The organism is Halomonas sp. Y3 (assembly GCF_024137965.1).
Classification (GTDB): Bacteria; Pseudomonadota; Gammaproteobacteria; order Pseudomonadales; family Halomonadaceae; genus Halomonas; species Halomonas mongoliensis.
On the sequence record NZ_CP099975.1, the window covers coordinates 1,012,450 to 1,069,791 of the forward strand.

Here is a 57,342-nt window from a genome sequence, read left to right on the forward strand (position 1 = left end):
AGGCCCTTGAATGAAGTGATCAATCCGCGACTGAAACCACTGGATGACGTCTACCGACAGGAGTTTGTCGGGATGGCCAGGGTTGACCTTCCTTTGCAGGAGCTGGAGGACGTCCGGCACGAACTCCTGACGCGGTTGGGGCAGCTGATGACGGATGAGGATGTTCGCTTCTTGTTGTCGTTCAAGCAGGGAACGCCCGATTGGACGCTGCTTCCACTGTCAGGGGTTGATCGGCTGCCCGCCGTGCGCTGGAAGTTCGCCAATATCCAGAAGATGGGGGCTGACAAGCACCGTCAGTCACTTGAGCTATTGGAGCAGGCGCTGGGTAGCCTTCGGAGATGACGCCTATTACCCCCAGCGATGTACCGGCCTAAGTAGACTTCTCCTTATCTCCCTAAGGCGCTAGGCTGTTACGCACAGTTACGCACAGTTACGCCAGGCGCAGGGGATGACATGGCGAACAGCAGGGAAGCTCAGCTCCAGTGGGACATTTCCAAGGACATGACCGCCCGTGGCTGGAAGGCCGGTACGGCCGGCGGTTACGTCCGTAAATGGGAGTACTTCAGCGAGCTGCAACTGCCCCACTACCGCCTCACCAAGCGTGAGGCGGAACGGCTGCGCCTGGAAATGGCCGGCGAGGACTGCGGCCGTACCTCGGCCAGCTATGTCCGCTCAGGCGAGCTCCACGATCCCGAGAAGCTGCACTACGCCCACGGCATCGCCGACCGTATCGAATGCGACGAAGCGGTAATGGCCCAGGTGCGCCGCCACAGCGAAGACCAGATGATGCACGGTCTCCTCCCGAATAAGGTCATTGACGCCGTGCTTGATGCCCTCAGCGGCCACGAGAAGCTCAGCATGCCGCTGCTGGAGCGCGAGGTTTCGCTACAGATTCTAAAGATGCTGGTGGGTAGGTCTGGACAAAATGGAAGCCAAATAAATGAGTTTTCCAATTTTGATTATTAAAGGCGCAGCTAAAAGAACTCATGCCCAATTTTCCTTAATATTATATTTATAGTGACGAATGAAAGTACGTAGGGCATCTGATTACTAGGAGCTACCATGTGGCATGACAACGAGACAACAGTTGACTATGTTAACTTCAGGCTTGTAGCTAAAGCCTGCGCTGAGCTAATTCGAGAGACAGGGGAAGAGCCCATCTCCGTCGGCATATCTGGTGGTTGGGGGATGGGGAAGTCCTCTCTCGTTCGCATGGTTGCATCCGAACTAGCATCTGACCAAGCAGCCGACAGCAAATCTAGTAAATTGAATGGCCAGAAGTATATAGTTATTACATTCAATCCTTGGCTCTATCAAGGATTTGAAGATGCCCGCACAGCGCTCCTGCAAACTGTAGGAGATGCTGTTCTCAAGCAGGCAGAGCAAGACGAAAAGTTGTTGGACAAGGCGAATTCGCTCGTTAAACGAATTAATCTCCTACGCTTGGCTCAGCTTGGCGGAGAAGTGGCTGCAACGATTCTCACAGGTGTTCCGGTTGGTTTAATTGGCAAAGTGGTGGACACAGGACCTGAGGCATGGAGAAGCCAGTCTGTTCAAGATGGTGTTTCGGCTGCGAGAGAGATACCTGGTGCCACGAAAGGCCTTTTAAACGAAGCTGAGCCCACATCGTTGCCCAAGGAAATCCAATCCTTTAGGGACGCGCTAGAGAATCTCCTTGAAGAGCTAGATATCACTTTGGTCGTCTTTGTCGACGACCTTGATAGATGCCTGCCAAAAACAGCGATTTCCACTCTAGAAGCGATTAGACTGCTGCTATTTCTGCGAAGAAGTGCCTTTGTTATCGCAGCGGACGATGTTTTCATTCGAGGTGCCGTACGTGTGCACTTTGCAGGTACTGGTCTTGATGATGACATTGTAACTAGCTACTTCGATAAATTGATTCAAGTGCCTTTACGTGTGCCGAGACTGGGGCCTAATGAGACCAAAGCCTATACGGCATTACTATTCCTTGAGCGTGCCTATCGAAATGATCAACTGGACTCTGAGAGTTTTGATATTGCGAAAGAAAAAGTCGAAGCGAGGTTACGAGAGACTTGGACTGGGAAGTCTGTAGATTTGACATTCTTGGAAAGCTTAGTTCCAAAAGAAAACACAGATCTGGTTGGACTTATGGGGTTGGCAGAGAGGCTGGCCCCCCTGTTATTTAGTGCTAGTTCAGTTCAAGCTAACCCGAGGTTGGTTAAACGCTTCCTCAATACGGTTTTTCTTAGAAAGGTGCTTGCTAGACCTCAAAATATCGACGTGGATATTCAGGTTTTATCTAAATGGCACCTGCTAGAGCGATGTGATGAAACAATTGCTAATGCCATTGCCGAGAAGGTATCTGCAACGAACGAAGGGAAGGTCGAAATTCTTCGTGAAGCGGAGGAAGCTGCAAAAGATCCAGAAAGTGAACTTCCTAAACTTTTTGGGGACAAGGCTTTTACTCGTGAGTGGCTCACGCTTGAGCCGCTTTTGGGTGACATGGACTTGCGGCCGATACTGCATCTTAGTCGTGACAGTACCATTAGAGACTTCGGTGCAGATGACCTTGATAAAGCCGGAAAGGCATTGCGTGATTCGCTAATTTCCGCTCGAACATCGAATGAAGCGTTGAGGCAGCAAATCCAACAAGCTGGAGAAGTCCAGTCTGGGCTCGCCATGGCACGTGCATGGGAAGCCAAGAGATATAGTCGATCCTGGCAGAAGCATGAAGAAGTTCTTATGCTGATCGAGGTTTGTCGAATTCATTCCAGTGTGGGACCACGGGCAGCGGCATTAATCAGCCAAGCTCCTGTCGCTCATCTCGCGCCAGGCCTTGTATCTGCGCTAACTGAGTGTGCTTGGGCGAAGGAGGTGTTGGAAAAGTGGGTGAAGGATGGAGAGACACCCGCTCCCGTGAAGAGAGCGATCACGAATGCGAGGGAACAATAAATGGGTACATCTACCTCAAGCGCTGGTGCGGGTGCTGGTACATCATTTGACCCTCCATGGTTAGACGATGCCGGGGACAGCATTGATACTGGTTGCGCGGATACTCCCTTGAGCCCCAGCACAGACCCTAGTGATGATGCTGATGGAGATAAGAGCGAAGGGGATGATGAAAACCAAGCTACACCCCCAGCTGGACCGCCCATAGCTCCACCTGGGCGATATCAACAAGCTCGAGGAGCTTTGACGGGATTTATCCGGTCTGGTAGCGACTCTGACCTTCGCCGGGGGATTTCAAGCTTCGTTAAGAAGGGTATGGGAGGAGCTTCTAGAGCTGGGAGTCGCATGCGAACTAGCGCAATTGCGGCCTCTTCTTTGGGCGGGTTCTTGGCCACAGCCCGTGATGCTACAGATCCAAGCATCAATGCATGGGTTGATTCAATAAAGCAGCGCGGACTTTCAGCGAAGAATACCGCTCTTGAAGTTGTGCAGAGGTTGATTCCATCTGGAGGTAGTGTCGATGAAGAGTCTGCAAAGCATGCCATGGATAATGCTATTGCACACCTTTATGAAATGGATCCGGCAACAGATATTTTTAACCTTACAGATGATCAGATCGCCAGTTTGATGGCGTACACAGTAGCTTTCGACGTTTATAACCGGGTCCAGCTTGAGCTGGGACGAGTCTTCGAGAAGCTTAAGTATGCTCCACAGCTTGTACAAAATCGTTTGGGGCAGGTGCTCGACTACATCATAGTAGTCGTCAATAGGTCTATGGAAAAAGTCCGCGCTGGCGGGGTGGAACGCCCCATGCGAGAGATCGCAAATGCAGCGTTAAGAGATGCACTGACGGTGTTTGCTGAATCATGAAAATAATATGTTCTAGTGTTGATGAATTACCCACTTCATTGCCTCCACATGCACGCGCATTCACTTTCTTGGCTTCATCATCACAGCCAGAGGTTGGTCGAATCGCCCATGGCTGGGCCAAGAAATTAGAAAAAGCGGGCTACGCGCCTTCAGTCCCTGTTTGGGACTTTGTGCTTTTTTGCTTCGCTGTCTACGCAGCCGATATAGCTGTCCTTCGTAAGGAAAGCGAGGATGGATGGACACGAAAAATTGAGCTTGAAATAACTCTTAACGACCCGAGCCCATGGGAAAGAAATCGAAAGATCGCAGAGAATATGCTGCGGGTACTAACGGGTGATTTCTGGGAGCTTCGATTCCGTGAAGGCGGCCCAACTCCACCAAGAGGCCAGCGTCGACTCTGCGACCGCGACTGTGTAGTACTGCTTTCCGGTGGTCTCGACAGCTTGGTAGGTGGCATTGATATTGTTGCGAGCGGGCGAAGGCCGATTTTTGTATCGCAGCTTGCTTTTGAGGATTCAGCTCGGCAAGTTAGCTACGCCAGAGCACTTGGTGGCGGCGACTGGCATCAGCAGTGGAGTCATCGTGTTGTATTTAAGGGAAAGAAAGAAACATCTACAAGAGCTCGTTCAATGGCCTTCTATGGCTTGGCTGTTCTTGCAACATCACTCCTTTCCAGCACACAGCCAGAGGTTCTAGTGCCAGAGAATGGTTTCATTAGCCTTAATCCGCCACTGCTACCTGGAAGGATGTCTAGCCTCAGCACTAGAACTACACACCCGTTGTTCATGCGAATGCTACAGGAGTTGCTCAAAGGTTTAGATATCGAAGCGCGGTTGCACATGCCCTATCGGTTCAAAACAAAAGGGGAAATGCTTCGAGAATGTTCCGATCAGGCAGCTCTCGAAAGGTATGCTTGTGACTCCACAAGCTGTGGCCGATTTCGGACTTACAACCGGATGCATTGCGGACGCTGCGTACCGTGTATGGTTAGAAAAGCTGCAATTCATCACTGGGGGGTTGCCGACACGACAAAATACAAGTTTTCATCTCTTTCCTCATCTGGCAAGACGAGCGCAGATGATCCCATGGCGGTAGCATGTGCGGTTCTTTCTGCTGAGCAGTCTGGCATTGACTCTTTTCTTGGGGCAACTCTTTCTTTTGCGCCTCTGGACGATCGTCAAAAATATCGACGTGTTATTGAGGAAGGGTTAAGAGAGCTCGCAGTGTTGCTTCGAAAAGATGGTGTGATCTAATGGATTTTCATTGTCATCTAGACCTTTATCCTAATGCCTTGCAAGTCTACGCTGAGGCATTGGGATCGGTCGAATTTGTTTGGTTAGTGACTACTAGTCCGAGAGCCTTCTCCGCTACCTCAAAGGTTCTTCCAGCGACAGAAAGTATATTTATATCCCCCGGTCTGCATCCAGAAGTTGCCGATAAGAAAGTTAATGAGCTAGATGTTTTACTTGCACAGATAGAAAGCTGTCCAGGCGTTGGAGAGATAGGCCTTGATGGTTCGCCACGTTATAGACAGTATAGAGATCTTCAGCGGCATATATTCCAATCGGTATTAAAACAATGTGTTGCGCTCGGAGGGCGCGTCCTAAGTATTCATTCTCGGGCAGCAGCGCGAGAAACATTAGATTATCTTGAGACATACCCTGGATTTGGTACAGCCGTTCTTCACTGGTTCACGGATTCCACATCACAGCTTTTGCGTGCCAAGGAGCTAGGATGCTGGTTCAGCATTGGTCCTGCGATGCTGCATTCTGCTAACGGTAAGAAACTTGCCGGATTGATGCCAATGGATCGGGTAGTGCCGGAAAGCGATGGACCTTTCGCCAAGGTACAGGGCTCACCTGTAATGCCATGGGAAGCGATCACCGTGTCCATAAAACTTGCCGAGATTTGGGGCATAACCCCGCCTTATTCATGAGAGCGCGGGCTGAGTGGATTATCAGCCCTCGCTGCCAACACCGAACCATCGGCACTGCGTTGGCAGCATGAGAATCCGCTGCCATATGCAAAAACAGCGCATCTTTCCGTTATGTTTATAGCCTACAGGAATGGACTGCCGTCATTCGTGCAGCCGTCATCATCAGCCGAGGTGGGGCTGCTGTACGCATGGATCGGTGGTGGTATCGCCGACGAGTCAGTCCAGCGCGGTCAGCTTTGGCAGCCCCTTCAGCAAGGCAGGCCACCATTTGTCAGCCGCATCACCGAGGTGAATGGTGATGCGCCGAGCGTGAAGCGAGAGCGTCGCCGCTACCTTGAGCACCTGCTCGCGCATCCGGCTCAGACTCCAGCCCTGCCGGGTCTGACGCACCAGCAAGCAGCGCAGGCCATGCAGGACCTGATAGGCGTAGAGGCTCAGTAGCAGGCTCACCTCGTTGCGGGCCATGACGTCCTGGACCGTGGAGGCACCGCGATCCGTCGACGACAGGTGCACGTCCAGCGCCGATTTCACCTCGCCCATGTGGGCCTCGGCGCTGCCGCGCTTGCGATAGAGCGCCAAGACCTTTTCCGGCGGCCAGTCGAACTTGCCGAGGTTGGTGACCAGGAAGAAGGCATGCAGCAGCAAGTCATCGGGGCGCTCCTGCACCACCAACACCACGCGTCGTGGCGCTGGCCAGGAACCGGCTTGGTATTCAAGGTCATAGCACCATTCGCGAGGCTGTTCGGGCGGTCGGCCGCGGGGCCGCTTCAGGTAGGGCGCCGCCAGTGTCTGCAGGCCCTTGTGGCTGCGCAACCGGCCCAGATACTCGATGTCGCGCGTTTCCAGGGCCTCCAAGGTGTCATTGTCGGTAAATCCGGCATCGATGCGCACCCGAACCTGGGCGCCGGTGCTCTCGTTGAGCCGCTTCACCAGATGGGGGATCCAGGTGTCGGCGTTCTCGGCCGGACCGGCGTTGCCCTCTCGCAGCAGGCCGCCCACCATGTCACCGGTCTCGGCCAGCGAGGCCACCAGCGGCGAATAGATCCGGGTGCCGTACAGGCCATGATAGGCCGAACCGCCCTGGTGGCCGTGAACCTCGATCGGCAGGCCGTCGATGTCCAGCGTTAGCTGCTTAGGCCGCTCGCCGTTCTTCAGCGCGGTCAGGCGCCAGACCACCAGCCGCAGCAGGCCCTCGTGCACGGCATCGATGTTGTCGTTGCGGCCCAGGCAGGTGAGCAGCCTGGACAGCGTGGCTTGAGAGGGCCGGTCTTGGGCCAGGGGCGTCAGCCCACGCGCATCACTGCAGGCCAGCTGCCAGAGCGGATCACGTCGCAGCGTGTCGGTATCGCTGAGATCGATCCAGCCCATCGCCCGCTGTAGCACCAAGGTGCGTATCTGGCTGGCCAGCGAGTGGCGAATGCGCAGCGGATGGCGCGGATCGACCAGGTTGTCGTCGAGCGCCTCGATCACGCCGCTGCTGTCGAGGGCTTCCCGCAGCAGCAGCGCGCCGCTGTCGCTGGTGGTGCGTTGGCCGTCGAGCTCAACGCGGATGGACCCGTTGCAGGACGGAATCCAGGGAGATACGCTTTCACCCATAGCGGATGGCTCTCTTGGATCAGGTTCTTGGCGGAACACACTGATTTTACAAGAGAATGCCATCCGCTATCTTCGTTTTCAGGCCGGCCTCATGAATAAGGCGGGCTCATAGCAGCCACAGTTGAGTGAAGGCGACTTGATACAGGAGCGCTCGGGATGAGCAAGATGAAACTTTTCGGGCACATGTGGATTGCCCGAAATCTCACCGAGACCGAGATCAGAAAGCTATGTGGATTTCTTGCTCTCGGTCTCCCAAACCTTGATGCCTACCAGAACAGCATGGAAGTCACACCAGTCGATGAGTCAGCCATCTCCCGCATGGAAGTGCCTGACATGCCTATCGTGAAGATGGCAAAAAAGGATCATGTTAACAGCTTTTTCGAGGAAGGCAAGCTTCAATTAAGCTCATTTGAATACTACAGCCGCCATGACCATGGTGAAATCGGCGACAGATTGGAAGGGGACGTCATCCTACTTGCCGAAAGGGAAAACTTCACCACTGCTGGGCGGTTCGCCGGAGGCTTCGATCACTACCTATTTTGCACTTACCTGGGAGACCCAAATCCCGAAACGCTGGCGAAATTCGAGTATGACAGCGGTTTTATCATTCGCGACCCAGCGGGCTTTGCGACTGCGATACAGCGAGCCCTAGGTGCGAAAATCCATGAATATGCCAGCTGCGTATATAGCTCTCACAAGGCGCTGCGCGGGAAAGTACAGCCAGGCTTCACCATCGACCGTATTGACCACCACACCATCGAAATGGTCAGCTCAGCTCGACACTTCGTAAAACCAGATCACTTTTCTCACCAGCGAGAGTTTCGTTTTACCTGGCAGATGCCACACGATGTAAGTGAACCTTTCATCATAACTTGCCCAGAAGCCATCCAGTATTGCGATCGCCTACCCTCATAAACAATAGGTTATAAGCGCTGAAATTCAAGAAAGGATCGCAGCCTACCGCAGCTTCCCACCAGAGGCGGTTGACTGAGCTTGGCTGCCTCCCTTCTGGCCAGCACCTTGAGAGGGTGCTGTGGATTGAGCAACGCTCCGGACCAAGGAGTCACCCACCCTCATTCCTGCCCATCCCAGCACCGCCACCCAGATCGTCGGCAGCACCAAAAACATCATCCCCTCCACGAACTGAAGCACCATGCGGTCGTAGAGGTTGTTAGCGGCGGAGAGCCAGCTCAGCTTGGCCGCGTCGCTGCGGTAGAGCAGGTCCACCAGGTTGGCGTTGATCCAGCGGGCGAGCTCCCACCAGAAGGTCAGGAACCACATGGCGAAGAGCCCGAAGGTGGCCATGCCGGCGACCTTGAAGCTATAGCTGGAGATGACCATCACGAAGGGCAGGCAGATGATGATGGCCATCACCAGGATGCCCTGCACCATCGGCAGCGCCTGCTTGAGCATGTCCATGCCGGCCTGGAAGGGCAGGATCGACAGGGTGCCGCCCACCATGGCGCCGGCCGTAACGGTGGCATCCCAGAAGCCACCGCCGTCCAGGCCGCGAAAGCCCACCACCGCCTGATCCAGATTGCCGCTGGCCGCACCCGAGCGAGGGCTGACCAGGCGACGGATCACGTAGTCCTCGGCGTCGCTGCTGGTGAAGACGCTGCGGAAGTCGTCCCAGAACCCGGGGCTTACCTCCTCGTGCAGCCGGGCCCGCAGGCCAACGCTCTCGGCCGACCACCACTCCTGGCAGGAGGGGTAGCCCGGCATCCCCGGGCCGGTATTGGGCCGGGAGACGTCCCGGTCGGCATCGTAGGGGAAGCCGGCGATGGGCCGCCCGGCGTAGAAGCTGTCGTAGTAGCCGGGCGTGGTCTGGAAGTAGTTCGAGCCGATCCAGTCCACGTCCATAGCGCGGGTCGCCTCGATGGTGCCGCCCTCCTGCAGCAGCCGGTTGCGCGCCGGCCCGAAGCACTGACGCTGAAACTCGCCGACCTCCTGTTGCAGCCCCGGGTCTTCGACGCTGTGCAGGTCCAGCTCCATGCGGATGGATTCAAAGTCCGTCGAGCAGGGAATGGCGTGGATCGCCGCGGCGGTGAGCCCGTGGGACACCGCATGCACCCCCGCCCACCACAGCGGAATCCTCGCCTGCTGACCACCGATCGCGCTTTCGGTCGCGCCGAATGCCCCCTCGGACCAGCCTCCCGAGGCGAACTGGCGGGTGCCGCACTCCAGCGAGCGGCTCTCGTCGATATCGGCGGTGGCCAACTGGACCTGCAGCAGCGGCAGGCAGGTGAAGGCGTAGGCCAGGATCATGGCGTAGAGCCGGGTCTCGATGCGGTTGACCGTGAGGATGCCCTTGGTCCCCGCCTCGTCGCCCTCCTGTCGGGCCTTGAACCATTCGGAGAGCACCAGGGTGATGAACGGCACCGCGGCGATGCCGGTGCCGACCATGACGTTCCAGATGGCGTTGTTGATGATCCAGCCCAGCAGCGTCATGGCGTTGGCGAAGTAGTCGAACACCACCAGCGGCGCGGTCAGCAGGCCTTCCATCAGGCACCTCCCAGCTGGTTGATCAGGTTGGTGGCTTCCAGCAGGACCAGAATGCCCAGGGCCATCAGCTCGAGCCGCCGCAGCTTGGCAAGCGCCTGTCGCCCATCGTCACGGTCCCGGCGCAGACGCGCCACCGCCCGGGGGCGCACCTTGCGCCACCAGACCAGGGCCAGCGCGGCGTAGAGGCTCAGCCGCCAGGCCAGCAGCCACGGCCAGGCGGCCTGCCAGGCGCTATGGTGGGCCTCGAGCCCACCCAGCAGCCGCACGCTGACGGCGAGAATGGCGCCGCTCAGCAGGAACATAACGACCAGCACCGCCATGGCGAGCAGCAGCGACGGCCAGCGGGCCGGATTCAGCCAGGAGAAAACACGTGGGGCCATCAGTCACCGCCCTCCTCGCTGACTGGGCGGCCGCGGCCATCCAGGGCCGCATCCGGACGAAAGGTCTCGCCCTGAGAGGCGCCCTGGCTGCGCCGGGCGGCCCGCTCCAAGGCGATGCCGGCAGCGCTGTTGCCCAGCGCCTGGCGGATCTCCATCTCGGAGCGCAGCGACTCGATATCCCGATCCAGGGCCACCAGCTTGCGATCCAGCGCCGTCATGCCCTGCTCGTTGTCGGCGATGCCCGGGTCGCTGCTGCCGGCCAGCAGCAGCCGGCGCGCCCACAGCGCCTTGGTCAGGGTTCTGGCCAGGGCCATTTCACCGCTCAGGCGGTGGACCAGCAGCGAGGCCTCGGGGTCGCTGCGCAGCGACTCGATCACCCCGCGGGAGACGGTCAGGCCGTCGCCGGCGGAGACCTGGCGCAGGTTCTCCGGGGTCAGCGGCTCGCTGCCGTCGACCAGCCCCTGCAGCAGGCCGTAGACCTCCTGCTGCTCACGCTCCAGCTCGCGGACCAGGCCACTGCCGGCCTGGGTCTCGCTGCGCTCGCAGCCGTCGCAGGTGCGAATCGACTGCTCGCCGATTACCGTCTGGGTCCACTCGGCGGCCTCCTCCGGGCTCTGCCAGACCGTGCACATGCCACCCAGGCAGCTCCCTGCCCCGCTGCCTGATCCCGAGCCGCCACCGCTTCCTCCGGAAGCACCGCCCAGCCCCCCGCCGCCGATCCAGGAGCCCTCGTTGGTGGCCACCGATCCCCAGCCGCCACCGCCCCCGGCAATGGGGGCCATGCTGGTGGTGTCGTCACGGCCATGCAGCAGGTTGTAGCCGGCACGGGCGGTGTCCTGCACCACGCGAATCGGCGCCTGATCCTGGCCGCCGCGGCGCTGTCCTCCTACCCATGTCACGCCCTGATTGCCGCCCGACTGGTCGACCTGCTCCTGCGCCGCGACCACGTCGGCGTTGGACTGGGCCGCGTTCTGCCAGCTCTCGGCCGCGGCCATCTGCTGCCACCCCTGCCCGGTGACCATGTCGGCCATGCGCTCGGACATCTGGCGGCAGGACATCGACGCCCGGTCGAAGTCGACCCGCCCCTGCAGCACGCCGTTGCTCAGCAGGTCATAGAGTCCCGGGTTGGCCCGCTGGATGACCATGGCGGGCAGCGAGGCTACGGCACCCTGGGCGTTCTGAACCACCGTCCCCATCAGGTTCTGGAAGCCGTCGGTGACGCCGTTGAGCTGGTTGGAGACCGTGGCGCCAATATCGAAGTTGCCGCAGGTGGCATTCATGTTCCAGCTGATGCCGATACCGCGAACGTTGGGGTTGTAGCCCCGCCCGGCGGAGACGCTGAAGGGCGAAGCGCTGCCGATCTGGTAGTAGAGGGCATCGGCGGATTGCGCCTGAGCCTGGGCAGCATGGGTAGACAGCAGCCCCACCACCAGGGCGCCGGCCAGCGGCGTGAGGGCGAAGCGTCGCGTGCGAGATCCTTTCATCGACTTCTCTCCATCAGGGGACGGCGTAGAGCAGGGTCTGGCCGCGGCGCTGGCAGCAGCGATAGGGGCGCCACAGCGACCAGGCGTAGTCACCGCCCGCGTCCAGGCGGTCGGCGTAGGTGTCGGTGACGCCGCGGTCCGGCCACACCCGGCAGGCGCTGCTCATGTTGGGCATCAGGCGCTGCCAGCGGTGGGTCGAAGCATCGCCCTCCTTGACCGGTCCGGGCGGCCAGTAGCCGTCGCGGCTGGCGGCCACCAGCGGCGTGTAGACGTGGGGCTGCCCGGTGCGGGTGACGACATCGGCAGAGCGCTGCGCGGTGGTCGCCGCGGTCTTGTAGTCGTGCACCTGGGTCAGGAAGCCGCTGCGCGGGTAGATGTTGCCCCACAGGTCGCCGGGCTGGCCCAGCTCACGCATGCCGGGCGTCAGCGCCTCGGGGTAAAGCGACTCGGGAATGCCGCTACGCCACGCCAGAGCGTCTAGGGTCGAGAGGTGGTAGGGCTGGAAGGGCGTCGCTGCCCCAGCGCAGGTCATGCCGAAGGCGCTGGCGAAGCTGCTGAAGGCCTCACTGGCCGGGTGGCCAATGGCATCCACGTTCTTGAAACGCAGGTGCTCATGCTGAGTAAGCGCTCCACAAACCCCATCTTCTGGCGATGACTAGTGTCCGTCAGACTGGTGTCATTCGATAGCAAGGAGGACACCATGACCGACCTGACCTCGACACAGGCCTACTGGCTGGGCCACCTGTTCCATGCCTCTTCCCGGCAACTGGCGCTGAGTGAATACGCCGAGGAGCAAGGACTGGAACTGGCGTCACTGCTGGCGTGGGAGCAGCGCCTGGAGGTACAGGGCGTGCCCGTGCCACCTCGCCACCGGCCGCTGCGCTTCGTCGCCGTGGAGGTGGCCCGATGATCCGGCCGGACACCCGGCTGCGCGTCTACCTGTGTCGCGAGCCGGTCGACATGCGCAAGCAGATCGATGGACTGGCCCTGCTGGTTCAGGAGGCCATGGAGCTCAACCCCTTCGAGGAGGCGGTCTTCGTGTTCGGCAACCGCCAGCGCGACAAGGTGAAGCTGCTGTTCTGGGAGCGTAACGGCTTCGTGGTCTGGTACAAGCGCCTGGAGCGGGAGCGCTTCAAGTGGCCGGACCGCCTGGAGGGCGACACCGTCACGCTCTCGGGCCAGGAGCTGAACTGGCTTCTGGATGGCTATGACCTCAGCGCCATGCGCCCCCATAAGGCCTTGGATCTTCAAGCGGTTGGCTGATTTTCTGCTGCTTTCAGCGGCGCCGCTTGGTAAAATGGCGGCATGATCTCACCGGCCTCGACACCTTCCGTCAGCGTCTCCCAACTGCAGCGCCAAGTGCGCGCTCAGCAGGAGGAGATTGCGCGTCTTCATCGCCTGATGGAGAAGAAGGAGGCTCAGTGGGAAGCCGCCAAGCAGTCCCTTTTTGAGCAACTCAAGCTGGCCATTGAAGGCCGGTTCGGTCCCTCTACCGAGAAGTACCGCGTCGAACAGGGTGATCTGCTCATCAACGAGGCCGAGGTGGCGGTCGATGAGGAAGAGGCCAGCGCCCAGGATGACACGGCTGACGCGCCGGCCGACCCCCACCAGCCGGCCAAGCGCCGTACCCGTGGCGGCCGCGTGGCGTTACCCCCCGAACTGCCCCGCGTCGAAGTGATCCATGAGCTCCCCGAGGATGCCCGTCATTGCCACCACGACGGCACCGAGCTCAAGGAGATCGGCAAAGAAATCAGTGAGGAACTGCACGTCGTGCCGGCGCGGATCGAGGTGATCCGCCATGTGCGCATCAAGTACGGCTGCCCAGACTGTGAAGAGGGCGTGCAGATCGCCCCGGCATCGGCCAAGCTGCTGCCCAAGAGCAATGCCAGCCCGACCCTGCTCGCCTACGTGGCCACCGCCAAGTACCAGGATGCCTTGCCGCTCTATCGGCAGAGCCAGATCTTTGCCCGGCACGGCATCGAGATCCCGCGCAACACCCTGGCCCGCTGGATGGTGCAGGTCGGCGAGCGGCTGATGCCGTTGGTCGAGGCCCTGCGACAGCACCTGCTGCAGGCCCCGCTGATTCACATGGACGAGACCACGCTACAGGTCAACGCCGAGGCCGACCGACCGGCGAGCTCAACGTCCTACATGTGGCTGCAACGCGGGGGGCCACCGGGCCAACAGGTGGTGCTGTTCGACTATGATGCGAGCCGAGCCGGCCGGGTGCCCGTGCGCCTGCTGGGTAACTACGCCGGTCGCCTGGTCACCGACGGCTACGAAGGCTATGCCGAGGTGGTGCGAAAGAACGGCATCACCCATGCCGGCTGCTGGGCGCACGCCCGTCGCAAGTTCGTCGAGGCCCAGAAAGTGCAGCCCAAGGGCAAGACCGGCAAGGCCGACTGGGCGCTCAACCAGATCCGCAAGCTCTACGCCGTGGAAACGCAGGCCAAGGCCCTGGAGCCCAAGGCGCGTCAGGCATTGCGTGATCAGAAGAGCCGCCCGCTGATCACCCAGCTGCGCGCCTGGCTCGACAAGTCGCTGACCCAGGTGCTGCCGAAGAGCGCGCTGGGCCGGGCGCTGCACTACCTGGAGGGCCAGTGGCAGCGCCTGACCCGCTTCCTCGATGACGGGTTGATCCCGCTGGACAACAACCCGGCCGAGAACGCCATTCGCCCCTTCGTCGTCGGCCGCAAGAACTGGCTGTTCAGCCACACACCGAGCGGTGCCCAGGCCAGCGCGGCAATCTACAGCCTGATCGAGACGGCCAAGGCCAACGGCCTCTCGCCCTACGAGTACCTGCAGTTCGTGTTCGAGACCCTGCCAACTCTCGGCGAGGATGACGACCTCGGCACGCTGCTGCCCTGGTGCTGGAAAGAGACTCTACCGGTCTAGCTCAGGCCGCAACAGGTGGGGTTGGTGGAGCGCTTACCATGCTGAGCCCGGCTGACATCGGAGGTGCTCTGCCCTCCGGCCAGCGCCTCGCCCAGCGGCGGCGATAGCGCCGCCACTTCCCACCAGGGGTTGTCGCCGGTGTTCTCGTAGCTGGAGACCACCAGCTCAGGGACGTAGTGGCGGACTTGCACCGAGGTGCGAATCGAGCAGCCCGACCAGGAGCAGTTGAGCCAGACACAGATACCGATGACCTGATAGTCCAAACACTGTGTGGAGAGCGACGAGGCGACGATCTGCGGCGTCGTCAGCGCCTGGGCCGGCTTTTCTACCACGCCCAGGCTCAGCAGCGCACCGCCCAGCACAATCCCTGCCGTCTTGAAGGGCTTCATCGGCGGCCCTCCTGCCCCATTAGCCGCTCGGCTTCTCTCAGCGCCGCGGCCACATCCGGCTGGCCGTAAATCACATGGCGGCCATCGATCACCACGGCAGGGACTTTCTCCACACCCAGCTGCCAGGCCCTGGCCAGCCCGAGATAGCTATCGGCATAGCGGTCGGCCATCTCCTGCCACTCAGGCGTCGCCATGCGCTCGCGCATCAAGGCCTCCGCGAGTTCAGGATCAGCAGGCAGGTCTTGCGACAGCTCGGCATCCAGACGGCCGGGCGCATCGAGTTCGATCACCGCCACGCCCGAGGGCACATTGACGGCCGGTTGCCCGGCAGTGGTAAAGACTTCGATAGCTGGCTCAGCAAGTGCAGTGCCTGCGAGGCAAGGGAATAGCATGAAAGCGGCCAGCCAACGGCGCGGGTGGTGTCTCTCCATGCTTGCCACTCCAGTAGAAAAAGGAACTGGCACAGCATTACGGAGTCGACTTTGAGCTGCATCAGGAAATGTTAACTCGACCGCGGGGTGTTTTCTGGATCAGCAGCCATCAATATCTCAGGGCCCCCATCATCATGCTGGCAACTGCCACAGATCCGGTTAATTGAAGAGATCCATTGATTCTAACCACGGCTGCCACCATACTTGCTGCCAACACTCACCCAATGCGAGGAAACGCATGTCCATTCTCAACACCTACATCCAGAAGGAACAGCAGCTCAAGCAGCTCCAGGAAGAGCTCGAAAAGCTGAAAAACGACGACCGCCTCAAGGCCGAGCTGGAGTTCAAGGACAAGCTCGAAGCCCTGATGCGTGAGTTCGACAAGTCAGCCGCCGATGTCATCAAGCTGCTGGACCCGAAGCCCGCCACCGCCAAGGCCGCCAGCACCACGAGCACCGGCCGCGCCAAGCGCAAGCTGAAGATCTACAAGAACCCCAACACCGGCGAAGTCGTCGAGACCCGTGGAGGCAATCATAAGACGCTAAAGGCGTGGAAGGAGGAATATGGTGCTGAGGCCGTGGAAGGGTGGCTGGTGAAGACTGACACCTGAATGACTGCAAGCAATTACAAACCAATCTAAAGCAATCCCAGCCGTGGAGCACGGCTGGGTAACCATATTTAAAAGGAACTAACAAGCACCTCTAACAACCCTTCCACCTTGGCATACGTTTTTCCGAAAATGCTCGCGGCCCCTCTTGAGCATCTTCACTGTTATAGGCACACTCATGAGCGGCCCGAGCAGCCTGCAAGGCAGCTCCGCGCCCCATTTCAGTGGATAACATTACCGTATCCCGAGCAGCCTTCACCGACAACGGTGCCCCTTCAAGTATTTCAGACGCCAGCTCTAATGCCTTTTCCATTAAATCATCGGGGTTGGAAAGACGGTTTACTAGACCAATTTCGTAGGCGCGCTGAGCAGTAATTGGCTTGCCGGTTAGCACAATTTCCATAAAAATTCGCTGTGGTATCATATGAATCAATGGTGCCGCCCACGGCGATCCTCGCCCCACTTTAACTTCAGTAATAGCAAATTTAGCGCTGGTACTGGCCACACATAGGTCACATGCTTGCGCAAGCATCCAACCACCAGCAAACGCTATGCCATTAACTGCAGCGATGGTTGGCTTAGTCAGTTCGATGTTGTCATAGGGCAGTGGGAACATGTCACGTGGCGGCACTCTAAGCCCGGATTCAACCATTTCCTTAAGGTCACCACCAGCACAAAAAGCCTTTTCACCGGAACCAGTTAGGATGGCTATGCGAAGGGAGTCGTCGTTTTCGAATTTCTCCCAAGCTCTTTGCAAGAACCTCACCGCTAAGACAGTTTCGACTATCAGGGCGGTTAATAGTAATGATAGCAACCCCATCCTCACGAGCATTAAACAAAACTGCTTCTTTCATTATACTTCCCCTTTTATCACTACACGACTGCACGAACCAAGTCTCTTGACATTACTGAAAAGCACACCACTAACGTACAGCACACTGCTCACCAGCCTGACATATTAGGCACCCACAAAACTAGTGCAGGAAAAGCAACGATCAGGCCAAGCACAACAAGATCGACAATCAAAAAGGGAACGACGCCCTTGAAGCATTCAGAACTTTTCACACCAGTAACACCTGATGCAACAAACACATTTAGGCCTAACGGCGGAGTAACCAAACCAATCTCTACAGTTTTAGTTATAACAATCCCAAACCAAACCCCATCAAACCCAAATGTACTAATCAATGCATAAGTGGTAGGAACAGTAAGAACCAGAATAGCTAACTGATCCATGAAAAGGCCAAGAATAAGATACATCAAAACCACAAGCATCATAACTTGCCAAGGCGAAAGCCCCAATGAATCCACATAGCTTATCAGTGAGTCTGTGGCTTGCGAGAAAGTTAGGAAATAACCAAATATCATTGCACCTGTCACAATAGCAATAATCATAGATGTTGTTTTAACTGTTGAGGCCAATGAATCTAGCAGCTTTTTCCTATCCATCCTTTTCAAGCACAGAACAATCGCCAGTGCTGAAAAAGCTCCTAAAGCCCCAATTTCACTCGGAGTAGCAACACCTCCATATAAAGCAAAAACAACAACGCCAATCAGGAGAAAAACTGGCCAAACCGGCCTTAATGAATTAACTGCAGCCTGCTTATCAAAGCTTTTTGCTGCAGGCACCCAGTCAGGGTTTTTCCAAACCACATACATGATGGTTAAAATATAACCAAGCGCAGTCAGAATTCCAGGGAAAATGCCGGCAATAAGAAGCTTACCCACCGACTCTTCTGTAAGGATTCCGTAAATAATCAGAATCAAGCCTGGGGGGATCATTACCGCAAGAGTTCCAGAAACCACTATTATACCCAAGGCGAACTTAGGGTGCGCCAGGGAAAGCCTGGTCATCCGGGAAGCAGTGTCAAACAGCTGAAAGGATGAAATGAAACCCAGTGGGTGCAAGTCCCACCCGGCCAAGGCTAGCCACCAGCCGGTAGCGAGTGTTGCGTGGTGTCGGGCAACCGCCGCTGCGAAGCGTACACAGCGAGTGAGCAGGCCGTGTGATAGAGCCCCGAAATTGTGAAACGTGGCTGCCGACATTGTCTTAAGAATGGAAGGCAAAACGTCTCCGCCTTATGGCTTGGCGGATGCGGGCCGCCGGGGTCGAAGAGCAGGGCATGTTCATATAGGGGTTTCCCAGGAACCTGGGAGGCCCGTCCTTCTCCTCCGAAAACCAGGACGACAGGCATGGGGCTGCCTGCCGAGAAAGCTCCCGGTCCGGTGCTGTCGTGCCTGACGGTACCGGAAGCAAACAGCAGGCACTCAGGGGGTACGGCCAGGCGACGACAAGGAGCCAGCCGGATGGAGGGGCGGGAGTCGGAGTCGCTCATAGTACCCGGGAAGGTGGGGAACCGACTCGACGGGACCCACTGGAGGGAAGGGGCGGCCAATCATCAGAACTGCACGAGGGCAACATGACAGGTGCACAGGAACCTGAGGTCATGTCCACGAAACAAGTGCGGATAGCAGCACTGGCAGAGTGCTTCCCGCAGCGTGCCTTCACGTCACTGGCGCATCATATCGATGCCCAGTGGCTGAAGACGGCCTACCTGATGACGCGCCGTGATGGCGCCGTCGGGATTGATGGCCAGACGGCGGACGACTTCGCGCGCGACTTCGAGGCCAATATCCAGCGGTTGCTGGAAGCGGCCAAGAGTGGTTGCTACCGGGCGCCGCCAGTGCGGCGTGTCCATATCCCCAAGGGAGATGGGCGCACCACACGGCCGATCGGCATCCCCACCTTCGAAGACAAGGTCCTGCAGCGTGCTGTAGTGGCCCTGCTGGAGCCGCTCTACGAGTACGACTTTCTGGACGGCTCGTACGGCTTCCGGCCGGGACGCTCGGCGCACCAGGCGATCGAGACGGTGAGGGAGAGCTTGATGTCGATGGGAGGTGGCTGGGTCATTGACCTGGACATCCAAGCCTTCTTCGACACGATCGACCATCGGCACCTGCGTGAGTTTCTGCAGCAACGAGTGAAGGACGGTGTCGTCCTCCGCCTGATCGGTAAGTGGCTCAAGGCCGGAGTCCTGGAGGCCGGGCAGTGGCAGAAAGGTGAGGTAGGAAGCCCGCAAGGGGGTGTGATATCCCCCTTACTGGCGAATATCTACCTGCACTATGTGCTGGACGAGTGGTTTGAGAAAGACGTCAAGCCACGCCTGCGTGGACGCGCGTTCGAGGTAAGGTTTGCCGACGACGCCGTGCTCGCCTTCAGCAACGAAGCCGAAGCCCGCAAGGTGCTGGAGGTACTGCCCAGGCGTTTTGCACGCTTCGGCCTTACCCTGCACCCCGCCAAGACCCGACTGGTACGGTTTCAGCCACACGGTGGACAGCGCGCCGAGACCTTCGACTTCCTGGGCTTCACCCACTACTGGGGGAAGTCCCGGCGCGGTTACTGGGTTATCAAGCAGAAGACGGCCAAGGATCGACTCAAGCGAGCCTTGAGGCACCTGTCGGTCTGGTGCCGGGCGAATCGGCACCAGCCCCTTCTGATCCAGCATCGCCACCTATGTCGGAAGGTCAAGGGGCACTTTGCCTACTATGGCATCACAGGCAATTATGAAGCGCTGAAAGCGCTTGTGGATCAGGCCCGACGGATCTGGGTCAAATGGCTGAGACGTCGCTCTCAACGGGGAGGCTTCTCGTGGGATAAAGCCAACCTGCTGCTCAAGCGCCTGCCGTTACCCAAGGCAAGGATTGTGCACCAACGAACCCTTCAGCGAAGCTGGTGATTGAAGAGCCGGATGCGTTAATCGCGCACGTCCGGCTCTGTGGGGGGCCGGGTCGAGTAATCGCCCGGTCTACCCGACCTTATAACCAACCTCTTTCATCGTTGGGTATATAGCAGAGGACATGGTTGCTGTAGCGGCAGTAGAAGTACCTATCACTGCTGCAAGCATGGCGCTGGAAAGCACACAAGCGACCCCGAGTCCACCCCTAACTTTTTGAAGCCATTGTTCACCTGAATACACGATATCTCTAGCCATGCCACTATGGGCCAGGTATTGAGACATCAATACGAACATCGGAATTGCAATAAGAACATAAGATGCAGTCTCCTCATGAAAAGCTGTTGACAAAAACGACCCCGCCAACCCCCATCCTCCAATCATATAAAGCCCGATACCGCCTGCTAGGGCTAGGGCTATAGCAACTGGAAATTCTAAGAAAAGGAGGAGAAGGAGGAGTAAAATAATCCAGATTGTGGTATCCATTAAATTTCAACCTTCTTCTAATTCAGAACTGGTGACTAGCCCTGGAACATCTCTACCTAACAAAAGAGCCATGCCGTCATATAAAAAACGCGTGGCCAAGACTGTCAAACCAACTGGAACCCAGACTTCACTTGCCCATACAGGCCAGTCAATATAGCCAAAAATAACATCCGCCTCCATATAGGCCGAATAGGCATCTATGGAAGAGAGATAAGTCATGTAGTAAAAAACACCGGCAGCACAAAAATGGTTAAATGAGTGAAGAATCAGTCTCCCCCTATCACTCAAAAACCTGCCAGCTGCAGATATGTGTATGAATGCTCCTTTAGATTTTGACCACGACAATCCAAGCATACACCCTGCCACCATCAGATAATTTTGGGTGAACTCGAACTGAAAGCCAATTGAAGTGGAGATAAAATACCTAGCAAATGCATCAGCGGAAACAAGTAGCATCATGGCACCAAATACAACAGCAGAGATCACCATGAACGCCATCTCAACAAACGACAAGCCTCTATTGAACATACCCCCCCCTACTTTCATTGCCGAGGCCTTTAAGGCCTCGGCAATATTATCTTATAGCCCGAGCAAGCTTTTATATTCATCAAGGGCAGACTGAGCATCAAGCCCTCTACCTTCCATTCTTTTTACCCAGCCCTGCTGAACTGTTGACAAACTTTCATCAAGCTCCTCAAGGAATTGACTATCAAACTCATAGACATCAATTCCAATTTCAGAGAATGAGGATATAGTTTCTTGCTCAAGATTATTCATATATGTCGAGAGGTGGATAACCGTTTCATTGCTGGCTTGATCCAGAGCCTCTTTATGCTCTGAAGAAAGAGCCTCATAGACATCCTTTCTAACAACAGCAGTAACAGCAAAAGTTCCGAACGCCCCGTTCGAACTCATGCTTTCTGTTACTTCTTGAACATTATAAGGAGTAGCACTAATTCCGGGAAAAAGAGTTGCATCTAGCGTCCCGCGCTGCATGCCAAGATAAACCTCAGTTGCAGCCATGCTAACCGGCGTTCCTCCAATTGCTTCAACACTTAAGTTCAGAGCACCCGAGCTACGTATACGCATCCCTGACAAGTCGCTCATAGATTCGGGCCGAGAAGTTCTTGACACTAACTGATATGGGGGAAGTATAACTGCAAAAACCGGTACAACATTGCTCCTTTCATACTCACTGGCAAGCGAACCCTCTCTTACCATATGCCAGAACGCCTCGCTACCGGCAACAGGGTCATCAGCCAAGCCTGGAAGCATAACAAGCCCACTAAGAGGCAAGCGATCTGTGGCATACCCAACGCCTACGTACCCAGCTTGAACTGCACCTTGCCGAACACGCTGTAGAATATCGCCTGCAGAGGCGAGCTGCTCTGCAGGATAATGTGTAAAAGTAACTTCTCCTTCTGTAAGCTCTTCTACCCGGTTCATCCACCAAGCCATACCCTCCTTTGAAAGATAGTGCTCAAGTGGGAAGGAGTCAGCAAACCTAATATTTACTGAGGCATCAGCAGTGGAGGCATATGACGTACTTGCCAGAGCTATAAGTGACACACCTACAATCTTACTAATTATCATTGTTTTCATGCTCTATCTCCTTGATAGCTTATTTTTTTAAAAGCCCCTCAATCTTACGCTTTGCGTGCAATAGGAGAGGGACACTTTCCCTTTGGACCACATCCAAAGACGAAATCCTAGCCAAAGCAATAAGGTTAATTACGCAGACAACCTTAGCATCATGCACTATTGAAACTGCAGCACCAATATTTCCTGAAAGAAACTCTTGGTCAGATATCGCATACCCTCTTTCAACTGTCTCAGCTACCAATGCTTCAACATGATTAATTTTTCTTGCCAACTTTTCAAAGGGGTCTTCTGAGCTAGCCAAGCGCACAACCAACTCATCACGTTCTTTTTTCTCAAGAGCAGATATGTAAGCCCTTCCTGTTGCAGAAGCCATTATAGGAATTCGGGAGCCAATAGTTCGATTAGCACTCAGCATTCCCGGCTTTCTATTCGTGTCCACAATCACCATCTTGTCGTGCTGAAAAACAGCAACGTCTGATGGCCAACCAAGCTTGCTTCTGAGATCTTCAACAACAGGCCTAATAACAGTGAGAAGATGATTTTCAAACGAAAAGTTATTTGAAAGAGCAAGTGCCCGCGCACCTACCTGGTAGGTCTTTTTTTCATTATCAAACTGCACATATCCTGAAGAACACAGAGTTTCAAGCATTCTTAACACAGTGGCTTTTGGCAAGCCACACAAGCCCTGAATAGACGACAGTCCAATGGGGCCATGCTCATTGACCGTCTCCATAACCAACAGGCCACGCTGCAGTGCTGATACATGCTTTTGACTCACTAGCTCAGCTCTCCTGTTAAGCCAACTCTATCGGACCACTCAGTGAACCGATGGTCCATTCAAGCTTGGCACAGGTTCCAGACCATGGCAACATCAAAGATACCAACCGACAAGAACCTAGGTGAAAACTCATGAGAAACAGTGACTTAGCTACATTTCACTCATTATTTGACCTCCCCACCTACACCCCACCTGGTCACTCAGGCACGACAAATAGGCGCCTAGTTTTAGCCAACGAGGCACAGCATTTTGAGATGGTTCATGGCTCAATTGAGCCCGGCGGCGTGGCAGAAGAGCACTATCACTCCAATAGCTACCAGAGCATCTATATTCTTTCTGGTGAAGCAGAAGTAATACTAAATAAAGGTGACAAAAAAACCTGCATGAAGGGCGAGATTATCAACATCCCGCCAAACGCATATCATTATGTGAAAAGCATAGGTGAATCAGCGCTCGAAATGATCATCGTATACTCACCACCTATCAGCAACAACAAAGGCTAACTCATGCTGAAAATACTCAACAATATCAAAATAGTAGACTTGACCTCGGTTGTGCTGGGGCCTTACGCAACCCAAATTCTTGCAGACCTTGGCGCCGATGTAATCAAGATCGAGCCACCCGAAGGTGATATTTTTAGGTATGTGGGCCCAAGCAGAAGCAACGGAATGGGAGCAGGATTTCTCAATATCAATAAAAACAAAAGAAGCATATGTCTGAACCTGAAAAGAAAGGAAGAGTACGACTCTTTAATTGACCACATAAAAAACGCCGATGTGTTCATACATAATATGCGACCAAAGGCTGCTGAAAGGTTGGGCATAAGCCACGAGCATATAAGTGCGATAAATTCTGAAATTGTATACTGTGCAGCAACAGGATTCGGTGCTGATGGAGTTTATGCTGACAAACCTGCATATGATGACATAATTCAAGCGGAATCTGGTATTGCCTGGTTAGCAGGCGCGCAAAACGGTCGTCCTCAGTACGTGCCAACTGTGCTTGCTGACAAAATAGCCGCACTATTCGCTGCTCAATCAATATTAGCAGGAATAGTTCACAAGTTAAGAACAGGAGAGGGAAGCAACATTCACGTCCCAATGTTCGAGTGCTTGGCTAGTTTTTTACTCTCTGAGCACATAGCAGAAAAAGCTTTTGATCCTAAAAATGGAAAGGCGGGATATACAAGGATGCTTTCGAAGAACAGAAGGCCATTTGAAACATCTGATTCGTTCATCACCGTCATGCCTTATAGTGGCAAGCATTGGAAAAGCCTCTTTGAATTGCTTGGCACTCAAGATAGCATTCTTTCATCTTTGGCCATGGATGATCATGAGCGCTCTAAGAATATCGATAGGCTTTATTCCCACATATCCGGAAAGTTCATCTCACGCACCACGAACGACTGGATAGAACTCCTTGAACAACATGATGTGCCATGTGGAAGAACAAATACTTTAGATGATCTTTTCACCAACCCACACCTTCTTTCTGTTCAGTTCTTCGAAACATATTTGCATCCTTCAGAGGGGGTTGTCACTACGACGAGGCACCCTGTAAGTTTCATTGGATCTCTTCAGAGCGAAAACTCCCCACCGCCAAAGCTAGGCGCGCACAATAGCGATAGCAAATCAAGCAATGAAAACTAACTTCTAAAAACTCCAGCGGCACACTTCTCCTTAATGCACATAGATAGTGCGCCGCTCTCTCCATTCATAATTACAGCCTGGAGCTTACAACCCTCTTAAAGCATCAACTTTTAATGCAATTTTAACTGCTGACTCGATTTCCGAGCCGCCCTGCTCGCGCATCACCCGCATCCGCTCGGCCTTCTCCTCGCCCTCGGTGCCGGCCAGGGCCAGGTAGAGGCTGGGGGGCACCACCCGGAACAGCGCCTCCAGGCGCCCTGAGAGCACCACCCCCTCGGTATATTTCTTGGAGACCTTGGTGGCGGAGGCCATCAGCTTGCGCTGGGTGGCGGTGAGCTCCTTGAAGCGGCTGACCTGCTCGATCTCGTCCGGCGGCATGTAGAGGCACAGCCAGAACTCGATCATGTTGAGCAGCTTGCGGGCCGCGTCCGGGAAGTCCTCGAGGTTCTGGGTGGCCATCCAGATCCAGTGGGAGAGCTTGCGGCCCATCTTGCCCACCTTGACCAGATAGGGGCTGAGCAGCGGGTTGACGGTGAGCAGGTGGCACTCGTCGATGACCTGGACGATGGGCCGCCCGCTGTACTGGTCGCGCTCGGCCAAGTTGGTGATCATGTTGGTGACGCTGATCACCGCCAGGGCGAGCTGGGCCTCGTAGCCCTCCCGGGCGAAGTGGGCCAGGTCGATGATGGTCACGTCGCACTCGGGCAAGGTGGTCGGCGACCTCGTCCCACATGGCGTTATCCAGCAAAAGACCGCCCAGCACCGACTGCTCCGCTTCCAGGCTGTGGGGAGGCAGATAGCCGGCTTCCGGGCGCTCCTCGGCCACCCGAAGCTCGGCTAGGTTCTCAATGGCACTCATCGTGGCAGCCTCCCTGCATGGCGGTGGTGCTGACCATGGCGTCGATCAGCGGCTGCCAGTCGGGGTTGAGCTCACGGGCCATCGCCTTGACCTGGTCGGCAGCAGAGGGCGACTTGCGGCCGGCGGGCTTGCGCGGCTCGAACTGGTGGGCCGGCAGCCCGGCGCTGGCCGCCTGTCGGAAGGCGACACCGGCGCGGATAGTGCTCTGCATGACGGTGACGCCCTGCTCGCCGGCGGCGAACATCTCTGCCAGCGTCTGGTGGATGCCCCGCGCATCGGCGGTTTCATCCAGGCGATTCACGAGTACAGAAACGGGGGGAACGGAAAGGTGGGTGAAATGGCTGAGCGCCTCGAGATCGCGCAGCAGGCCAACGGTGCCGCGCACGAACTCACGGGCGGAGAGCAGCTCGGGGGTGATGGGAGAGAGAGCGTGATCAGAGGCGAGGACCGCCATCTCCAGGGTGATGGAGCGCGCCCCCTGGGTGTCGATCAGGACGAGATCATAGCCCGACAGGCGGGAGAGCAGCTGGGCGAGCCGGAAGCGGCCATCCGGGGCGTTGAGCAGCAGCTGAGGGAGCTGGCCGGCGTGATCGTTGGAGATCACCACATCCAGGTTGGGATGGGCCGTCTGCGATATGACGCGATCGGGCGCCGTGTCGCTGAGCGCGATCAGCTCATAGGTGCCGCCGGGGGCTTCGGTGCGAAGGGGATAGTAGCTGGAGAGGGTCGGCTGGCTGTCCAGGTCGATGAACAGGACCCTGAGGCCAGCATCGGCCAGGAGGCCGCCCAGATTGGCAGTGACGGTGGTCTTGCCGACGCCGCCCTTGGTGGAGATAACAGACATGATACGCATTGATGTTGCCCTCGTGTGGTGACGAGTGGCGTAAGGGTCGACCCCCAATCAATGCAGTGCGTACCTGGTGGGCCCAGCAGGACTTGAACCTGCGACCAAGGGATTATGAGTTCGCTTTTAAAACAATAACTTACTGATTGACAAAAAAAAGCAACCGTAATCGAGCGAAAGGTACAGTTCTTTGGAATCAGTAGGTTAGCGAAAGATGAGGATATCACACGAAGCTGGTGTGTGTACCGGTGATGTACCTTTACGCAGTGTAGTTGTCCGGCGCGCAAGGGGCTGGCTAAACTCAAGAGAAAGACCTTTTGCATCGCCTGATCCGGTTGTGCTTAGCTCACCATCCGGCGACTGGGTGACTCGCATGGGGCCAAACCGTCTTAACAGTAGCAACTCATCAACCTGCTTATTCAACGCCAGCCGTAGGTTTAAGAAGGCCTGCTAGGCGCAAGCCGTTTGTCCTCAGAATCCTTGCTGAGCTCTCAGGAGTTATCCCGCCTTATTCATGAGGCCGGCCTGAAAACGAAGATAGCGGATGGCATTCTCTTGTAAAATCAGTGTGTTCCGCCAAGAACCTGATCCAAGAGAGCCATCCGCTATGGGTGAAAGCGTATCTCCCTGGATTCCGTCCTGCAACGGGTCCATCCGCGTTGAGCTCGACGGCCAACGCACCACCAGCGACAGCGGCGCGCTGCTGCTGCGGGAAGCCCTCGACAGCAGCGGCGTGATCGAGGCGCTCGACGACAACCTGGTCGATCCGCGCCATCCGCTGCGCATTCGCCACTCGCTGGCCAGCCAGATACGCACCTTGGTGCTACAGCGGGCGATGGGCTGGATCGATCTCAGCGATACCGACACGCTGCGACGTGATCCGCTCTGGCAGCTGGCCTGCAGTGATGCGCGTGGGCTGACGCCCCTGGCCCAAGACCGGCCCTCTCAAGCCACGCTGTCCAGGCTGCTCACCTGCCTGGGCCGCAACGACAACATCGATGCCGTGCACGAGGGCCTGCTGCGGCTGGTGGTCTGGCGCCTGACCGCGCTGAAGAACGGCGAGCGGCCTAAGCAGCTAACGCTGGACATCGACGGCCTGCCGATCGAGGTTCACGGCCACCAGGGCGGTTCGGCCTATCATGGCCTGTACGGCACCCGGATCTATTCGCCGCTGGTGGCCTCGCTGGCCGAGACCGGTGACATGGTGGGCGGCCTGCTGCGAGAGGGCAACGCCGGTCCGGCCGAGAACGCCGACACCTGGATCCCCCATCTGGTGAAGCGGCTCAACGAGAGCACCGGCGCCCAGGTTCGGGTGCGCATCGATGCCGGATTTACCGACAATGACACCTTGGAGGCCCTGGAAACGCGCGACATCGAGTATCTGGGCCGGTTGCGCAGCCACAAGGGCCTGCAGACACTGGCGGCGCCCTACCTGAAGCGGCCCCGCGGCCGACCGCCCGAACAGCCTCGCGAATGGTGCTATGACCTTGAATACCAAGCCGGTTCCTGGCCAGCGCCACGACGCGTGGTGTTGGTGGTGCAGGAGCGCCCCGATGACTTGCTGCTGCATGCCTTCTTCCTGGTCACCAACCTCGGCAAGTTCGACTGGCCGCCGGAAAAGGTCTTGGCGCTCTATCGCAAGCGCGGCAGCGCCGAGGCCCACATGGGCGAGGTGAAATCGGCGCTGGACGTGCACCTGTCGTCGACGGATCGCGGTGCCTCCACGGTCCAGGACGTCATGGCCCGCAACGAGGTGAGCCTGCTACTGAGCCTCTACGCCTATCAGGTCCTGCATGGCCTGCGCTGCTTGCTGGTGCGTCAGACCCGGCAGGGCTGGAGTCTGAGCCGGATGCGCGAGCAGGTGCTCAAGGTAGCGGCGACGCTCTCGCTTCACGCTCGGCGCATCACCATTCACCTCGGTGATGCGGCTGACAAATGGTGGCCTGCCTTGCTGAAGGGGCTGCCAAAGCTGACCGCGCTGGACTGACTCGTCGGCGATACCACCACCGATCCATGCGTACAGCAGCCCCACCTCGGCTGATGATGACGGCTGCACGAATGACGGCAGTCCATTCCTGTAGGCTATAAACATAACGGAAAGATGCGCTGTTTTTGCATATGGCAGCGGATTCTCATGCTGCCAACGCAGTGCCGATGGTTCGGTGTTGGCAGCGAGGGCTGATAATCCACTCAGCCCGCGCTCTCATGAATAAGGCGGGATGAGTTAACCTCGTTCTGGCTTTCCCTCTCGGCTGCTAGCTGGTAGTTGCTATCCCTTGAGCAGTCGGCCTGCGGCGCGCAGATGAATGTTGTGAAGGCGCATTGGTGGGGTTAGTGAGTATGTGGTGATTGATGCACTGATGGTGCCGGCCCTGCAGTTCAAAGTGATCCCCTTTTCTGTCCAGGTAGGTGAAATCTAGTCTTCGGACAATGGGTTACCTAGACCATCAATAGGGGCTCCAGTATGGTCGAAGTAAAGCCCTATGCCTCGATTCGTCTGGGGATTGCTCGTATCTGCATTCCATGGGTCGCTTATATGAGAGGCCTGCGCCTCTGCAGAGGAACTCATAACGCCCTGAGCAACACCCCCTGCTACTACGGCCGCTCCCCCGGCCACCTTGCCGGCTCCCCGGGCGATGCGCCGCCACCCCTCCTGGGTGGCGGCCGTTTGGGCAGTGGACTTGGCCACGCCCGCGGCAGAGTCGCGCAGCAGGCGCAGCGACTCTGTCGTGCTCGCCTGGGTGTGCCAGCCGTCGGACCAGCCTTCCTGCTGCCCACCGTCGAGAGCCTTCCGAGCCGCCTGGCGGCCAACGCTGGCGGCTCGGGTGAGAAGTGATTTCAGCGCCATGGGCGTCCCTCCCTGGGTACATCAGCCCTTTAGCATAGACATGGAGAGGGGCAAGCTCCAGCCAGGTTAGCCAAGGGATGCAAGGTGCTCGATGGTCTCGGGGTACTTCTGGACCAGCCGGATGAGGGTCTTGGCCTGGGCGTTGGGCTTGGCGCGGCCCTGTTCCCAGTTCTCCAGCGTCCTGGGGTTGGTGCGCAGGTACATCGCAAACACCGGTCGCGACATATGCAGCTTCTCGCGCAGCGCGATGAGCTCATCGGCAGTGACGTCAGGGACCTCATCCAGAGCGACAGGATGCGAGCGCAGCGTGCGCTTGCCTTGGCGCTCCTCCGCCAAAGCGTCGAAGCCCTCGACTAGCTCGTCAAAGATGTTGCGGTCCATGGTCATGCCCTCGTAACGACACCAAAAAGTATACGCAATTTGCGTATGTTTTTCGCTGCTGGTCAATGCAGCCTACGCTCGCTACCAAGAGCCCCTTTGCAGGGGCGGAGCGGCAAGGGCTGAAAGGCTAAAGGCTGGAAGGGAAGGGGGCTCAAGGGGAAGGGGCTTGCCCTGAAAGGCTGGGGAGAGTCCGGACGACAAAGGGAAAGGGTAAAGGGTTGCTGCCGGCTCCGGTCGCTTCTCGCCTTACCGTGGCGCCGCCTGCTTGAAGTGGCGCTGCAGAAAGAAACAGCAGCTTTTGCAGAAAGCCTCCTACCTAAATCACTGATTCTGCTGTTTTTGCACTATGCGCTTCCCCTACGCCGGCGCACCTGTGCAGAATGAAGCGCTGTCTGCATCTACCGACAAGGAGGTCGCCGTGGGATTTCGCTTCCAGCGCCGCATCACCCTCGCGCCGGGTATCCGTCTCAATCTAAGCAAGCGGGGCCTCGGGCTTTCGGTGGGCCCACGGGGCGCGAGCCTCAGCGTGGGGCCGAGGGGCGTGCACGGCCACGCGGGCATTCCCGGCACCGGGCTGGCCTATCGCCAGAAGCTCAACGCCCGGGGCCGTTCGGCCGGGCGCGGGAGCAGCGGCGCCGGCCGCGCAAGCCCCGCGGCGGGCCTGGAGGCGCTGCTGGCCGGTAGTTGTCAAGGAATCTGTCGCCTCTGAGGTCATTCACGCCACCTGCTTTTCTGGTTCGATGACGGAGACCTGGAGCTCCCGCTCCGGGTTGAGTGACACGGTGCCGATCGGCGTCCAGTTGCGGGTCTTGCCGCTCCAGCGAGCGGGATTGGCATCACGCGCCGCCTGATTGATGACGTGGCGCTTGGCCAGCACTGCCTTGTCTTCGCCCGCATGGCGCTGTGCCGGCGTCACCAGGCGGATCCCGCTGTGGCGATGCTCGTGGTTGTACCATTGGACGAAGCCGGCCACCCACTCTTGCGCGTCGCTAAGCGTGGCGAACCCGTGTATGGGGTAACAGGGCCGGTACTTGCAGGTGCGGAACAGCGCCTCCGAGTAGGGATTGTCATTGCTGACCCGCGGTCGGCTGAAGGAGGGCGTGATGCCGAGCTCATGCAGCTTCTCCAGCAGCGTGGCGCCCTTGAAGGGGCTGCCGTTGTCCGCGTGAAGCACCAGCGGCTGGTCAATGATCCGTTCTGCCAGCACGGCACGCTCCAGCACGGTGCGGGAGTTGTGGGCCGACTCGGCCAGGAACACCTCCCAGCCGGTGACCTTGCGGCTGAAGATGTCGACCATCATGACCAGGTAGTAGTGCTGCCCCTTGATCGGGCCGCCCAACCACGTGCAATCCCACGACCACACCTGGTTCGGCGCAGTGGCCTGGTAGGTCGTGGGCTTGGCGCGGCGTTGAGGTGGCTTGGCACGGCCCCGGTGCACCATTTCGCGGTGCTTGCGCATCACCCGGTAGAATGACGAGGGTGAGGCCAGGTAGCGCTGCTCCTCATCGAACAAGCGCACCACGATCTGCTCTGGCGGCAGGCTGGCGTACTCGGGGCGGTGGCACACATCGAGGATTTCCTGTTCTTCGGCCGGTGTCAGCGCATTAGCCGGCACCGGCCGGTCGACCAAAGGGCGCTGGTCCTCGTGCAGCGTTCCGCCGCGCGTCCAGCGCTGGTACGTTCGGGCGGTGATGCCCAGCTCGCGGCAAGCAGTCTCCAGGCGTGCTCCCTGGGCCCTGGCCTCGTCGATCAGCGCGATGGCGCGTTGGCGATCTGGGGTGCTGATCATGCGTCCTCGTCCCCCCAGATCGCCCTCGCCTTTTTTCTGAGGGCCAGCAACGCTGCGGTCTCCGCCAGGGCCTCGTTCTTGCGGGCGAGCTCCTTTTCCAGCGCCTTGATGCGCTTGCGCTGCTGCTTGGCCTCATCGGCTTCACGCTGGCGTTCGGAGTGCGAGAGGCTGGCAGCCTGTTCGCAGTCATGGCGCCACCGCTCCAGCTGCTCGGGGTAGATCCCGCGGCGGCGGCAGTACTCCGCCGTCTCCTGGGCGTTCATCGAAGCGGTTTCAAGCACGGCGTTGAACTTGTCCTTTGACGACCAGCCATCGGCGCCCTTGCCCAGCGCATCCGGCAGGCAGCGCCCTTCGGCACGGGCTTCCTTGCGCCACTTGTAGACGGTGCCCAACGAGATCCCTTCCTGCTCCGCGATCACCTGCGGGGAGAGGTTGTGGGGAGGCAGCAGCTTGGTGACCACGGCTTGCCGGCGCTCCTCTGAGTAACGAGGCATGAGTGTCTCCTTTCGCCCCCTGGTCGGTTTACAAGAACAGGGTATCAGAGGGCACGACAGTCATCCTGACACTGGGGGTGGCTCAGGGCGAGTCGCTGCCCATCCGGTTGGATATCGACGGTGATGGTGGCATCCACTATGCCCACGGTGACGGCACGCCGATGAGCGACGACGAGGCCCGGGTGCTGCGGCGGCATGCCGGGGAGTAACTGCGCGAGCAGCTGGCACAGCACTGCGAGCGCCTCAACGCCGACCTGGATCGCCTGGGGCGGCTCCACGAGGAGACGCCCCACCCGGATATCACCGGCTACGTCACCCGAGACTTCACCGAAGCGCCGCCGGCGCTACCGGCGTTGCGTCAGCCCGCCTGGTGGCATCGGCTATGGCCGCCCGCCAGGCGGCGCGTTGAGGAGGAGAACCGGCGCCGGCAGACGGCCTTTGATCAGGCCTATCGTGACTGGGAGCGGCGCAAGGCGAAGCACGATGAAGCGGAATTCGCACGCCACCTTCGCGAGGGGGAAGGCGTGCTGCACGATCCGGACGCCATGGAGCAGACGCTGCGTGAACGCCTGGAGGAGATCGACTGGCCCCGTGAAACCGCCATCGACTTCGACCTCGGCAGCGACGTCAGCACCATTGCCGTGGATATCGACCTCCCCTGTGAGGACGAGATGCCCGACCGCTACTGGACCATGCCCGCCAAGCAGATCAGGCTGACGCCCCGCCGGCTCAGCGATACCCGGCAGCGTGAACTCTATCGGGACCACGTTCACGGCATCGCCTTTCGCGTGCTGGGCGCGGTGTTTGCCCGCCTGCCCGCTGTGCAGGAGGCGAAGATCTCCGGCTATCGCCAGATCACCGACCCGGCCACCGGCGGCGAGCGCGACCAGTATCTGTTCAGCGTCAAGGTCACTCGCGAGCAGTGGAGCAGGATCCACTTCGACAGGCTGGACCAGGTGGATCCGGTAGCAGCCATGGAGGCCTTCACCCTGCGCCGCGACATGACCAAGACCGGTATTTTTCGCGATATCGAGCCGTTCAAGCTGGTGTAGGCGCTGCAACCTATCAGGCACCCGCCTAGGAACTGGCCAATAGCGAGCCGCTTTTTGCATCTTGGCGAATGATGCAAAAATATCCTTGATATGTGCGCACCGGTCGCCTACGCTTCGTTGCATCATGACGGATGACGCAACAAGGCGGAGCGCGATGACGACCGCAACACCCCATGAGGTGCCCCTGGAGGCCCTCGCCGAGATCAAGCCAGGCTACCCCTTTCGCGGGGCGCTCAAGCACGACCCCAAGGGCAGTGCGCGGGTGGTGCAGGTGCGCCACCTGGACCCGGAGCACGGCTTTGGGTCCAGCTGCCGGGAGGATGCGTTTGACCGGGTCACCCTGGAGGGCAAGCGCAAGCCGGACTACCTGCAGCCCGGTGATCTGCTCTTTATCTCTCGCGGCTCGCGCTTCTTCGCGGCCGTGGTGCCGGACGAGATTCCTGCCGAGACGGTCTGCACGCCACACTTCTTCCTGATTCGACTGAACGAGGAAGCCAGGAGCAAGGTCTCGTCCGAATTTCTGGCGTGGCAGATCAATCATCACGACGCCCAGGCCTACCTTGCCCGCTGGGGCCAGGGCTCGGCCCAGCACAGCGTTACCAAACAGCAGCTCAAGGCGCTGCCCGTGACCCTTCCCGATCTCGCACGGCAGGCGCTGGTGGTGGCCTATCACCGCGCCGCCCGGGAAGAGGCGACGCAGCTGCAGGCGCTCATCGAAAACCGGGCTCTGCAGATGCAGGCCCTGGGCAGCGCCGTCCTCGCTCAGGCGCGGGCGCCGCAGTCAGCTTCAAACACCATACCGCATGCTTCGGCCGTCGCCGGCCACCACTGATCAGGGAGGATAGCCATGAGCACTGAACTCAACAGCACTGACGCCATCAAGCAGGACCGTATCAACAAGGCGGTCTGGAACGCCTGCGATACCTTTCGCGGCACCGTCGACCCAAGCATCTACAAGGACTACGTCCTGACCATGCTGTTCGTGAAGTACCTGTCCGACGTCTGGCAGGATCACTACGACCAGTACAAGGCCGAGCACGGTGACTTCCCGGGGCTGATCAATGAGCTGATGCAGAACGAGCGTTTTGTGCTGCCGCCGGACGCCAACTTCTACGCCCTGCACGAGGCGCGTCATGAGCCCGGCAACGGCGAGCGCATCGACAAGGCCCTGCATGCCATCGAAGAAGCCAATACCGGCAAGCTGGCCGACGTGTTCCAGGACATCAGCTTCAACTCCACCAAGCTGGGTGATGAGAAGCAGAAGAACGAGATCCTGAAGTCGCTGCTGGAGGACTTTGCAAAGGACGACCTCAATCTGCGCCCGAGCCGGGTGGGCAAGCTCGACATCATCGGCAACGCCTACGAGTTCCTGATCAAGCAGTTTGCCGCTTCGTCCGGCAAGAAGGCCGGCGAGTTCTATACTCCGCCGGAGGTCTCCGAGCTGATCGCTGAGCTGGTAGCACCAAGGGAGAACGACGAGATCTGCGACCCGGCCTGCGGGTCCGCCTCACTGCTGCTGAAGTGTGCCAACCAGATCCGCAGCGCCTATGACGGCTCCAAGCGCTTTGCCCTGTATGGCCAGGAGGCCATCGGCAGTACCTGGGCGCTGGCCAAGATGAATATGTTTCTGCACGGCATCGACAACCACAAGATCGAATGGGGCGATACCCTGCGTAACCCCAAGCTGCTGGACGGTGAGGGCAAGCTGAAGCACTTCGACGTGGTGGTGGCCAATCCGCCGTTCTCGCTGGAGAAGTGGGGCCACGAGGGTGCCGGCAGCGACCCCTACGGGCGCTTCCGCCGCGGCGTGCCGCCCAAGACCAAGGGCGACTACGCCTTCATCCTGCACATGATCGAGACGCTCAAGCCACGCACCGGACGGATGGGGGTGGTGGTCCCCCACGGCGTACTGTTCCGTGGCTCTAGCGAAGGCAAGATTCGCAAACAGCTGATCGATGAGGGCCTGCTCGACGCGGTGATCGGCCTGCCGGAGAAGCTCTTCTACGGCACCGGCATCCCGGCGGCCATCATGGTGTTCCGCAAGGACAGGACCGACGACAAGGTGCTGTTTATCGACGCCAGCCGCGAATTCGTCGCCGGCAAGAACCAGAACCAGCTCAGCGACGAGAACGTGGCCAAGGTCGTGCGTACCTATCAGCAGCGCGAGGAGGTCGACAAGTACAGCCACCTTGCCACGCTGGAGGAGATTCAGGAGAACGACTACAACCTCAACATTCCCCGCTACGTCGACACCTTCGAGGAAGAGGAGGAGATCGATCTGATGGCGGTGCGCGCTGAGCGCCACAAGCTGCAGCAGCGGCTCGAGGAGCTGGACCGCGAGATGGAGGGGTATCTCAAGGAGCTGGGCTATGTGGAATAAACCTTGTCAGGTCATCACCCAGGCCCAAAGCGTGCACTCTTGGAACGGTTGCGTCATTCGAGGGGCGGCGTCTGCTGAATTCGCGACGCACTGCGTCTCGAATTCGGTACGCACTGCGTTCCGAATCTGGTTGGCAGGGCTGGAGGTGCGCTGTGTCTGAGCGTTTCGCCCATCTGGACTGGCTGAAGGCGCAGCTGGACCGGCACCGGCCGCTACCGCGCCAGGTGGTGGAGAACCTCCACGACTCCCTGGTGCTGCAGTGGACTTATCACAGCAACGCCATCGAGGGAAACACGTTGACCCTCAAGGAAACCAAGGTCGTCCTGGAAGGCATCACCGTGGGCGGCAAGACCCTGCGCGAGCACTTCGAGGCGATCAACCACCGGGAAGCGATCCTGATGGTGGAGGACCTGGTCAGCCAGAACGAGCCGCTTTCAGAGTGGCTGATCAAGTCGCTGCACCAGCTGGTGTTGAAGAACATCGACGACGAGCATGCCGGGGTCTACCGACAGATCAATGTGGTGATCTCGGGGGCCGACCATCGGCCGTCGGAAGCCCATATCGTGCCCCAGGCCATGAGCGACTTTATCGCCTGGTACCGTGAAGTGGCCGACCAGCTGCACCCGGTCGAGCGCGCCGCCCGCGTGCAAGGCGAGTTTATGAAGATCCACCCCTTCGTGGACGGCAACGGCCGCACTTCGCGGCTGCTGATGAATCTGGAGCTGATGAAGGCCGGCTTCCCGGCGGCGCTGATCCAGATTGAACAGCGCTTGGCTTACTACGAAGCCCTGGATACGGCCCACTGCAGCGACGACTACGGCCCGTTTATCGAGCTGCTAAGCGATAGCGTGGAGCTTAGCTTCGAGCCCTACTGGTGGGCGTTGGGAATCGAGAAAGAAATGGAGCAGGCGCTGCAGCCGAAGTCCCTGCAGGCACAGAACAAGGAGGTTGGAGATGATTCCTGAGGGGTGGAGCCGCAAGAACCTCAAGGACGTTATTGAGGGCGGAGTTAAAAATGGTTATTCACCACTTCCAGCGCATAATGAGACTGGATTGTGGGTGCTGGGGCTGGGGGCTCTTCAGGAAGGTGAGATTAAGCTGAGCGAAGTAAAGCCCGCGCCAGATGATAATAAAGTCAAGGCGAGTTTTCTTGAGTCTGGAGATTTTTTGGTAAGTCGATCTAACACGCCAGAGAAGGTTGGGCGTGTTGCAGTATTCAGAGGTGAGTCAGAAAGGTACTCGTATCCTGATCTCATGATGCGCTTCAGGATAAATGAAAGGGAGGCTAGCCCCAGGTTTATGGAGCAGCTTCTGAAAAGCCCCAGCGTGAGAGGATATTTCCGTTCATCTTCGGCTGGTAGTAGTGGGTCGATGGTGAAGATCAATAAATCAGTAGTGGAGAAGACGCCGCTTCTCTTGCCACCAATGTATGAACAAGAAAAAATTGCACGAGTTCTCTCCGCATGGGACGCGGCGATCACTATTTCTGAGCGCCTGGTCGAAACTGGCCAGCAGCAGAAGCTTGCCCTGATGCAAAATCTGCTTACCGGCAAGCGGCGGCTGCCAGGCTTTGTGGAAGAGTGGCAGTTGGTGAAAATGGGAGATATTGCCAAGCGTGTTTCAGAAAAAAATAATGGTCAAAGTAATAATGTGGTGACCATTTCCGGTAAGCGCGGGCTTATCAGGCAAACGGATTTTTTCAACAAGTCAGTTGCCTCTGAAACTTTAGATGGGTATACCATACTGAGGAAGGGGCAGTTTGCTTATAACAAGAGTTATTCAGATGGCTATCCCATGGGAGCCATCAAGCGCCTGAATCTTTATGATGATGCCGTCGTGACCAGCCTGTATATCTGCTTTGAGGTGCAAGCTGCTGACGCTTGTGAAGAGTTTATGGAACACTATTTTGAGTCGGGGGTGCTGAACCGGGGATTGAAAAAGGTGGCTGCTGAAGGCGGACGTGCTCATGGTTTGCTGAATGTTAAGCCTTCTGATTTTTTCGACCTCAGGCTGTCGCTTCCTCCCAAAGAGGAACAAAAGGCCATTGCCAAAGTGCTCTCTCACGCAGATGCAAAAATCAAAGCCCAGCAGCGCCGCCTCGACTGCCTTCGCCAGGAGAAAAAAGCCCTGATGCAGCAGTTGCTCACCGGCAAGCGCCGGGTCAAGGTGGAGGCGACCGCTCCCACCGAGGAGGCCGCATGCTGACGCGCATCCTGATCGACCACTTCAAGAGCTACCGCCGGCAGTCGCTGCCGCTGGCACCGCTGACGCTGCTGATCGGGGCGAACGCCTCGGGCAAGAGCAACGCCATCGAGGCGTTCCGATTCCTCTGCTGGCTGGGGCAGGGGCAGAAGCTTTCGGTGCTCAAGCATCGGGTGGACGACTCCGAGGAGATCCTGCGCGGTCAGGTGCGCGACCTGGGCTATCTCGGTGCCGATACCTTTGGGCTGGGCTGTCGTCGGGACGATAGCGACTGGCACCAGTTCGACATCGCGATCGCTCGGCGCGACGGCGAGCTGCATATCACCCAGGAAACCATCAGCTCCCCCAGCGAGGCTTTTCCTCTCTACCAGGTGGAGCAGGTATCCCAGGGGCTCAGCACCGATATTCGCGTGGCCTACAACAACTTCGCCCGGGGCGGGCGCAAGCCACAGCTGACCTGCACCGACCAGATCGCCGTGATGTGCCAGCTCGCCAGCTCGGCGATGTTTCAGGAGGGGCATGACAAGGCGCGCCATGTGATCCCGGCCACTACCCAGGCGTTTCAGGACCAGCTGGTGGCCACGCTGTTTCTCGACCCGGTGCCCGCGCTGATGCGTGACGATAGCCACCCGGATCGCACGTTGCGCGGTGACGGTGCCAATCTCTCGGGGGTTCTCTATCAGCTCTGGCAGACCGAGGAGAACAGGCCGCGGATTCTCGATTTCATCAAGAGTCTGCCCGAGCAGAACGTGACCGATGTGCGCTTTTTCGAAGACCGCAAGGGGCGCGTGGCGCTCTCCCTGGCCGAGAGCTTCGGCCATCAGGAGCGGGAGTGGTCGGTAGAGTTGCTCTCCGATGGCACCCTGCGGGTGCTGGCCATCGCCGCCGCGATGCTCTCCGCCCCGGAGGGGGCCGCCGTGGTCATCGAGGAGGTCGATAACGGCATCCACCCCTCGCGGGCCTTTCAACTGATGGAGACCATGCGGCGGCTGGCGGAGCAGCGCCACCTGCGCCTGCTGCTCTCCACCCACAATCCGGCGCTGATGGATGCACTGCCTGACGCTTCGCTTGGCGACGTGGTGTTCTGCTACCGCGACCCGGAAGAGGGCGACAGCCGTTTGGTGCGGCTGGCCGACCTGGACGACTACCCCGGCCTGGTGGCCCAGGGGCCGCTGGGTGAGCTCGTGACCCGCGGCGTGGTCGATCGCTTCGTGAAATCTCCGGTATCGCCCGAGCAGAAGAAGGCCAAGGCACTGGACTGGCTGACGCAAGCATAAGGATATGAATCGTGACACCTCAGCACCTTCCCAACACCACCGAGCTCTACGCCTCGCATATTCCCGCGCTGGCCACGCTGATCAATGCCGGCTGGAGCTACCTGCCGCCCGCCCAGGTTGGCGAGCTCCGGCGCTCCAACCGAGAGGTGGTGCTCAAGCCGCTGCTGGAGGCGTACCTTCGGCAACACCGCTTCGAGTACCGCGGCGAGCGCTACCCGCTCTCCGCGGATGGCATTCAGCAGGTGGTCAACGGGGTGCTGTCGCTGGGTCTGGGCGAGGGGCTGATGGTGGCCAACCAGCGCCTTCACGAGCGCCTGACCCTGGGGGTGACCATCACCGAGTTCATGCCCAACGGCCAGAAGCATGCGGTCACGGTGCCGCTGGTGAACTGGCAGGACGTCGAGGCCAACGACTTCCAGATAACCGAGGAGTTCGAGGTGCTCTCGGCACACGGCACCCATACGCGCCGCCCCGACCTGGTGGGCTTTCTCAACGGCATTCCGGTGGTGGTGATCGAGGCCAAGCAGGCGGCCTCCGGCAACCCCAACAAGTCGATGATCGACGAGGGGGTCAGCCAGACCCTGCGCAACCAGAAGGTCGACGAGATTCCCCTGCTGTTCGCCTACAGCCAGCTGGTGATGGCGATCAGCCTGACCGATGGGCGCTACGCCACCACTGGCACCCCGGCCAAGTTCTGGATGCGCTGGGTAGAGGAGCAGATCCCGGAGGTGACGTTCGAACGCCTCAAGAATCAGCCGCTATCGGAAACCACTCGTCAGGCGCTGTTCGACGACAAGCCCCCCGGCGTGTGCACGCACTTCGAGGCGCTATGGAGCAAGCCGGTGCTCCCCACCGAGCAGGACCGAATGCTGATCAGCCTGCTGCGCCCCGACAGGCTGCTGAAGGTCATTCGCTTCTATCTGCTGTTCAGCAAGGGCAAGAAGATCGTCGCTCGCTATCCGCAGTTCTTCGCCATCGAGGCGCTGATCGAGCAGATCACCCAGTTCTCTCCGGACGGCAGCCGCCAAGGCGGGGTGGTGTGGCACACCACCGGATCGGGGAAGTCGTTCACCATGGTGTTTCTCAGCCAGGCGCTGATCCTGCATCAGGCGCTCAAGGCGTGCCGGGTGCTGGTGGTCACCGACCGGGTCGACCTGGAGAAACAGCTCTCCAATACCTTCGCCGAGGGCGGCGCTCTGGGCCTGCAGAGCGTAGGGGGCGGGCAGATCGCCAACCGAGCGCGGGCCAGCAGCGGGCGCGAGCTGGCCCGGGAGATCGGCCAGGGCAATCAGCGCGTGCTGTTCACCCTGATCGACAAGTTCCGCTCGGCGGTGAAGCACCCGGAGTGCTACAACCCCAGCGAGAACTTCCTGGTGCTGGTGGATGAAGGGCACCGCAGCCACGGCGGCGAGAACCATGTGCGCATGCGCAACGCCCTGCCGCGGGCCTCGTTCATCGCCTTCACCGGCACGCCGCTGATCAAGCGCGACAAGACCACCACGGCGGAGCGCTTCGGCCCCATCGTGCACGCCTACACCATGCGCAAGGCGGTGGATGACGGCACCGTCACGCCGCTGCTCTACGAGGAGCGCCGCCCCGAGCTGGATATCAACGAGGCTTCCATCGATGCCTGGTTTGACAAGATCACCCTGGGGCTCTCCGACGAGCAGAAGGCGGACCTCAAGAAAAAGTACGCCAAGCGGGGTGCCATCTACGGCGCGAAGCGACGTATCCAGCTGATTGCCTGGGACATCTCGCTGCATTTCGAGCGGCATATCAAGCAGTACCGAAACGGCCTCAAGGCCCAGCTGGCCTGCGACAGCAAGCACTCGGCGATTCGCTACAAGCAGGAGTTGGATGAGATCGGCAAGGTGACCTCCCGGGTCGTTATCTCCTCGCCGGATACTCGTGAGGGGCACGAGAGTATCGATGAGGCCACGCTGCCCGAGGTGCAGCAGTGGTGGAAGGCCAACGTCCCCGGCGATGCCGAGGCCTATGAGCGCAAGGCCATCGAGGACTTCGGTGCCGATGGCGAGCCCGACCTGCTGATCGTGGTCGACAAGCTGCTGACCGGCTTCGACGAGCCCCGCAATGCGGTGCTCTACATCGACAAGCCGCTCAAGGGGCACAACCTGATCCAGGCCATCGCCCGGGTGAACCGGCTGCACGAGGAGAAGCCCTTCGGGCTGCTGGTCGACTACCGTGGCATTCTCAAGGAGCTGGATACCGCCATTCAGGACTACCAGGACCTGGAAGAGCAGACCCAGGGCGGCTACGACATCGAGGATATCGAGGGCCTCTACCATAACGTCGACACCGAATATAAGCGCCTGCCCGGTCTGCACGAGCGGCTGTGGCGCTTTTTCGCCGAGGTCGAGAACACCGCCGATCAGGAGGCGTTCCGGCGCGTGCTGATGCCCCACTACGAGCAGGACGAGGACGGGCATGACGTCGACGTGCGCCAGGCGCTACGCGAGGACTTCTACGCGGCGCTGACCGAGTTCGGCATGTGCCTGAAGCTCGCCCTGTCGTCGCAGAGCTTCTTCCAGGACAAGTCGTTTTCCGAGGCCACCGTCAGCGCCTACAAGCGCGACCTGCGCTGGTTCGTCAAGCTGCGCCAGATCGCTCGCCAGGACGCCCAGGAGACGGTCGACTACTCCACCTACGAGAAGCAGATCCGCAAGCTGGTGGACAGCGACGTGACTGGCCTTGAAGTGCGCAGCGGCCCTGGCCTCTATGCCGTCGAGCAGCTGGGCCAGCAGCCGGAGGAGGAGTGGAGCGACGAGAAGGCCCGCAACGAGGCCGACCGGATCCGCACCCGCACCAAGAAGACTATCGAGCAGGAGCTTGGGGATGACCCCTACGCCCAGAAGGTATTCTCCGAGCTGCTGCGCCAGGCGATCCAGGAAGCCGATGCGCTCTTCGATTTCCCGGGCAAGCAGTATGCCCTGCTCAAGGAGGTCGAGGAGCAGGTGCGCGAGCGCAATCTGCCGAGCATTCCCACCGCTCTCAAGGACAACGCCCATGCGCGGGCCTACTACGGCGTGTTCCGACTGCAGCTGGGCGATACCGCTTTCGAGACCATGCCGGAGGAGGAGCATCAGGCGCTGGTAGACGAAGCGCTGGCTATCGATGCCCTGGTTGACCAGCAGGTGGCAGAAAACACCCTGAACCCTCAGGGCATCGAGGCCGGTATTCGCAAGTCCTTGCTGCCGACCCTGTTCAAGCGCTTCGGCCTGGAGCAGGCCAAGGCGATCATCGATGACGTGATCCATATCGTGCGGGTAGGGCGGCAGCGCGGATGAGCGAGATCCACCATGCAAACGGCCATGAGCAGGCGCCGGCGCAGCACGCCGTGCGCTATGGAGCGCGGTCGCTACCTTTTTACTGGACCCAGCTGGATACCGCGGCAACGCCTAGGCCCCGCAAGGCGGTGATTCACGTGCACCCCAACGGCGAGGTCGAGGTGCAGACGCCCAGCGGTACCTCGCTTGCCGAGGCCAAGAGAGCCCTGCTCAAGCGTGCCCGCTGGGTGGTAGAGCACCTGGATGCCATTCATGAGCGTCAGCGTCACGTGCTGCCGCGCGACTATGTCAGCGGCGAGACGCTCTTCTATCTGGGCCGTCGCTATGTACTCAAGTGCGTGCCCAGCGAGGAGGAGCGCCACGTCAAGCTGCTGCGCGGCCAGGTCCGCGTGACGGGCACAGACCTGGCCCGGGAGAGGGTCAGGAGTGAGCTGCGTGCCTGGTACCGGCAGCGTGCCAATGACGTCTTCCAGCGGCGTCTGAATCACGTCGCAGAGCGGCTACGCTGGCTGCAGGAGCGACCCGAGTGGCGGCTGCTGGAGATGAAGACCCAGTGGGGCAGCTGCTCCCCTACTGGCAGCATCCTGCTCAATCCGCACTTGGTGAAGGCACCCACCGAGTGCATCGACTACGTCATCCTCCATGAGCTCTGTCACCTGGAAGAGCACAACCACAGCCAGCGCTTCTACGACCTTCTCGGCTACGCCATGCCGCGCTGGGAGGCCGTGAAGCACCGGCTGGATGGGATGTCGGAGCTGCTGTTGAATGAGTGAGGGGCAAAGACTGCCCCTTGCCGGCTCTCTAACCTGGAAACGAGGCCTTGCCATGATGCAGCCGTCACCAGATAATGTTTTGGTCAAGTCAGAGCGGACACATTTTCAAGCTGCAGCCGCCAATTCGATTTCCCTTGGCGTTTGGTAGCCCAGGGTCGAGTGGAGTCGGCAGCTGTTATATGGTCATGTTCATCTTCATCTATACAAGCCCTGTGCCAGGTCGCAGAAGGCCTTGGCGGCCGAGCTGAGAGGCTTGTGACGTGGCCATGACAATCCCAGCTCCATGGGGGGTATGGGGGTGCTCAACTCGATATGCTCAATGCGATTTCCATCCAGTGACCATGGACGGTAGACCATATCGGAAAGAATGGTGATGCCGGTGCCATTGGCCACCATGCTGCGTACCGCCTCCACCGAGGACGTACGAAACAGGATGTTGGGAGCCATCCCATTGGATTTCCAGTATTTCATAGCGGACTGATGCGCCTCATCCACGGTCAGCATGATATAGGGGTAGTGGGCGATATCCTTAAGGGTGATGCGCTCCCGTTTAAGCAGTTCATGATGACTATTCACCCAAAGCTGCCGCTTTGACTGAGTCAGTGTCAGCTTCTCCAGCCATTGGTGATGCTCGATATTGGACGTCAAAATGATGGCTAGTTCGAACTCACCTGCTTTGAGGCCCTGTTCGATTTGCGGGCGCGAAACCTCGTGTAATTCCACCCTGACCCAAGGGTAGCGCCGCTGAAACTGCGCCAGCAGGGGCGGCATGAAATATCCCGCGACCGTATAGGTCATTGCCAGTCTCAGTGTTCCCTTGAGCGTCGGATGGGTGTCTTTCAGGCCATCGAAGGCATCATCGAGCGCCTGGAGGGCATAGTTGACACGTTGCAGGAAGCGGTTGCCTTCCCGGGTCAGGGTCATGCCCCGGCTGGTGCGGCGAAACAGTGCCACCCCCAGTTGTTCCTCCACTTCCTTGACGCCGGTGGTGATCGAGGACTGCGAGACATTAAGGTCAACCGCGGCCTGAGTGACGCGCCCGCTTTTGGCAACCGCCATCACGTAACGCAGCTTACGCAGGGATAAATCCCGCCTCATGGTCGCGCACCCCCCCCTGCCTTCGGATTTTTTGATATCACTCTTCAAGAATTAATATTACCAATGTCTCGGCTTAGCTGTCATCAATAAATGTGATGGCCAAGGAGAGACATGATGACAACAACGATTGATCTGAATGCTGATATGGGGGAGAGCTTCGGTGCCTGGTCAATAGGTGATGGGGTGGATGCCGATATCATGGCACTGATCAGCTCTGCCAACATCGCCGCGGGCTTTCATGCCGGTGACCCTGGCACCATGCGTACGACCTTGCAGCTTGCTGCCCGTCACGGGGTCGGAGTCGGGGTGCATCCAGGTTTTCGTGATCTGGTGGGCTTTGGTCGGCGGGCCATTGCCGCCCCGCCTGAAGAACTCGTCAACGACGCACTCTATCAGCTGGGGGCCCTGCGTGAGCTTGCTCACCTGGAAGACTTGACCGTGCAGCATTTCAAGTTGCATGGGGCCTTATTCATGCATGCTGCCAAGGATTCAGATTTTGCCGGATTGCTGTGCGACGGCCTGGCCAGGGTCGCGCCGGAACTGTCGATCTACTGCCTGGCGGGGTCTGCGCTGGATGAGGCGGCCATGAGCCAAGGGCTGCCCAGAGTGCATGAGTTCTATGCAGACCGTGATTATAACGATGAAGGCAGTATAGTCTTTGTGCGTAAGGTGCAACTCCTGGACCCGGAAAAGGTGGCGAAGAAAGTGCTGCGTGCCTGCCAGCAGGGCATGGTCGAAACCGTGACGGGAAAGACGGTGGAGGTGGCTTTCCAGTCGGTCTGTATTCATAGCGATACGCCTGGTGCCCTGGCACTAGTCAAGGCTGTACGCCATACCCTGGATGGTGCGGGCATCAAGATCGCCCCACCCAAACAATAACAGCAGCCGGTAAGGCATGAATAGATGTTCCCAAGGCTGCTTAATAGTTAATCAGCAGGAGAAACATAATGACAACACAACAGATTCAAGCGCCCTTTCCTGGTGTTTTCTATCGTCAAGCCTCTCCGGATGACCCTGTCTATGTAAAAGAAGGGCAGCAGGTCAATCCTGGTGATGTCATTGGCCTGATCGAGGTCATGAAGCAGTTTGTGGAGCTCAAGGCAGAAGCGGCGGGCACCCTGAAAAGCTTCACCGCTGAGAATGAAAGCGTCCTGGAAGCAGGCGATGTGATTGCCACGCTGGAGGTCAGCGAATGATACGCCGATTGCTGATCGTCAATCGAGGTGAGATAGCGCTGCGGGTCGTGCGGGCTGCTCGTGAGCTGGGGATTGTCAGTATCGTCGCCCATAGCGAGGCGGATACCGATACCCTGGCTGTTCGCCAGGCGGATGAAGCCATCTGCATCGGCCCCGCCCAGGCGGCCAAAAGTTATCTCAATATTCCCGCTGTCCTGGATGCGGCTAGTAACTGCCAGGCGGATGCAGTGCATCCCGGCTATGGGTTTCTTTCGGAAAGCGCTGACTTTGCACGCTCCGTCAAGGAGGCCGGCCTGACCTTCGTAGGACCAGATGCGGACATCATCGCTCGCATGGGAGACAAGGCCAGTGCCCGGCAGACCGCCATGGCCGCCGGCGTGCCGGTAGTGCCCGGTTCACCCAGGGCGGTGGAAAGCCTTGAACAAGCCCAGGCTGTGGCTGAAGACGTGGGCTACCCGTTATTGATCAAGGCCGCCGCCGGTGGCGGTGGGCGCGGTATTCGGGTGGCGGAGGACAGCGAGATGCTGGCCCAGCAGTTACCGCAGGCCCAGGCGGAAGCTCAGGCGGCCTTTGGCGATGGGAGCGTCTACCTGGAGCGCTTCATTGCCCGTGCACGTCATATCGAGGTGCAGGTGCTGGGGGATGGCCAACGCGCTGTGCATTTCTTCGAGCGCGAATGCTCCCTGCAGCGTCGCCGCCAGAAAATCTTCGAGGAAGCCCCGTCACCGGTGCTGGATACTCCAACCCGCCAGCGCCTGTGTGAATCTGCCGTGGCACTGGCGGAGCATGTCGGCTACCTAGGGGCAGGCACTCTGGAGTACCTGTTTGATGAACAGACGGGTGAATTCTTCTTCATAGAAATGAATACCCGTATTCAGGTGGAACATCCGGTGACCGAGATGGTGACTGGCGTTGATCTGGTCAGGGCCATGATCACCCTAGCGGGTGGAGAGCCGCTTAGGATCACCCAGGATGCCATCACCCTGAACGGCTGGGCGGTTGAAATGCGCATTAACGCAGAAGACCCGGATCGGGATTTCTTCCCCTCGCTGGGAACAGTAAAAGGTCTGACCTGGCCGACAGGCCCAGGCGTCCGGGTCGACAGCGGGCTGTATGACGGCTACAAGATGCCGCCTTTCTATGACTCCCTGGTGGCCAAACTGATCGTCTGGGATGCCAGTCGTGAGCAGGCATTGGTGCGAGCCGGTCGAGCGCTGGACGAATTCCGGTTGGAAGGCTTCACCACTACAGCCAGCCTGCATCGACGCCTAATCGAAGATGTGGACGTCAAGGCAGGCGCGTTTGACACCGGTTTCCTGGAGCGCTGGCTGGCTTCACCTGCCTCAGGAGTTGACCTCGGGAATGCCAAGCCGCAACCTGATATTGCAAAGGGGGCCATCAATGAGTAATCAGGTGACAGCCACTACCCGCTACAGCCAGGCGGGTGATGAATTCTTGTTTGTTGAACTCAGCGAGGAAATGACTCTGGAGGCATTTTTCCGGTCCATTTCCATCACCCAGCGCCTGCGTGATATTGACCTGCCTGGGGTAGTAGAAATCTGCCCGGCTAATGCGTCCTATCAGGTGCGTTACAACCCGGATGTCATTTCCGCCCAGACACTTCAGGACACACTCGAAAAACTGGAACAGGAAGTGGCAAGCCAGCAGGTGCGAACCCTCGAAACCCGCATCATTGAAGTTCCGGTGCTCTACAACGATCCCTGGACACATGAAACACAGATGCGCTTTCGTGATAATCACCAAGACCCGACCGGCACGGATCTAGAGTATGCCGCACGGATCAACGGCTATGACAGCGTGGATGTCTTTATCAAGGCCCATAGTGAAACCCCCTGGTTTGTGTCAATGGTCGGCTTTGTAGCGGGCTTGCCCTTCATGTATCAGATGGTGCCACGGGATCGCCAGATCCAGGTGCCGAAATACCTGCGACCGCGTACCGATACCCCCAAGCAGACGGTGGGCATCGGTGGCTGTTTCAGTGTGATCTACTCCGTGCGCGGTGCAGGCGGCTATCAGATGTTCGGGGTGACCCCGATGCCCATCTATGACCCGTCCGGTGAACAGCCGCATATCGATGCATCCATGATCTATTTCCGCCCGGGCGATATCGTCAAGTACCGCGCTGTTGAGCGTGAAGAGTATGACAACCTGCTGGCCGTCGCTGAAAAAGGGCAGTTCACGCCCAACGTCACACACTTCACCTTTGATCTGGATGCGTTCAACCAAGATCCGGATGGCTATGCACGTCGCGTAAAGGAGGCACTGTATGAGCATTGAAGTCATCAAGCCGGGCCTAGCGTCATCAATCCAGGATAAAGGACGTCAGGGATACTACCACCTTGGAATTCCACCGTCCGGAGGGATGGATCAGCGGTCATTGGTCGCAGCCAACCTGTTGCTGGGCAACCCTGAAGGCTCGGCGGTCATTGAATGTGCCTTGATGGGCCCTGAATTGCGCTTTACCGACACCCATAAGGTGGCGGCCTGTGGTGCGGAAATGCTGCCGCGTGTTGATGGTGAGCCGCAACCGCTGAATGAAGTGTTCGAGGTGCCGGCCGGTGCAGCGCTGAGTTTTGATTTTGTCAAAGCGGGGGCGCGGCTCTACCTGGCCATTGAGGGAGGCATTGATGTGCCCGAAAGGCTCGGCAGCCGCAGTACTTATGCCTTGGGCTCGCTGGGGGGCTTGCAAGGGCGCACCCTGCAACCGGGCGACACTCTGGGTGTGTTGCCTGCCCACGGGCTAGCCACGACAGGACGACGCCTGCCTGAAAATCTGGTTCCTGCGTTTTACAAACGCTATGAGCTGCGTGTTATACCTGGACTTTATGCGCACCGTCTGGAGCCGGACAGTGCCGAGCGCTTTTATCATGAGGACTGGACCGTCGCTTCTGAAGCCGACCGTATCGGTTACCGCATGAAAGGTGGAACCAAGCTGGACTTTATAAAGCGTGAGCCACCCTTCGGGGCCGGTGATGATCCGTCCAATATCGTGGATGCCTGTTACCCGATCGGATCTATTCAGGTTCCCAGTGGCAGCGAGCCCATTATTCTGCACAGGGATGCGGTTTCCGGGGGTGGCTACGCCATGATCGGGACTGTGATCAGTGCCGACATGGACACCGTAGGCCAAATCCAGCCCCACCAGAAGGTGCGCTTTGTTCAGGTGACCCTTGAACAAGCGATGGACGCACGTGCCCGGTATCAGCACGTGTTGGAGCAGCTGCGTAACATGCCGTAATTCGGGGGAACTCCTTCCGGCTTTGCATGCAGTGCACGTCAGGCTAAATGACAGTGCGCTGCAGGCCAAACATCCCGCAGTGGTTAGCGCTATGGTTGAAGCGTGCTAACGCCTTCTCGCAAGATAATTACAACAAACTTGATGGCAGTCGGACGATTAAAGCCTGATAAATGGGTTTTAAGAGGGGTTGACGGCTGCTGTTTTAAAATAAGTCGAATAAGAAGAGAGAAGAGAAATGAGTACTAATCAAAATGAAGCGCAGGATCTGGACTTTTCAGAACGCCCTGTTCCTCCAGAAGGACGAATGCCTAAGGTAAATCTTATGATGGCCTGGTGGGCTGTCTGTAGTGCTATCTTCTATATGGTGGTGGCAGCAGCCATGGCTCGTGCATATGGAACAACCAATGCACTGATCGGTATTGTTCTAACCATGATTGCCTATGGCATCATAAATGGTGTTATCAGTCGCTACTCTATGAAAACCGGTTTAACCGTTGCGCTTTTTTCCAAAGTGCTTTTCGGGCACTTCGGGGCCGTAGTGGCAACGCTGATCTTCTTTGCAACAGCACTTTATTACGCCGTGTTTGAAGGTTATGTCATGGCGCTGGTGCTCTCAGAGTGGAGTGGCGTAATTCCGATGGGGATCTCAACGGCCATTGTGGCGGCCTTGGGGGTGGCATTGATTTTCGGCAGTGTTCAGCACTGGCTGGACAAGTTCAATGGCGTCCTCCTTCCGGTATATGTCGTTGGTATGCTGATCGCCGTGGGCATGGCGGTAGCGGAGTTCGGTTACCCTAGCGGTTGGCTGACCCGTGTACCTGAAGGTGGAGCATCTCCTTGGGGCTGGTTACAGACCTTTGCCTACTACATGGGAGTATGGGTGCTGATGATGTTCACCTTTGACTACGCCCGGTTTGGTCGTCAGGAAGATAGCAAGTTCCATGCCAGAGTAACTTTCGGTATTCCCTTTTATGCTATGACCTTCCTGTTCAGCGGCATTGTCGGAATCCTACTGGATTCCATGATCCCGACCGACGGTCTGTCGGAAGCCTCAGTGGTACTGGGTCTGCTTGAATTGATGGGTTTTGGTGGCCTGCTACTGGTATGGGTGACCCAGAGCCGTATTAACACCGCCAATTTCTATCTGGCGACTGTCAATTTTGAGTCCTTCATTCGCAAGGTCACCGGTATCCAGATATCCAAGATAGTGGCCGGGTGTATGATTGGCGTCATTGCCTATGTGCTGATGATGGCGGATGTCTTCTCCTATATTCTTCAGGCACTGGCGTATCAGGGGGTCTTTGTGGTTGCCTGGGTCGGCGTCGCCCTGGCGCATATTCTCTCGCGTACATACCAAGACCGCTTCAATGGCCATGTCGAACTGGATAATGCTTACATTCCTGCCTTTAACCCCTGTGGCCTCGTGGCCTGGTGCGGTGCCACCCTGGCCGGAATCATCATCATGAACGTGCCTGCTATTGCCGGATTCTCGGCGCCGGCCACCTTCATGTTCGCCTTTACCGTTTACGAACTGGGGCTGAGGGTTGCGCGGGAAGAGTGGTACGTCGCAAGCCTTAAATAAGAGAGAGGTAAGTTTGAAGCAAGAAGCGGCTTAAATTAACAAGCAAAAGATTTAAATAATTATCATCTAACTAGATAACAATGAGGTGACATATGCCTGATTTGAGAGTGGCGGTAGACGCGGGTGGAACCTTTACCGATGTGTGTGTTTATAATTCATCAACCCAGGAGTTTCGTGTCACCAAAGTTCCGTCCACGCCAAATAACCCCATGCAGGCCGTGATGAATGGGGTCAAGCGGGGAGAGATCGAGTTATCGGATGTCGACCTTTTCTTCCATGGTACAACTGTTGCCACCAATGCCTTGATTACTCGGCGTTTTCCCAAGGCATCTCTGGTAACCACCAAGGGGTTTCGTGATGTGATAGAAATCCGCGATGGCACCAAGGATAACCTCTGGGACGCCTACGCGGATGTTAGCGGACCTTACATTCGCCGCCGGGACCGTTTCGAGGTTAGTGAACGGGTTGACTACGCTGGCAATGTAGTCACCCCGCTGGATGAAGGCGAGGCCCGTGCCCTGGCGCGCAAGCTTAAGCGTCGCGGCACCACGACCATTGCCGTCTGCTTCATGAACTCCTACGCCAATGCACATAACGAGCAGCGCATGCGGGAGATTCTCGAAGAAGAAATGCCGGAAGCCAACGTTTCGACCTCTTCTGATATCCTGCCTGAGATATTTGAGCACGACCGCTTCAATACCGCCGTGGCGAATACGGTGCTGGGCCCACTGGTGTCGGATTACGTCAAGCAGCTCGATGATGAGTTGAGTGCGGGTGGCTACGACAACGACCTGCTATTGCTTCACTCTGGTGGCGGCTCCATGACCCCGGCCATGGCGAAACACTTCCCGGTTCGTCTGGCAGCATCCGGTATCGCCGCTGGGGCGATCGCCGCCAAGCATATCGCCGAGCAGTGCGGTTATCAGAATGCTGTCGGGCTTGATATGGGGGGTACTTCTACCGATATCTCGCTGATCCATGATGGTGAGTTGCGCGTTACCAAGCAGTGGGGAGTGGAGTATGGTCACCCCATCGTATTCCCGAGTATCGAGGTGCTAACCGTTGGTGCCGGAGGGGGTTCCTTGGCGCATATTGATATCGCTGGTGCCTTGCGCAATGGGCCGCAGTCCGCGGGTGCTGATCCAGGCCCAGCCTGCTACGAGCGCGGCGGCTCGGAGCCTACCAATACGGATGCCAACCTGGCGCTGAACCGTCTGGGTACCGTCCTTGCCGGCGGGGCACTTGAGCTGAACCGGGAAAAGGCGATCCAGGTTATAGAAGAGCGTGTTGGCAAGCCGCTGTCGTTAGGTACTGCAGAGGCGGCACATGCGGTCATCAAGGTGGCGAATGCTAACATGGCCGATGCGGTGCGGCTGGTGTCGATCCGCCGTGGCCTGGACCCACGTGATTTCGCCCTGATCGCATTTGGCGGTGCCGGCGCCCTACACGGTGCAGAGGTGGCCAAGGAGCTGGGTATTCCGGCGGTGATTGTGCCCCCCAACCCCGGGGTGACTTCGGCGATGGGGTGTCTGTTGGTGGATATCCAGCACGACCTCTCGATGATGTACACCGCGGCGGCGGATAGTGCCGATCTGGAAGATCTCGATCGCCAGTTCCGGTCACTGGAAGACGAAGCGGTGGACCGGCTGCGCCATGAGGGCGTCGCTGACGCCGATGTGGTCCTGCAGCGTGGCATCTCCATGCGTTATCAGGGGCAGTGGCGCTCTCTACAGGTGGCGATGGGCAGCGGCGACGCGTCACTCGAGGATGCCATCGAGATGTTCCACAAGGAGCATGAGCGGCAGTTCTCCTTTCGTCAGAATTCGCTTCCGGTCGAGATCTACCAGCTTCATCTTCGTGCCGTTGGCAAGACGCCCAAGCCGGAATTTCCGCGCAGCGAGCGTCAGCCTGGTGCTCAGGCAGCACCGTATGCCTACCGCGAGGTGTACTTCGAGGGGCAATGGCACCAGACACCGGTCTACGACCGGGCAACTCTGCCGATAGGGTTTGAATTCACTGGGCCCGCTATCATCGATCAGCTGGACTCCACCACTGTGGTACCACCTGATACGGTGGCGTCGATCGATGAGTGGAAGAATATTCGCATTCAACTGATTCAGTCGGGAGAGGAGGCATGATCATGGCACATACCAACAAGGACAATGCTCTCGATCCGGTCACATTTGAAGTCCTCAAGAATGCATTCGCCACGAGCGTTGACTTGATGAGCGAGCAGATCCTGCGAACCTGCTACTCGTTCGTCATCTATTCACGAGACTTCTCCTCCGCGCTATGCGATGCTGAGGGCAACACGGTCATGCAGGGCAGTGGCGATATTGCGGTACACGTCGGCACCCTGCACTTCCAGTGTAAGGCGGTTCTCGAGGAGTTTTCGGGTGACATTCATCCCGGTGATGTCTTTGCCATCAACGATCCCTATCGTGGCGGTACACACCTTAACGACGTCAGCTTTATTCGACCGATATTTTCCGAAGGAGAGATTATCGGCTTTGCCCAGAACAAGGGACACTGGGCGGATATCGGCGGCAGCGTTCCGGGTTCCTTCGACGTCAATGCCAGCACCCACTTCAGTGAGGGGCTGCGTATCACGCCGGTGCGTGTCTGGCGCGCAGGCGTTTTCCTCCATGATGTTGCCCAGCTGCTGGTCTCCAATACCCGTGCGCCGGCTCAGGCCCTGGGGGATCTGCAGGCCCAGGCAGAGGCTACGGCGGTTTGTGAGCGTGAGGTTCTTCGCCTAGTCGATAAGTACTCCAAGGCCACTGTCGTGGCCGCTATGCAGGAGACCCAGGACTATGTTGAGAGGGTCGTGCTCAAGAGTCTGGCCGGAATGCCGAAGGGTGAGTGGGAGACGGTTGATTATATCGATGGGGACCCTGCCTTGGGCGAAGGGATGGTTCCCATTCGCATCAAGCTGACGCTGGATGGCAATGGAATTCACTATGATTTGTCAGGTTCGGCACCTGCTGTCTCCACCTTTCTCAACTCCTGCTATGGGACCACCCATTCCGCCATCTACGCGGGCACCAAAACCTTCTTCCCCGACGTTCCGCTAAACTCTGGCTTCTATCGCGCGGTGACGGCCAATATCGGTGAGGAGGGTAGCGTGGTGAACGCAGGCTGGCCCCATGCGGTTACCGGTTTCTGCTCCGGCCCCTACGAGAAGGTCATGAACGGGATCTTCGAGCTGTGGAGCGGGGTCATGCCGGAGCGTGCCATGGCCTGTGCTTTCAACCTCGAGTACCTGCTGATCGGGGGCAATGATAGGCGCACCGGCAGCGGCGACTACTTCATGTGGTATGACTGGATGGCTGGCGGCTGGGGTGGGCGTCAGACCAAGGACGGCTCGTCCGCCACCTCGCCAGTATTCGGCACCGGGCTGGCGGTTCAGCCGGTGGAAGGGCAGGAGCGGCTGAACCCCGTGCTGACGATGTGCCACGAAATCAGCATAGATTCAGCCGGGCCAGGCCGCTTTCGTGGCGGTTGCGGTGTCGAGAAGGGGGGCAAGCTGACCCAGGTCGACAAGACGGTGATGAGCTACTGCTGTGACCGCGGCCGTTCGGTGACCTGGGGAATAAATGGTGGACTGCCCTCCGTGCCGCACGGAGTGTGGCTCAACAAGGGAACGCCGGATGAGAAATACCTGGGTGCCACCTTCTCGAATGTGACGGTACGCTCCGGAGATACCTTCACGCGCCCCTCGGCGGGTGGCGGTGGCTTCGGTGACCCGTTGGAGCGCGATGAGGAAGCGGTGCTGGAGGATGTGATCGATGGCTATGTGTCTGTCGAGCGCGCCGAGCGTGACTATGGCGTGGTGATCCAGGTAAATGATCCTGATATCGATGACTATGAGATCAACGCCGAGCGCACCGCCAAGGCTCGTGAGTGGATCCGGACAAATCGGCGGGAGTGGCTGCAGACACCCCCTGAAGACGTCGCCAAGCAGTATCGAGATGGTGAGCTGAATGTCCTGGATGTGATTCGTCGCTACGGTGTGGTGCTGGACTGGGGCTCCGGCGAGCTGTTGGAGAAGTCCACTCGACAGTATCGTGACTCTCTGGACAAGCGATCATCCAGTTTCTGGACCTGATATTGCGATTGCTAACGAGAACGGCGAGACTTCGTAGGACCCTGGCCCGATCAGGTCGGGCCGGGCCTCAGGAATCTCGCCTTCGTTGCGATACGCTCATATGCGGCGCGTGTACAGACAGAGAGGAATGGCATGAATACAACTACGACAATGCCAGGAGCCACTGAGCTGCCAGAAGTCGCTAGGCTGACAAGGGACGGTGGAGGCACAAGTCCCGACACACGGTTAATCTCAAACTCGCAGGATCGCTGGACTCAGATAGTTTCCGATACTTACTTTCCATTGACGCTAAATTACGGCGGCCATAAGGAAGACGCTTTCCAAGGGACGCTGAGGCTTTGGAAAGCAGAGGGAAGTAACTTCTCTCTATCGCGACTCACCTCTGACAGGGCTGAATACTCCCGGTCGCGTTCGCAGATTGTTGAGGATAGCCAAGCTTCGTTTTTGGTGACGATACCGTTACAGGCAAAGGTGTTCTTTTCCCAGCATGGAAGAAGCTTGAACTGCCCCCCGGGCCACTTCATCGTCGAACAGGGCGATGCCCCCTATCAGTTCGGCTATACGACACCGAATGACATGTGGGTGTTCAAGGTGCCCGAGGGGCCGATGAAGTCCCGCATTCGGCGGCCGGAGCGCTATTCGCAGCACTGCTTCTCCGCCCAGGAAGGCATCGGCTGTGCCTTCGTCGACTTCCTGAAGATCTGCTCGCAACATGTGAATGATTGCAGGGTGGAGGATCAGAGTCGCTTGTTCGAGCAGGCCCTGAGCATGCTTTCGATGGTGTTAGAGCAAGACGAGCGGGTGCTGAATAGTGACCAGTCACATATGAAAACTGCGCACCTCATGCGAATCGAGCGCTATATCTCGGCCAACCTGGGCGATCCCGAACTTTCGCCCGCTCGAATCGCCAGTTTTTGTGGTATTTCCTTGCGTTATTTGCACAAGCTTTTTGCTGGATCGGGGTATACGGTCGGAGAATGGATACGCGCGCAGCGGCTGGAGGCTGCGCATCGTGAGTTAGAGACGCTGCCCGCGGGGATCAATATCGGTGAGGTGGCCTACCGCTGGGGATTCACGGAGCAGGCACAGTTCAGCCGCGTGTTTCGTAGACGATTCGGCTATTCCGCTAGCGAACTACGGGATCGCCAGATGTGAGTGGCAGCAATGTGATTCGAAGACGGAAGCCAATTGTTCATCGTTGAAATAAATAAGGAAAACATCACTATGAAGAGAGTGCAGGCCGTAAGCCAAGTTCAAATTGACGATAATCAGGTGATCGTGACTCTCTGGAATTTCCCTCCCGGCTCGGAAACGGGCTGGCATCGACATGCCCATGACTACGTGATTGTCCCCGTTCAAGATGGTCATATGTTGCTTGAAACACCTGACGGCGAGAAAGAAGTTAGGCTGAAAGCCGGGGAGTGTTACAAGCGTGGAGAAGGAGTTGAGCATAATGTGATTAACATTGGGGAGGGGCCATTCTCTTTTGTTGAGCTGGAGATAAAGTAGGTTTTGCCTTCCTTGGATAAAGATTCTGGCTCTGTATAAAATAGGAATAAATATGAATTTTGTGGTAAAAGCTCTAGATGAGAATTGTCGCCTAGCTTGGGAGGGTCTGTACAAGGGCTATGCAACTTACTATGGCATGCCAATGCCTGACGCTACAGTGGATACCGTCTGGAAATTGATTCAGGAGGGAGGACTCCTTCAGGGGCGTATCGCTATTGAAGCCAGTGGTAAAGCTGTAGGGCTGATGCATTTCAGATCCATGCCCTCACCTTTGCGTGGCAATGAGGTGGGTTTTCTGGACGATCTTTTTGTTGCTCCAGAATATCGTGGCAGTGGAGTTGTTACGGCCTTGCTTGCCGCTCTCAAGGAAGAGGCTAGTGCCAATAGCTGGCCATTCGTTCGCTGGGTTACAAAAGAGAATAACTACCGAGCTCGAGCCGTTTATGACCGAACGGCTGAAAAGACCGACTGGGTTACCTATCAGTTGGTGGCTGGCTAGCCCACCGATACAGCATTTGGGTATACGCATTACCGGAGGTTAGATATTCGGCCAGGCTGCTTGCTTGTATACTTGTGATTACAGTCTTATTTGGCGGGGCAGGTTAATTCTTAGTCGAGGTCAGCGAGAGGATTATCTCGACTGAGCTTGCTCCCTTTTGCGGCGTCAAGGAGTCGGGCCTCGGCCGCGAGGGCTCGCGCCACGACCTCGAGGAGTTCACCGAGCTCAAGTACGTCTGCGTGGGCGGTCTCTGAGCCCGGCGCGCCACTCATTCACCATCAGGATCTCGACATGACTCAGACCTTCACCAACGCCGAACTCAACGCCCTCAAGCAGCGCTTCGTGGCCAATGGCGCGGCGACCCCCACCGCCCAGTTCGTGGCCCGCGCCGAGAACGCCGAGCTGTGGGACGAGGACGGCCAGCGCTGGATCGACTTCGCCGGCGGCATCGGCGTGCTCAACCTGGGCCACCGCCACCCGCGCATCGTCAAGGCCGTGCAGGACCAGCTCGAGCGCGTGATGCACACCTGCTCGGCGGTGATCTCCTACGCCCCCTATATCCAGCTCTGCCAGCGGCTCTGCGAGAAGGCCCCGGTCAAGGGCCCCGAGCGCAAGGCGATGCTGGTCAACACCGGCGCCGAGGCGCTGGAGAACGCCGTCAAGATCGCCCGCGCTGCCACTGGCCGCTCCGGCGTCATCACCTTCGACGGCGCCTTCCATGGCCGCACCATGATGACCCTGGCCATGACCGGCAAGGTGCTGCCCTACAAGAATGACTTCGGCCCCATGCCGGGCGACGTCTATCGCGCGCCGTACCCCAACCCGCTGCATGGCATCAGCGACGAGATGGCCCTGGCCGGCATCGAGAAGCTCTTCAAGACCGATATTCCGGCGCACCGGGTGGCGGCCATCGTCATTGAGCCGGTGCAGGGGGAGGGCGGCTTCTATATCGCCTCGCCGGAGTACCTCAAGGCGCTGCGCGCGCTCTGCGACCGCCACGGCATCCTGCTGATCATCGACGAGGTGCAGTCGGGCTTCGCGCGTACCGGCAAGCTCTTCGCACTGGAGCACAGCGGCATCGAGGCCGACATGCTGACCACCGCCAAGTCCCTGGCCAACGGCATGCCGCTGTCGGCGGTGGTGGGCTCCGCCGAGGTGATGGACGCTTCCGGGCTCGGCTCCCTGGGCGGCACTTACAGCGGCAACCCGCTCTCCTGCGCCGCGGCGCTGGCCGTACTCGATGCCATCGAGGAGGAGAACATCCTGGAGCGGAGCGAGCAGATGGGCCGCATGCTGGCCGAGCGCTTTGCCATCTGGGAGGAGCGTTTTGCCCCGGTGGGCCATGCGCGCAACCTGGGCGCCATGGCGGCCTTCGAGCTGCTCGACGCCGATGGCAGGCCCGACCCCGCCAAGGCCCAGGCGCTGTGCGCCAAGGCCCGTGAGCAGGGGCTGATCCTGCTCTCCTGCGGTTTCTACGGCAATACCGTCCGCATCCTAGTGCCGATCACCGCCCCCTCTGAGGTGCTGGAGGAGGGGCTTGGTATTATCGAGAGCTTGCTGGAAGCGCTCGCCGCCTCAGGTGCTGAAGGGGGTCTACCTCGGAACAGCCCATCACAT

Annotated in this window: 53 protein-coding genes and 4 pseudogenes (2 of these 57 cut by a window edge); 38 read left to right on the forward strand and 19 right to left on the reverse strand. The window is 58.4% G+C overall.

All coding sequences use genetic code 11. The features are described 5' to 3' along the window. The 6 genes from NHL60_RS04805 to qatD all read left to right on the forward strand — a co-directional run. Positions 1 to 342: the end of a nucleotidyl transferase AbiEii/AbiGii toxin family protein gene (locus NHL60_RS04805; RefSeq protein ID WP_253449647.1), read on the forward strand. The gene continues 579 nt to the left of window position 1, outside the view; the window shows 342 of its 921 coding nt (coding positions 580-921); the start codon falls outside the window, past its left edge; the stop codon is at positions 340 to 342. Positions 343 to 453: 111 nt separating this feature from the next. Continuing rightward, positions 454 to 966: a hypothetical protein gene (locus tag NHL60_RS04810; RefSeq protein WP_253449650.1), complete on the forward strand. Its 513-nt coding sequence runs from the start codon at positions 454 to 456 to the stop codon at positions 964 to 966. A 96-nt stretch (positions 967 to 1,062) separates the two neighbouring features. Continuing rightward, positions 1,063 to 2,934, forward strand: a complete 1,872-nt coding sequence (locus NHL60_RS04815) for a P-loop NTPase fold protein (protein WP_253449654.1) — start codon at positions 1,063 to 1,065, stop codon at positions 2,932 to 2,934. A gap of 312 nt (positions 2,935 to 3,246) precedes the next feature. Then, positions 3,247 to 3,801, forward strand: a complete 555-nt coding sequence (gene qatB / locus NHL60_RS04820; RefSeq protein WP_367399353.1) for a Qat anti-phage system associated protein QatB — start codon at positions 3,247 to 3,249, stop codon at positions 3,799 to 3,801. After that, entirely contained in the window at positions 3,798 to 5,054 is a 1,257-nt protein-coding gene (qatC, locus tag NHL60_RS04825) for a Qat anti-phage system QueC-like protein QatC (RefSeq protein WP_253449661.1), read from the forward strand. The genes qatB and qatC overlap by 4 nt, the downstream gene beginning before the upstream one ends. Then, on the forward strand, positions 5,054 to 5,737 hold the full coding sequence (qatD, locus tag NHL60_RS04830) for a Qat anti-phage system TatD family nuclease QatD (RefSeq protein ID WP_253449664.1): 684 nt from the start codon (positions 5,054 to 5,056) through the stop codon (positions 5,735 to 5,737). The genes qatC and qatD overlap by 1 nt, the downstream gene beginning before the upstream one ends. Before the next feature lie 216 nt (positions 5,738 to 5,953). On the opposite strand, the gene NHL60_RS04835 is transcribed toward qatD, so the two are convergent. After that, positions 5,954 to 7,372: an IS1380 family transposase gene (locus tag NHL60_RS04835; RefSeq protein ID WP_253452014.1), complete on the reverse strand. Its 1,419-nt coding sequence runs from the start codon at positions 7,370 to 7,372 to the stop codon at positions 5,954 to 5,956. A gap of 117 nt (positions 7,373 to 7,489) precedes the next feature. On the opposite strand from NHL60_RS04835, the gene NHL60_RS04840 reads away from it, so the two are divergent. After that, on the forward strand, positions 7,490 to 8,248 hold the full coding sequence (locus NHL60_RS04840; RefSeq protein WP_253449667.1) for a hypothetical protein: 759 nt from the start codon (positions 7,490 to 7,492) through the stop codon (positions 8,246 to 8,248). A 42-nt stretch (positions 8,249 to 8,290) separates the two neighbouring features. On the opposite strand, the gene NHL60_RS04845 is transcribed toward NHL60_RS04840, so the two are convergent. The 4 genes and pseudogenes from NHL60_RS04845 to NHL60_RS04860 all read right to left on the reverse strand — a co-directional run. Then, positions 8,291 to 9,835 (reverse strand): conjugal transfer protein TraG N-terminal domain-containing protein, encoded by a 1,545-nt coding sequence (locus NHL60_RS04845; protein ID WP_253449670.1) that lies wholly within the window; start codon positions 9,833 to 9,835, stop codon positions 8,291 to 8,293. After that, a complete protein-coding gene (locus NHL60_RS04850; RefSeq protein ID WP_253449673.1) occupies positions 9,835 to 10,215 on the reverse strand; it encodes a hypothetical protein in 381 nt (126 codons plus the stop codon). Before NHL60_RS04850 ends, NHL60_RS04845 begins: the two co-directional genes overlap by 1 nt. Next, positions 10,215 to 11,699 carry a hypothetical protein gene (locus NHL60_RS04855; RefSeq protein WP_253449676.1) on the reverse strand — a complete coding sequence of 495 codons (1,485 nt, stop codon included), beginning with the start codon at positions 11,697 to 11,699 and terminating at the stop codon, positions 10,215 to 10,217. Before NHL60_RS04855 ends, NHL60_RS04850 begins: the two co-directional genes overlap by 1 nt. 13 nt (positions 11,700 to 11,712) lie before the next feature. Further along, positions 11,713 to 12,315 (reverse strand): annotated as a pseudogene (locus NHL60_RS04860) (TIGR03756 family integrating conjugative element protein); the annotation flags it as partial. Positions 12,316 to 12,399: 84 nt separating this feature from the next. Here NHL60_RS04860 and NHL60_RS04865 point away from each other — a divergent pair. From NHL60_RS04865 to NHL60_RS04875, 3 genes are read left to right on the forward strand one after another with little or no spacing between them, the layout of a single operon-like run. Continuing rightward, entirely contained in the window at positions 12,400 to 12,609 is a 210-nt protein-coding gene (locus tag NHL60_RS04865; protein WP_169957623.1) for a hypothetical protein, read from the forward strand. Then, the gene (gene tnpB / locus NHL60_RS04870) at positions 12,606 to 12,962 is read left to right on the forward strand and encodes an IS66 family insertion sequence element accessory protein TnpB (protein WP_253445286.1); all 357 of its coding nucleotides are present in this window, start codon (positions 12,606 to 12,608) and stop codon (positions 12,960 to 12,962) included. Before NHL60_RS04865 ends, tnpB begins: the two co-directional genes overlap by 4 nt. Positions 12,963 to 13,004: 42 nt before the next feature. Continuing rightward, on the forward strand, positions 13,005 to 14,594 hold the full coding sequence (locus NHL60_RS04875) for an IS66 family transposase (RefSeq protein ID WP_253445289.1): 1,590 nt from the start codon (positions 13,005 to 13,007) through the stop codon (positions 14,592 to 14,594). 56 nt (positions 14,595 to 14,650) lie between these two features. Here NHL60_RS04875 and NHL60_RS04880 read toward each other — a convergent pair. Then, positions 14,651 to 14,905: pseudogene (locus NHL60_RS04880) on the reverse strand (TraU family protein); the annotation flags it as partial. 74 nt (positions 14,906 to 14,979) lie between these two features. Beyond that, positions 14,980 to 15,414, reverse strand: a complete 435-nt coding sequence (locus NHL60_RS04885) for a TIGR03757 family integrating conjugative element protein (protein ID WP_253449679.1) — start codon at positions 15,412 to 15,414, stop codon at positions 14,980 to 14,982. 238 nt (positions 15,415 to 15,652) lie between these two features. Between NHL60_RS04885 and NHL60_RS04890 the strand changes: the two genes are divergently transcribed. Then, positions 15,653 to 16,024: a histone-like nucleoid-structuring protein, MvaT/MvaU family gene (locus tag NHL60_RS04890; RefSeq protein WP_253449682.1), complete on the forward strand. Its 372-nt coding sequence runs from the start codon at positions 15,653 to 15,655 to the stop codon at positions 16,022 to 16,024. Positions 16,025 to 16,115: 91 nt separating this feature from the next. On the opposite strand, the gene NHL60_RS04895 is transcribed toward NHL60_RS04890, so the two are convergent. After that, on the reverse strand, positions 16,116 to 16,853 hold the full coding sequence (locus NHL60_RS04895) for an enoyl-CoA hydratase-related protein (RefSeq protein ID WP_253449685.1): 738 nt from the start codon (positions 16,851 to 16,853) through the stop codon (positions 16,116 to 16,118). 110 nt (positions 16,854 to 16,963) lie between these two features. After that, the gene (locus tag NHL60_RS04900; protein ID WP_253449687.1) at positions 16,964 to 18,088 is read right to left on the reverse strand and encodes a TRAP transporter large permease; all 1,125 of its coding nucleotides are present in this window, start codon (positions 18,086 to 18,088) and stop codon (positions 16,964 to 16,966) included. 380 nt (positions 18,089 to 18,468) lie between these two features. Here NHL60_RS04900 and ltrA point away from each other — a divergent pair, with 380 nt between their 5' ends. Then, complete coding sequence (ltrA, locus tag NHL60_RS04905) at positions 18,469 to 19,758, forward strand: group II intron reverse transcriptase/maturase (protein ID WP_253445189.1); 1,290 nt, start codon at positions 18,469 to 18,471, stop codon at positions 19,756 to 19,758. A gap of 69 nt (positions 19,759 to 19,827) precedes the next feature. Here ltrA and NHL60_RS04910 read toward each other — a convergent pair whose 3' ends face one another. From NHL60_RS04910 to NHL60_RS04925, 4 genes are all read right to left on the reverse strand, one after another. Continuing rightward, complete coding sequence (locus NHL60_RS04910; RefSeq protein WP_253449690.1) at positions 19,828 to 20,241, reverse strand: TRAP transporter large permease subunit; 414 nt, start codon at positions 20,239 to 20,241, stop codon at positions 19,828 to 19,830. 6 nt (positions 20,242 to 20,247) lie between these two features. Continuing rightward, a complete protein-coding gene (locus NHL60_RS04915) occupies positions 20,248 to 20,730 on the reverse strand; it encodes a TRAP transporter small permease (protein WP_253449693.1) in 483 nt (160 codons plus the stop codon). Between the two features lie 90 nt (positions 20,731 to 20,820). Then, complete coding sequence (gene dctP, locus NHL60_RS04920; RefSeq protein WP_253449695.1) at positions 20,821 to 21,843, reverse strand: TRAP transporter substrate-binding protein DctP; 1,023 nt, start codon at positions 21,841 to 21,843, stop codon at positions 20,821 to 20,823. A 19-nt stretch (positions 21,844 to 21,862) separates the two neighbouring features. Next, complete coding sequence (locus NHL60_RS04925) at positions 21,863 to 22,621, reverse strand: IclR family transcriptional regulator (RefSeq protein ID WP_253449698.1); 759 nt, start codon at positions 22,619 to 22,621, stop codon at positions 21,863 to 21,865. A gap of 131 nt (positions 22,622 to 22,752) precedes the next feature. On the opposite strand from NHL60_RS04925, the gene NHL60_RS04930 reads away from it, so the two are divergent. Beyond that, positions 22,753 to 23,124 (forward strand): cupin domain-containing protein, encoded by a 372-nt coding sequence (locus NHL60_RS04930; RefSeq protein WP_253449702.1) that lies wholly within the window; start codon positions 22,753 to 22,755, stop codon positions 23,122 to 23,124. A 3-nt stretch (positions 23,125 to 23,127) separates the two neighbouring features. Continuing rightward, positions 23,128 to 24,270 (forward strand): CaiB/BaiF CoA-transferase family protein, encoded by a 1,143-nt coding sequence (locus NHL60_RS04935; protein ID WP_253449705.1) that lies wholly within the window; start codon positions 23,128 to 23,130, stop codon positions 24,268 to 24,270. 84 nt (positions 24,271 to 24,354) lie between these two features. Here the strand turns inward: NHL60_RS04935 and NHL60_RS19550 are convergent, their stop codons facing one another. The 3 genes and pseudogenes from NHL60_RS19550 to NHL60_RS04950 form a co-directional block, all read right to left on the reverse strand. After that, positions 24,355 to 24,963, reverse strand: a complete 609-nt coding sequence (locus NHL60_RS19550; protein WP_301271093.1) for a hypothetical protein — start codon at positions 24,961 to 24,963, stop codon at positions 24,355 to 24,357. 52 nt (positions 24,964 to 25,015) lie between these two features. Continuing rightward, positions 25,016 to 25,129: pseudogene (locus NHL60_RS04945) on the reverse strand (hypothetical protein); the annotation flags it as partial. Continuing rightward, on the reverse strand, positions 25,116 to 25,982 hold the full coding sequence (locus NHL60_RS04950) for a ParA family protein (protein ID WP_253449708.1): 867 nt from the start codon (positions 25,980 to 25,982) through the stop codon (positions 25,116 to 25,118). The pseudogene NHL60_RS04945 and the gene NHL60_RS04950, both read right to left, overlap by 14 nt. Before the next feature lie 559 nt (positions 25,983 to 26,541). On the opposite strand from NHL60_RS04950, the gene NHL60_RS04955 reads away from it, so the two are divergent. Then, entirely contained in the window at positions 26,542 to 27,960 is a 1,419-nt protein-coding gene (locus NHL60_RS04955) for an IS1380 family transposase (protein WP_253452014.1), read from the forward strand. A gap of 927 nt (positions 27,961 to 28,887) precedes the next feature. Here the strand turns inward: NHL60_RS04955 and NHL60_RS04960 are convergent. Then, positions 28,888 to 29,202, reverse strand: coding sequence for a DNA-binding transcriptional regulator (locus NHL60_RS04960; RefSeq protein ID WP_133483950.1), 315 nt, complete (start codon positions 29,200 to 29,202; stop codon positions 28,888 to 28,890). Positions 29,203 to 29,620: 418 nt separating this feature from the next. Here NHL60_RS04960 and NHL60_RS04965 point away from each other — a divergent pair, with 418 nt between their 5' ends. After that, positions 29,621 to 29,911, forward strand: coding sequence for a DUF4236 domain-containing protein (locus NHL60_RS04965; RefSeq protein ID WP_253449711.1), 291 nt, complete (start codon positions 29,621 to 29,623; stop codon positions 29,909 to 29,911). A gap of 6 nt (positions 29,912 to 29,917) precedes the next feature. Here NHL60_RS04965 and NHL60_RS04970 read toward each other — a convergent pair. Next, positions 29,918 to 31,485, reverse strand: a protein-coding gene (locus NHL60_RS04970) for an IS3 family transposase (RefSeq protein WP_253445349.1) whose coding sequence is annotated in 2 segments (ribosomal slippage) — positions 29,918 to 31,020 and positions 31,020 to 31,485 — 1,569 coding nt in all. Because the reading frame shifts where the segments join, the coding sequence is not laid out codon by codon here. Between the two features lie 2 nt (positions 31,486 to 31,487). Here NHL60_RS04970 and NHL60_RS04975 point away from each other — a divergent pair. The 9 genes from NHL60_RS04975 (at position 31,488) to NHL60_RS05015 (ending at position 42,474) form a co-directional block, all read left to right on the forward strand. Further along, positions 31,488 to 31,694, forward strand: a complete 207-nt coding sequence (locus NHL60_RS04975) for a hypothetical protein (protein WP_253449714.1) — start codon at positions 31,488 to 31,490, stop codon at positions 31,692 to 31,694. A gap of 144 nt (positions 31,695 to 31,838) precedes the next feature. After that, the gene (locus NHL60_RS04980) at positions 31,839 to 32,537 is read left to right on the forward strand and encodes a hypothetical protein (protein WP_253449717.1); all 699 of its coding nucleotides are present in this window, start codon (positions 31,839 to 31,841) and stop codon (positions 32,535 to 32,537) included. A 154-nt stretch (positions 32,538 to 32,691) separates the two neighbouring features. Then, positions 32,692 to 33,369, forward strand: a complete 678-nt coding sequence (locus tag NHL60_RS04985) for a restriction endonuclease subunit S (protein WP_253449719.1) — start codon at positions 32,692 to 32,694, stop codon at positions 33,367 to 33,369. 15 nt (positions 33,370 to 33,384) lie between these two features. Continuing rightward, on the forward strand, positions 33,385 to 34,917 hold the full coding sequence (locus NHL60_RS04990) for a type I restriction-modification system subunit M (RefSeq protein ID WP_253449720.1): 1,533 nt from the start codon (positions 33,385 to 33,387) through the stop codon (positions 34,915 to 34,917). A 152-nt stretch (positions 34,918 to 35,069) separates the two neighbouring features. Further along, entirely contained in the window at positions 35,070 to 35,882 is an 813-nt protein-coding gene (locus NHL60_RS04995; RefSeq protein WP_253449722.1) for a Fic family protein, read from the forward strand. Next, positions 35,872 to 37,122 carry a restriction endonuclease subunit S gene (locus NHL60_RS05000; RefSeq protein WP_253449725.1) on the forward strand — a complete coding sequence of 417 codons (1,251 nt, stop codon included), beginning with the start codon at positions 35,872 to 35,874 and terminating at the stop codon, positions 37,120 to 37,122. The genes NHL60_RS04995 and NHL60_RS05000 overlap by 11 nt, the downstream gene beginning before the upstream one ends. Further along, on the forward strand, positions 37,116 to 38,396 hold the full coding sequence (locus NHL60_RS05005) for an AAA family ATPase (protein WP_253449728.1): 1,281 nt from the start codon (positions 37,116 to 37,118) through the stop codon (positions 38,394 to 38,396). Before NHL60_RS05000 ends, NHL60_RS05005 begins: the two co-directional genes overlap by 7 nt. A gap of 11 nt (positions 38,397 to 38,407) precedes the next feature. Beyond that, complete coding sequence (locus NHL60_RS05010) at positions 38,408 to 41,701, forward strand: type I restriction endonuclease subunit R (protein WP_253449731.1); 3,294 nt, start codon at positions 38,408 to 38,410, stop codon at positions 41,699 to 41,701. Beyond that, the gene (locus tag NHL60_RS05015; protein ID WP_253449735.1) at positions 41,698 to 42,474 is read left to right on the forward strand and encodes a M48 family metallopeptidase; all 777 of its coding nucleotides are present in this window, start codon (positions 41,698 to 41,700) and stop codon (positions 42,472 to 42,474) included. Before NHL60_RS05010 ends, NHL60_RS05015 begins: the two co-directional genes overlap by 4 nt. A 195-nt stretch (positions 42,475 to 42,669) precedes the next feature. On the opposite strand, the gene NHL60_RS05020 is transcribed toward NHL60_RS05015, so the two are convergent. After that, positions 42,670 to 43,572, reverse strand: a complete 903-nt coding sequence (locus NHL60_RS05020; RefSeq protein WP_253449739.1) for a LysR family transcriptional regulator — start codon at positions 43,570 to 43,572, stop codon at positions 42,670 to 42,672. A gap of 114 nt (positions 43,573 to 43,686) precedes the next feature. Here NHL60_RS05020 and pxpA point away from each other — a divergent pair, with 114 nt between their 5' ends. The 13 genes and pseudogenes from pxpA to gabT form a co-directional block, all read left to right on the forward strand. Then, positions 43,687 to 44,451, forward strand: coding sequence for a 5-oxoprolinase subunit PxpA (pxpA, locus tag NHL60_RS05025; protein WP_253449742.1), 765 nt, complete (start codon positions 43,687 to 43,689; stop codon positions 44,449 to 44,451). Between the two features lie 68 nt (positions 44,452 to 44,519). Continuing rightward, positions 44,520 to 44,768, forward strand: coding sequence for an acetyl-CoA carboxylase (locus NHL60_RS05030; RefSeq protein WP_253449745.1), 249 nt, complete (start codon positions 44,520 to 44,522; stop codon positions 44,766 to 44,768). A gap of 8 nt (positions 44,769 to 44,776) precedes the next feature. Then, entirely contained in the window at positions 44,777 to 46,177 is a 1,401-nt protein-coding gene (locus NHL60_RS05035; RefSeq protein WP_253449748.1) for an acetyl-CoA carboxylase biotin carboxylase subunit, read from the forward strand. Then, positions 46,170 to 47,066, forward strand: coding sequence for an allophanate hydrolase subunit 1 (locus NHL60_RS05040; protein WP_253449751.1), 897 nt, complete (start codon positions 46,170 to 46,172; stop codon positions 47,064 to 47,066). The genes NHL60_RS05035 and NHL60_RS05040 overlap by 8 nt, the downstream gene beginning before the upstream one ends. After that, on the forward strand, positions 47,056 to 48,027 hold the full coding sequence (locus tag NHL60_RS05045) for a biotin-dependent carboxyltransferase family protein (protein WP_253449754.1): 972 nt from the start codon (positions 47,056 to 47,058) through the stop codon (positions 48,025 to 48,027). The genes NHL60_RS05040 and NHL60_RS05045 overlap by 11 nt, the downstream gene beginning before the upstream one ends. Before the next feature lie 235 nt (positions 48,028 to 48,262). Next, the gene (locus NHL60_RS05050) at positions 48,263 to 49,609 is read left to right on the forward strand and encodes a cytosine permease (protein WP_253449757.1); all 1,347 of its coding nucleotides are present in this window, start codon (positions 48,263 to 48,265) and stop codon (positions 49,607 to 49,609) included. 92 nt (positions 49,610 to 49,701) lie between these two features. Beyond that, positions 49,702 to 51,747, forward strand: a complete 2,046-nt coding sequence (locus tag NHL60_RS05055) for a hydantoinase/oxoprolinase family protein (RefSeq protein ID WP_253449760.1) — start codon at positions 49,702 to 49,704, stop codon at positions 51,745 to 51,747. A 2-nt stretch (positions 51,748 to 51,749) separates the two neighbouring features. Continuing rightward, entirely contained in the window at positions 51,750 to 53,717 is a 1,968-nt protein-coding gene (locus NHL60_RS05060) for a hydantoinase B/oxoprolinase family protein (RefSeq protein ID WP_253449763.1), read from the forward strand. Between the two features lie 150 nt (positions 53,718 to 53,867). Further along, positions 53,868 to 54,872, forward strand: coding sequence for an AraC family transcriptional regulator (locus NHL60_RS05065; protein ID WP_253452017.1), 1,005 nt, complete (start codon positions 53,868 to 53,870; stop codon positions 54,870 to 54,872). A gap of 33 nt (positions 54,873 to 54,905) precedes the next feature. Then, positions 54,906 to 55,226, forward strand: coding sequence for a cupin domain-containing protein (locus NHL60_RS05070; RefSeq protein WP_301271094.1), 321 nt, complete (start codon positions 54,906 to 54,908; stop codon positions 55,224 to 55,226). 52 nt (positions 55,227 to 55,278) lie between these two features. Further along, on the forward strand, positions 55,279 to 55,725 hold the full coding sequence (locus tag NHL60_RS05075) for a GNAT family N-acetyltransferase (protein WP_253449766.1): 447 nt from the start codon (positions 55,279 to 55,281) through the stop codon (positions 55,723 to 55,725). A 46-nt stretch (positions 55,726 to 55,771) separates the two neighbouring features. Continuing rightward, positions 55,772 to 55,979 (forward strand): annotated as a pseudogene (locus tag NHL60_RS19655) (aldehyde dehydrogenase family protein); the annotation flags it as partial. A 37-nt stretch (positions 55,980 to 56,016) separates the two neighbouring features. Then, positions 56,017 to 57,342: the 5' portion of a 4-aminobutyrate--2-oxoglutarate transaminase gene (gene gabT, locus NHL60_RS05085; protein ID WP_253449770.1), read on the forward strand. The gene runs 6 nt beyond the window's last position; 1,326 of the gene's 1,332 nt are visible here — the first part of the coding sequence; it begins with the start codon at positions 56,017 to 56,019; the stop codon falls past the right edge of the window.

Excerpts from the sequence above, each read along its gene's own strand:
- NHL60_RS04810 (WP_253449650.1), top strand. The coding sequence starts at position 454 with ATGGCGAACAGCAGGGAAGCTCAGCTCCAGTGGGACATTTCCAAGGAC.
- NHL60_RS04815 (WP_253449654.1), top strand. The coding sequence starts at position 1,063 with ATGTGGCATGACAACGAGACAACAGTTGACTATGTTAACTTCAGGCTT.
- qatB (WP_367399353.1), top strand. The coding sequence starts at position 3,247 with ATGGGAGGAGCTTCTAGAGCTGGGAGTCGCATGCGAACTAGCGCAATT.
- qatC (WP_253449661.1), top strand. The coding sequence starts at position 3,798 with ATGAAAATAATATGTTCTAGTGTTGATGAATTACCCACTTCATTGCCT.
- qatD (WP_253449664.1), top strand. The coding sequence starts at position 5,054 with ATGGATTTTCATTGTCATCTAGACCTTTATCCTAATGCCTTGCAAGTC.
- NHL60_RS04840 (WP_253449667.1), top strand. The coding sequence starts at position 7,490 with ATGAGCAAGATGAAACTTTTCGGGCACATGTGGATTGCCCGAAATCTC.
- NHL60_RS04845 (WP_253449670.1), bottom strand. The coding sequence starts at position 9,835 with ATGGAAGGCCTGCTGACCGCGCCGCTGGTGGTGTTCGACTACTTCGCC.
- NHL60_RS04850 (WP_253449673.1), bottom strand. The coding sequence starts at position 10,215 with ATGGCCCCACGTGTTTTCTCCTGGCTGAATCCGGCCCGCTGGCCGTCG.
- NHL60_RS04855 (WP_253449676.1), bottom strand. The coding sequence starts at position 11,699 with ATGAAAGGATCTCGCACGCGACGCTTCGCCCTCACGCCGCTGGCCGGC.
- NHL60_RS04865 (WP_169957623.1), top strand. The coding sequence starts at position 12,400 with ATGACCGACCTGACCTCGACACAGGCCTACTGGCTGGGCCACCTGTTC.
- tnpB (WP_253445286.1), top strand. The coding sequence starts at position 12,606 with ATGATCCGGCCGGACACCCGGCTGCGCGTCTACCTGTGTCGCGAGCCG.
- NHL60_RS04875 (WP_253445289.1), top strand. The coding sequence starts at position 13,005 with ATGATCTCACCGGCCTCGACACCTTCCGTCAGCGTCTCCCAACTGCAG.
- NHL60_RS04885 (WP_253449679.1), bottom strand. The coding sequence starts at position 15,414 with ATGGAGAGACACCACCCGCGCCGTTGGCTGGCCGCTTTCATGCTATTC.
- NHL60_RS04890 (WP_253449682.1), top strand. The coding sequence starts at position 15,653 with ATGTCCATTCTCAACACCTACATCCAGAAGGAACAGCAGCTCAAGCAG.
- NHL60_RS04895 (WP_253449685.1), bottom strand. The coding sequence starts at position 16,853 with ATGCTCGTGAGGATGGGGTTGCTATCATTACTATTAACCGCCCTGATA.
- ltrA (WP_253445189.1), top strand. The coding sequence starts at position 18,469 with ATGTCCACGAAACAAGTGCGGATAGCAGCACTGGCAGAGTGCTTCCCG.
- NHL60_RS04910 (WP_253449690.1), bottom strand. The coding sequence starts at position 20,241 with ATGGATACCACAATCTGGATTATTTTACTCCTCCTTCTCCTCCTTTTC.
- NHL60_RS04915 (WP_253449693.1), bottom strand. The coding sequence starts at position 20,730 with ATGGTGATCTCTGCTGTTGTATTTGGTGCCATGATGCTACTTGTTTCC.
- dctP (WP_253449695.1), bottom strand. The coding sequence starts at position 21,843 with ATGAAAACAATGATAATTAGTAAGATTGTAGGTGTGTCACTTATAGCT.
- NHL60_RS04930 (WP_253449702.1), top strand. The coding sequence starts at position 22,753 with ATGAGAAACAGTGACTTAGCTACATTTCACTCATTATTTGACCTCCCC.
- NHL60_RS04935 (WP_253449705.1), top strand. The coding sequence starts at position 23,128 with ATGCTGAAAATACTCAACAATATCAAAATAGTAGACTTGACCTCGGTT.
- NHL60_RS04950 (WP_253449708.1), bottom strand. The coding sequence starts at position 25,982 with ATGCGTATCATGTCTGTTATCTCCACCAAGGGCGGCGTCGGCAAGACC.
- NHL60_RS04960 (WP_133483950.1), bottom strand. The coding sequence starts at position 29,202 with ATGGACCGCAACATCTTTGACGAGCTAGTCGAGGGCTTCGACGCTTTG.
- NHL60_RS04985 (WP_253449719.1), top strand. The coding sequence starts at position 32,692 with ATGACGACCGCAACACCCCATGAGGTGCCCCTGGAGGCCCTCGCCGAG.
- NHL60_RS04990 (WP_253449720.1), top strand. The coding sequence starts at position 33,385 with ATGAGCACTGAACTCAACAGCACTGACGCCATCAAGCAGGACCGTATC.
- NHL60_RS05000 (WP_253449725.1), top strand. The coding sequence starts at position 35,872 with ATGATTCCTGAGGGGTGGAGCCGCAAGAACCTCAAGGACGTTATTGAG.
- NHL60_RS05005 (WP_253449728.1), top strand. The coding sequence starts at position 37,116 with ATGCTGACGCGCATCCTGATCGACCACTTCAAGAGCTACCGCCGGCAG.
- NHL60_RS05015 (WP_253449735.1), top strand. The coding sequence starts at position 41,698 with ATGAGCGAGATCCACCATGCAAACGGCCATGAGCAGGCGCCGGCGCAG.
- NHL60_RS05020 (WP_253449739.1), bottom strand. The coding sequence starts at position 43,572 with ATGAGGCGGGATTTATCCCTGCGTAAGCTGCGTTACGTGATGGCGGTT.
- pxpA (WP_253449742.1), top strand. The coding sequence starts at position 43,687 with ATGACAACAACGATTGATCTGAATGCTGATATGGGGGAGAGCTTCGGT.
- NHL60_RS05030 (WP_253449745.1), top strand. The coding sequence starts at position 44,520 with ATGACAACACAACAGATTCAAGCGCCCTTTCCTGGTGTTTTCTATCGT.
- NHL60_RS05040 (WP_253449751.1), top strand. The coding sequence starts at position 46,170 with ATGAGTAATCAGGTGACAGCCACTACCCGCTACAGCCAGGCGGGTGAT.
- NHL60_RS05045 (WP_253449754.1), top strand. The coding sequence starts at position 47,056 with ATGAGCATTGAAGTCATCAAGCCGGGCCTAGCGTCATCAATCCAGGAT.
- NHL60_RS05050 (WP_253449757.1), top strand. The coding sequence starts at position 48,263 with ATGAGTACTAATCAAAATGAAGCGCAGGATCTGGACTTTTCAGAACGC.
- NHL60_RS05055 (WP_253449760.1), top strand. The coding sequence starts at position 49,702 with ATGCCTGATTTGAGAGTGGCGGTAGACGCGGGTGGAACCTTTACCGAT.
- NHL60_RS05060 (WP_253449763.1), top strand. The coding sequence starts at position 51,750 with ATGGCACATACCAACAAGGACAATGCTCTCGATCCGGTCACATTTGAA.
- NHL60_RS05065 (WP_253452017.1), top strand. The coding sequence starts at position 53,868 with ATGCCAGGAGCCACTGAGCTGCCAGAAGTCGCTAGGCTGACAAGGGAC.
- NHL60_RS05075 (WP_253449766.1), top strand. The coding sequence starts at position 55,279 with ATGAATTTTGTGGTAAAAGCTCTAGATGAGAATTGTCGCCTAGCTTGG.